This is a genomic window from Methylobacterium sp. R2-1 (assembly GCF_014191355.1).
Classification (GTDB): domain Bacteria; phylum Pseudomonadota; class Alphaproteobacteria; order Rhizobiales; family Beijerinckiaceae; genus Methylobacterium.
The window spans coordinates 55484-112455 of the sequence record NZ_JACHWM010000003.1 but is presented as its reverse complement, the minus strand read 5'-3'; the positions used below and the strand labels follow the sequence as shown (position 1 = coordinate 112455).

General features: G+C 68.8%; 50 protein-coding genes (2 of these 50 running past the window's edge). 18 read left to right on the top strand and 32 right to left on the bottom strand.

What is annotated here, in order from left to right:
* The 3 genes from FHU13_RS05360 to FHU13_RS05350 all read right to left on the bottom strand — a co-directional run.
* Nucleotides 1–22: the beginning of a hypothetical protein gene (locus tag FHU13_RS05360; protein WP_183434855.1), read on the bottom strand. Its footprint begins 152 nt before the window's first position; 22 of the gene's 174 nt are visible here — the first part of the coding sequence; the start codon lies at nt 20–22; its stop codon lies off the left edge, out of view.
* A 252-nt stretch (nt 23–274) separates the two neighbouring features.
* Nucleotides 275–1027, bottom strand: a complete 753-nt coding sequence (locus FHU13_RS05355) for a hypothetical protein (protein WP_183434854.1) — start codon at nt 1025–1027, stop codon at nt 275–277.
* Nucleotides 1028–1147: 120 nt separating this feature from the next.
* Nucleotides 1148–1891, bottom strand: a complete 744-nt coding sequence (locus FHU13_RS05350) for a hypothetical protein (RefSeq protein WP_183434853.1) — start codon at nt 1889–1891, stop codon at nt 1148–1150.
* Nucleotides 1892–2084: 193 nt separating this feature from the next.
* On the opposite strand from FHU13_RS05350, the gene FHU13_RS05345 reads away from it, so the two are divergent.
* Nucleotides 2085–3017 carry a transporter substrate-binding domain-containing protein gene (locus FHU13_RS05345; protein ID WP_183434852.1) on the top strand — a complete coding sequence of 311 codons (933 nt, stop codon included), beginning with the start codon at nt 2085–2087 and terminating at the stop codon, nt 3015–3017.
* 433 nt (nt 3018–3450) lie between these two features.
* On the opposite strand, the gene cobT is transcribed toward FHU13_RS05345, so the two are convergent.
* The 3 genes from cobT to FHU13_RS05330 all read right to left on the bottom strand — a co-directional run bounded on the left by cobT (nt 3451) and on the right by FHU13_RS05330 (nt 7517).
* Nucleotides 3451–5358: a cobaltochelatase subunit CobT gene (gene cobT / locus FHU13_RS05340; protein ID WP_183434851.1), complete on the bottom strand. Its 1908-nt coding sequence runs from the start codon at nt 5356–5358 to the stop codon at nt 3451–3453.
* Between the two features lie 112 nt (nt 5359–5470).
* Nucleotides 5471–6454: a cobaltochelatase subunit CobS gene (cobS, locus tag FHU13_RS05335; RefSeq protein WP_183434850.1), complete on the bottom strand. Its 984-nt coding sequence runs from the start codon at nt 6452–6454 to the stop codon at nt 5471–5473.
* Nucleotides 6455–6800: 346 nt separating this feature from the next.
* On the bottom strand, nt 6801–7517 hold the full coding sequence (locus FHU13_RS05330) for a J domain-containing protein (protein ID WP_183434849.1): 717 nt from the start codon (nt 7515–7517) through the stop codon (nt 6801–6803).
* A gap of 179 nt (nt 7518–7696) precedes the next feature.
* Here FHU13_RS05330 and FHU13_RS05325 point away from each other — a divergent pair, with 179 nt between their 5' ends.
* Nucleotides 7697–7975 carry a BolA family protein gene (locus tag FHU13_RS05325; RefSeq protein WP_183434848.1) on the top strand — a complete coding sequence of 93 codons (279 nt, stop codon included), beginning with the start codon at nt 7697–7699 and terminating at the stop codon, nt 7973–7975.
* 32 nt (nt 7976–8007) lie between these two features.
* Nucleotides 8008–8433, top strand: a complete 426-nt coding sequence (arfB, locus tag FHU13_RS05320; protein WP_183434847.1) for an alternative ribosome rescue aminoacyl-tRNA hydrolase ArfB — start codon at nt 8008–8010, stop codon at nt 8431–8433.
* A gap of 5 nt (nt 8434–8438) precedes the next feature.
* Here arfB and FHU13_RS05315 read toward each other — a convergent pair whose 3' ends face one another.
* Nucleotides 8439–9197 (bottom strand): YoaK family protein, encoded by a 759-nt coding sequence (locus tag FHU13_RS05315; RefSeq protein WP_183434846.1) that lies wholly within the window; start codon nt 9195–9197, stop codon nt 8439–8441.
* An 8-nt stretch (nt 9198–9205) separates the two neighbouring features.
* A complete protein-coding gene (locus FHU13_RS05310; protein WP_183434845.1) occupies nt 9206–10228 on the bottom strand; it encodes a methyltransferase domain-containing protein in 1023 nt (340 codons plus the stop codon).
* A gap of 57 nt (nt 10229–10285) precedes the next feature.
* Here FHU13_RS05310 and FHU13_RS05305 point away from each other — a divergent pair, with 57 nt between their 5' ends.
* The 3 genes from FHU13_RS05305 to FHU13_RS05295 are packed head-to-tail and all read left to right on the top strand — an operon-like array spanning nt 10286 to nt 13733.
* A complete protein-coding gene (locus FHU13_RS05305; RefSeq protein ID WP_183435098.1) occupies nt 10286–11344 on the top strand; it encodes a ligase-associated DNA damage response exonuclease in 1059 nt (352 codons plus the stop codon).
* Nucleotides 11341–13254, top strand: coding sequence for a cisplatin damage response ATP-dependent DNA ligase (locus FHU13_RS05300; protein WP_183434844.1), 1914 nt, complete (start codon nt 11341–11343; stop codon nt 13252–13254). The genes FHU13_RS05305 and FHU13_RS05300 overlap by 4 nt, the downstream gene beginning before the upstream one ends.
* On the top strand, nt 13251–13733 hold the full coding sequence (locus tag FHU13_RS05295) for a secondary thiamine-phosphate synthase enzyme YjbQ (RefSeq protein WP_183434843.1): 483 nt from the start codon (nt 13251–13253) through the stop codon (nt 13731–13733). The genes FHU13_RS05300 and FHU13_RS05295 overlap by 4 nt, the downstream gene beginning before the upstream one ends.
* Before the next feature lie 6 nt (nt 13734–13739).
* Here the strand turns inward: FHU13_RS05295 and FHU13_RS05290 are convergent, their stop codons facing one another.
* The 3 genes from FHU13_RS05290 to FHU13_RS05280 all read right to left on the bottom strand — a co-directional run bounded on the left by FHU13_RS05290 (nt 13740) and on the right by FHU13_RS05280 (nt 16776).
* Nucleotides 13740–14186, bottom strand: a complete 447-nt coding sequence (locus FHU13_RS05290; RefSeq protein WP_183434842.1) for a DMT family transporter — start codon at nt 14184–14186, stop codon at nt 13740–13742.
* A gap of 123 nt (nt 14187–14309) precedes the next feature.
* On the bottom strand, nt 14310–14474 hold the full coding sequence (locus FHU13_RS05285) for a YqaE/Pmp3 family membrane protein (protein WP_012455304.1): 165 nt from the start codon (nt 14472–14474) through the stop codon (nt 14310–14312).
* A 100-nt stretch (nt 14475–14574) separates the two neighbouring features.
* Nucleotides 14575–16776 (bottom strand): FAD-dependent oxidoreductase, encoded by a 2202-nt coding sequence (locus FHU13_RS05280; protein ID WP_183434841.1) that lies wholly within the window; start codon nt 16774–16776, stop codon nt 14575–14577.
* Nucleotides 16777–16897: 121 nt separating this feature from the next.
* On the opposite strand from FHU13_RS05280, the gene FHU13_RS05275 reads away from it, so the two are divergent.
* The gene (locus tag FHU13_RS05275; protein ID WP_183434840.1) at nt 16898–17695 is read left to right on the top strand and encodes an EAL domain-containing protein; all 798 of its coding nucleotides are present in this window, start codon (nt 16898–16900) and stop codon (nt 17693–17695) included.
* Between the two features lie 66 nt (nt 17696–17761).
* Here FHU13_RS05275 and FHU13_RS05270 read toward each other — a convergent pair whose 3' ends face one another.
* The 3 genes from FHU13_RS05270 to FHU13_RS05260 form a co-directional block, all read right to left on the bottom strand.
* Entirely contained in the window at nt 17762–18259 is a 498-nt protein-coding gene (locus FHU13_RS05270) for a hypothetical protein (protein ID WP_183434839.1), read from the bottom strand.
* 125 nt (nt 18260–18384) lie between these two features.
* A complete protein-coding gene (locus FHU13_RS05265) occupies nt 18385–19593 on the bottom strand; it encodes an acetyl-CoA C-acetyltransferase (protein ID WP_183434838.1) in 1209 nt (402 codons plus the stop codon).
* Between the two features lie 74 nt (nt 19594–19667).
* On the bottom strand, nt 19668–21458 hold the full coding sequence (locus tag FHU13_RS05260; RefSeq protein WP_183434837.1) for an acyl-CoA dehydrogenase C-terminal domain-containing protein: 1791 nt from the start codon (nt 21456–21458) through the stop codon (nt 19668–19670).
* A gap of 320 nt (nt 21459–21778) precedes the next feature.
* Here FHU13_RS05260 and FHU13_RS05255 point away from each other — a divergent pair, with 320 nt between their 5' ends.
* A complete protein-coding gene (locus tag FHU13_RS05255; protein WP_183434836.1) occupies nt 21779–25072 on the top strand; it encodes a tetratricopeptide repeat protein in 3294 nt (1097 codons plus the stop codon).
* A gap of 528 nt (nt 25073–25600) precedes the next feature.
* Nucleotides 25601–25927 carry a hypothetical protein gene (locus FHU13_RS05250; RefSeq protein WP_183434835.1) on the top strand — a complete coding sequence of 109 codons (327 nt, stop codon included), beginning with the start codon at nt 25601–25603 and terminating at the stop codon, nt 25925–25927.
* A gap of 54 nt (nt 25928–25981) precedes the next feature.
* Here the strand turns inward: FHU13_RS05250 and FHU13_RS05245 are convergent, their stop codons facing one another.
* Entirely contained in the window at nt 25982–26926 is a 945-nt protein-coding gene (locus tag FHU13_RS05245; protein ID WP_183434834.1) for an alginate O-acetyltransferase AlgX-related protein, read from the bottom strand.
* A 137-nt stretch (nt 26927–27063) separates the two neighbouring features.
* Here FHU13_RS05245 and FHU13_RS05240 point away from each other — a divergent pair, with 137 nt between their 5' ends.
* From FHU13_RS05240 to FHU13_RS05230, 3 genes are read left to right on the top strand one after another with little or no spacing between them, the layout of a single operon-like run.
* Nucleotides 27064–27582 (top strand): 2'-5' RNA ligase family protein, encoded by a 519-nt coding sequence (locus FHU13_RS05240; RefSeq protein ID WP_183434833.1) that lies wholly within the window; start codon nt 27064–27066, stop codon nt 27580–27582.
* Nucleotides 27579–28382 (top strand): phosphatase PAP2 family protein, encoded by an 804-nt coding sequence (locus FHU13_RS05235; protein ID WP_183434832.1) that lies wholly within the window; start codon nt 27579–27581, stop codon nt 28380–28382. Before FHU13_RS05240 ends, FHU13_RS05235 begins: the two co-directional genes overlap by 4 nt.
* A 42-nt stretch (nt 28383–28424) precedes the next feature.
* The gene (locus FHU13_RS05230) at nt 28425–29735 is read left to right on the top strand and encodes a Gfo/Idh/MocA family protein (protein ID WP_183434831.1); all 1311 of its coding nucleotides are present in this window, start codon (nt 28425–28427) and stop codon (nt 29733–29735) included.
* A gap of 43 nt (nt 29736–29778) precedes the next feature.
* Here the strand turns inward: FHU13_RS05230 and FHU13_RS05225 are convergent, their stop codons facing one another.
* The 12 genes from FHU13_RS05225 to coxB form a co-directional block, all read right to left on the bottom strand.
* The gene (locus FHU13_RS05225) at nt 29779–29925 is read right to left on the bottom strand and encodes a hypothetical protein (protein WP_183434830.1); all 147 of its coding nucleotides are present in this window, start codon (nt 29923–29925) and stop codon (nt 29779–29781) included.
* Between the two features lie 79 nt (nt 29926–30004).
* Nucleotides 30005–31300, bottom strand: coding sequence for a pitrilysin family protein (locus FHU13_RS05220; RefSeq protein WP_183434829.1), 1296 nt, complete (start codon nt 31298–31300; stop codon nt 30005–30007).
* 6 nt (nt 31301–31306) lie between these two features.
* Nucleotides 31307–32719, bottom strand: a complete 1413-nt coding sequence (thrC, locus tag FHU13_RS05215) for a threonine synthase (RefSeq protein WP_183434828.1) — start codon at nt 32717–32719, stop codon at nt 31307–31309.
* Nucleotides 32720–32803: 84 nt separating this feature from the next.
* A complete protein-coding gene (locus tag FHU13_RS05210) occupies nt 32804–33217 on the bottom strand; it encodes a DUF4864 domain-containing protein (protein WP_183434827.1) in 414 nt (137 codons plus the stop codon).
* Nucleotides 33218–33303: 86 nt separating this feature from the next.
* Nucleotides 33304–34065 carry an SURF1 family protein gene (locus tag FHU13_RS05205; protein ID WP_210287482.1) on the bottom strand — a complete coding sequence of 254 codons (762 nt, stop codon included), beginning with the start codon at nt 34063–34065 and terminating at the stop codon, nt 33304–33306.
* 8 nt (nt 34066–34073) lie between these two features.
* A complete protein-coding gene (locus tag FHU13_RS05200; protein WP_183434825.1) occupies nt 34074–34448 on the bottom strand; it encodes a DUF983 domain-containing protein in 375 nt (124 codons plus the stop codon).
* 129 nt (nt 34449–34577) lie between these two features.
* Complete coding sequence (locus tag FHU13_RS05195; RefSeq protein WP_183434824.1) at nt 34578–35435, bottom strand: cytochrome c oxidase subunit 3; 858 nt, start codon at nt 35433–35435, stop codon at nt 34578–34580.
* 145 nt (nt 35436–35580) lie between these two features.
* Nucleotides 35581–36189, bottom strand: coding sequence for a cytochrome c oxidase assembly protein (locus tag FHU13_RS05190; RefSeq protein ID WP_183434823.1), 609 nt, complete (start codon nt 36187–36189; stop codon nt 35581–35583).
* A gap of 12 nt (nt 36190–36201) precedes the next feature.
* On the bottom strand, nt 36202–36366 hold the full coding sequence (locus FHU13_RS05185; protein WP_183434822.1) for a hypothetical protein: 165 nt from the start codon (nt 36364–36366) through the stop codon (nt 36202–36204).
* A gap of 8 nt (nt 36367–36374) precedes the next feature.
* On the bottom strand, nt 36375–37328 hold the full coding sequence (locus tag FHU13_RS05180) for a heme o synthase (RefSeq protein WP_183434821.1): 954 nt from the start codon (nt 37326–37328) through the stop codon (nt 36375–36377).
* Nucleotides 37329–37483: 155 nt separating this feature from the next.
* A complete protein-coding gene (gene ctaD / locus FHU13_RS05175; protein WP_183434820.1) occupies nt 37484–39112 on the bottom strand; it encodes a cytochrome c oxidase subunit I in 1629 nt (542 codons plus the stop codon).
* A gap of 77 nt (nt 39113–39189) precedes the next feature.
* Entirely contained in the window at nt 39190–40029 is an 840-nt protein-coding gene (coxB, locus tag FHU13_RS05170; protein ID WP_183434819.1) for a cytochrome c oxidase subunit II, read from the bottom strand.
* Nucleotides 40030–40284: 255 nt separating this feature from the next.
* On the opposite strand from coxB, the gene fdhD reads away from it, so the two are divergent.
* Nucleotides 40285–41148 carry a formate dehydrogenase accessory sulfurtransferase FdhD gene (gene fdhD / locus FHU13_RS05165; RefSeq protein ID WP_183434818.1) on the top strand — a complete coding sequence of 288 codons (864 nt, stop codon included), beginning with the start codon at nt 40285–40287 and terminating at the stop codon, nt 41146–41148.
* Between the two features lie 27 nt (nt 41149–41175).
* Here the strand turns inward: fdhD and FHU13_RS05160 are convergent, their stop codons facing one another.
* Nucleotides 41176–42204 carry a hypothetical protein gene (locus tag FHU13_RS05160; protein ID WP_183434817.1) on the bottom strand — a complete coding sequence of 343 codons (1029 nt, stop codon included), beginning with the start codon at nt 42202–42204 and terminating at the stop codon, nt 41176–41178.
* Between the two features lie 604 nt (nt 42205–42808).
* On the opposite strand from FHU13_RS05160, the gene gltB reads away from it, so the two are divergent.
* Nucleotides 42809–47527 carry a glutamate synthase large subunit gene (gene gltB / locus FHU13_RS05155; protein WP_183434816.1) on the top strand — a complete coding sequence of 1573 codons (4719 nt, stop codon included), beginning with the start codon at nt 42809–42811 and terminating at the stop codon, nt 47525–47527.
* A gap of 131 nt (nt 47528–47658) precedes the next feature.
* Nucleotides 47659–49092 carry a glutamate synthase subunit beta gene (locus FHU13_RS05150; RefSeq protein WP_183434815.1) on the top strand — a complete coding sequence of 478 codons (1434 nt, stop codon included), beginning with the start codon at nt 47659–47661 and terminating at the stop codon, nt 49090–49092.
* A 73-nt stretch (nt 49093–49165) separates the two neighbouring features.
* Here the strand turns inward: FHU13_RS05150 and FHU13_RS05145 are convergent, their stop codons facing one another.
* Entirely contained in the window at nt 49166–50110 is a 945-nt protein-coding gene (locus FHU13_RS05145) for an MBL fold metallo-hydrolase (RefSeq protein ID WP_183434814.1), read from the bottom strand.
* 176 nt (nt 50111–50286) lie between these two features.
* On the opposite strand from FHU13_RS05145, the gene FHU13_RS05140 reads away from it, so the two are divergent.
* Together FHU13_RS05140 and FHU13_RS05135 are read left to right on the top strand one after the other, a co-directional pair.
* The gene (locus tag FHU13_RS05140; RefSeq protein WP_183434813.1) at nt 50287–51627 is read left to right on the top strand and encodes a sensor histidine kinase; all 1341 of its coding nucleotides are present in this window, start codon (nt 50287–50289) and stop codon (nt 51625–51627) included.
* Between the two features lie 8 nt (nt 51628–51635).
* Nucleotides 51636–52286, top strand: coding sequence for a response regulator transcription factor (locus FHU13_RS05135; protein ID WP_183434812.1), 651 nt, complete (start codon nt 51636–51638; stop codon nt 52284–52286).
* A 21-nt stretch (nt 52287–52307) separates the two neighbouring features.
* Here the strand turns inward: FHU13_RS05135 and FHU13_RS05130 are convergent, their stop codons facing one another.
* From FHU13_RS05130 to galE, 3 genes are all read right to left on the bottom strand, one after another.
* Nucleotides 52308–53747 (bottom strand): SGNH family hydrolase, encoded by a 1440-nt coding sequence (locus FHU13_RS05130; RefSeq protein WP_183434811.1) that lies wholly within the window; start codon nt 53745–53747, stop codon nt 52308–52310.
* An 83-nt stretch (nt 53748–53830) separates the two neighbouring features.
* Nucleotides 53831–55012 carry a lytic murein transglycosylase gene (locus FHU13_RS05125; RefSeq protein ID WP_183434810.1) on the bottom strand — a complete coding sequence of 394 codons (1182 nt, stop codon included), beginning with the start codon at nt 55010–55012 and terminating at the stop codon, nt 53831–53833.
* Nucleotides 55009–56001 (bottom strand): UDP-glucose 4-epimerase GalE, encoded by a 993-nt coding sequence (galE, locus tag FHU13_RS05120; protein WP_183434809.1) that lies wholly within the window; start codon nt 55999–56001, stop codon nt 55009–55011. Before galE ends, FHU13_RS05125 begins: the two co-directional genes overlap by 4 nt.
* Before the next feature lie 171 nt (nt 56002–56172).
* Between galE and galU the strand changes: the two genes are divergently transcribed.
* Nucleotides 56173–56972: the 5' portion of a UTP--glucose-1-phosphate uridylyltransferase GalU gene (gene galU, locus FHU13_RS05115; protein ID WP_183434808.1), read on the top strand. 67 nt of this gene lie beyond the right edge of the window; only the first 800 of its 867 coding nucleotides appear in the window; it begins with the start codon at nt 56173–56175; its stop codon lies beyond the right edge, outside the window.

Sequence of the window (56972 nt, the reverse complement as noted above, 5' to 3'; positions counted from 1 at the left end):
CGCAGGGGAACTCGTGAGTCATAGTCGGTCCTTTACGCCATACAGGCGAATTGGAGGGACCGGCTTGAACGAAAGCTCCAGAGATGCGATTTTGAAGCTGCTGGGCCTCGCATTCGGATCTCCCGTCCAAACCGGGTGATTGGCTGCAAGGTTCGACCCGGAGCCGGTGTTACCAGCACCGACTCCGGGTCATCAGGCTCTTCTGGGCCCATGGTTGCCGACCATGACGTTCTCCTCTGTTGGCGCCTTCCGGACGCGGGGTGGGACGGGTAGCTCAGCCGAACACGCCAGAGCGTGCTCCGACTGAGCCGGCATCTGAGCCGTCCGACGCACCACCGTCGGACGGCTCATTCTCTTTAGAGGGCACGCGATATAGCTTGCCCTCCTTGATGATCTTACCATCCCTAATAAGCACGCTAAGCGACTTATAGAATGCGCCAGTGCTTCGCTTCATGCCACTGGCAATAGCGGGGTCGTTGCTCATCAGGTAAGAAAGGATATCTGCGCTTTTGATCGGCCCGCGTTCAGAGATAATGCGCAGAATTGCTGGCCTTATCGATCCGCGGTCATGTTCAGGTGCGGTTGGCGGCTTGGTCTGCCAGGGAAGGCAGTAATAGTCTCCCTTTTTTGTTATCTCACCCCTTCCGATCATCTTGCGCATGGCGTTATAGAGCGCGCCACCGTATGGGCCGACATCTTGCTCAAGGGGATGGCCTTCGAGCCGCTGCATAAGATCAGCTGTCGTCAGCCCGTACTTGGAGTCGCCGAGGATACTCAGAATGGTTGGCGCCCACTTGCGGCCCCGGTTTGGGCCTCCTCCTTCCTCATCGCCCTCGCCATCAACCGCCAAAGCCGCCTTCATCTGAGGCGGCATAAAAAGAGAGGCAGCAGCGAGCTTGGCGTTGAGGGTCTCCAGGCGCTTCGCCAAAGCCTCATGCTCACGAGCCACAGAGTCGCGCTCCTCCTTGAGGCGTAGAACGCTCTCAAGGGTAAGGAGAACAGGACTTTGCGGCTGCGAATCAGGCACGGCAACACCCTCTGGTACCCTCATAAGTACCAACTCTCGCCCCCATGACAAGGGGAAGAGAGATGAGTGGATGAGGAAAGGGCGGGAGGAGAGAGAAACCATCATCTCACCTCAACGTTTTTAGGTGAGGTTGCTGCATAATACCGGGTAGTCGAGCCGCGCCAGCGTCCGCACGAGGCGTGGCACCACCGCCGCCTCCCGGTAGAGGGCGACGAGCACGGTGTAGGTCGGAAGCCTCGCATCGGTGAGGAGCACGGGTCGCGGTCCCCCCAGCTGAGCCACACTCGTGCCGACGGCCGCGAGGCGGAAGGTGAGCAGAGCCAGCATCAGGGCTTGGATCAGCGTCAAAAGGATGAAGCCGATGACGCTGGGAAGGCGCACGAGAGCGACGAGCAGGGCAAGCACGGTGCCCACGAGCGCCAAATCCAACGCCTGCGGTCCCGGACGGCAAGACCAGTCGGGCCTCAGATGCTCCAAGGCTTCGGAGGCCTCGGTGGCAATGCTGTCGCCGTGCCGGGCGAACACCACCTGCCTGAGGCATGTCGGCGTCGTGATGGCGGGCCTGTATTCTAGGCGCGCCGCTGCCCGGATCAGCCGGGCGACCGCTGCGCCGCGCGGGGCGGCGACAACGCGGGCGGCGGAACCGGGAGCCAGCGGCGCGGCGCCGATGACGAGGCTGTGCGGGTAGAGCAGGCCATCGCCCAACCGCATAGAGCCGCCGAGAAACGGGGTTTTGAGGCGTCGGGCCAGTGCCTTATAGAACGCTTCCTCGGAGAGGAGCCCTTCGTTGAGAAGGGCCGTCGCTGCATCCGTCCCGCAGCGGCGGGCGATGGCGCAAGCCCGATTCAGCGTCTTCGGCGACACGCCTTCGTCGGCGAGAAAGGCGATTTCCGCTGGCCAGCCCTTGGAAACCGAGGCTGTAGCTTCGGCCGACCGGGCCGCGATTCCTCCGATCGCGACCGCTCTGGCTTGGATGGGAGGCGTTTCGGTGTCACGGCGATCAGCGAGGTCGAACAGGGGCGGCTCCCCGCAGCCCTATGCCGTGCTAGGGAAAGGTATGGGCTCCGACCTTTCCATGAACGTGTATCGCTCCGCTTCCTCAACCCCTGCGTCAAGATCTCGGCGGATCTTGCTCTCCGCGATTGGTGGCGTCCTGATCAACCTGCTCGCAGGCGTTGCACAGGCACAACAACCGTCGACCACTGCCGCGGCGGAACCGCCCGTCGCGACGATTCCGAATTTCTGGAATCCGCGGGCCCGCGGCGAGCGTGTCGAGGCGCCGCAGACCGGGCGAGCCGTGCGGTTCATGACCGATGACGAGTTCCCGCCGCTGCATTTCGCGGGGCCCGACGGAACGCCGACGGGCTTTGCCGTGGAGCTCGCCCGCGCGGTCTGCGAGCGGCTGGCGATCAGCTGTACGGTGCAGGCACGCCGCTTCGACACCCTGCTCGACGCACTCGCCGACAAGCAGGGAGACGTGGTGGCCGCCGCCGTGCCCCTGACTGCGGGACTGCGCGCGCGCTTCCTGGCGACGCGGCCCTATTTCCGTTGGCCCGCCCGCTTCATCACCCGCAAGGATCGCAGCCTGCCCGCACCATCCGCGGCCACCCTCGCCGGGCGGAATGTCGGCGTCGTTGAGGGCAGCGCCCACGAGGCCTACCTGAAGGCCTATTTTCCCAAGGCGACGCGAAAAACCTTCACCGATCTCTCTGCAGTTGAGAGCGCCCTCAAGCGCGGCGAGGTCGACTACCTGTTCTCCGATGGTCTCAGCCTCGCGCTCTGGCTGAACGGCCAGGAGGCGGAGGGGTGCTGTGCCTATTCCGGCGGCGACTACCTGGAAAATCGCTATTTCGGCGAAGGCATCGGCTTCGTCACCCGCACCGAGGACGCGGCACTGGCCCGCGCCCTCGACGATGCACTGCAGCGGGTGTGGGACGACGGGAAATACGCCGAGCTTTATCTACGGTTTTTTCCGGTCAGTCCGTTCTGACGCGAGCCGGATTGCCCTACCTGCTGTAGCGTGAAGCCGGCACTCCTTGGGGCCCGCACGCCCCGACTGACCTTAAGGCTCGAATGGACCATCGCGAATGCCGAAGCCGTACAGCACCCGACCGGAACAAGCGCGTCGCCGCTTCGGAGAGCCGAGCCCCCCGCAACGCGAGGGCGACCTTTCACTGGAGAGACGGCGGAAGCTCGCGCTGAACCGGTTCACGTATAGCGGCGGATTCGACGGCTACGAAGGCCGCATGATCCTGAGGCCCGAGTTGAGGCGGGGCGGATGCCCTGACGGATCCCGCTGATACTTCCTGCTCGGGCAAGGGTTGGCCTTTGCGCCGGTCTCCGCGGTGGCACCGCCGTTGCGGTCTCGGAAGGCTTTACGAATCCAGCGCCCGGACGGACGGCTCACCTCCCGGACGCAATCGTCAGCGCCGTCCGGCCACGCGCCGCATTCCCCCGCCGCGGGACTGGCCGGCATCCTCCTCGAACAGCTCCGCGAGCTTTTCCGTCATCGCGCCGCCGAGTTCCTCGGCATCGATGATCGTCACGGCGCGGCGATAGTAGCGCGTCACGTCGTGGCCGATGCCGATGGCGAGCAGTTCGACCGGCGAGCGGGTCTCGATCTCTTCGATCATGTAGCGCAGGTGGCGCTCGAGGTAGTTGCCGGGATTGACCGAAAGCGTCGAGTCGTCGACCGGCGCGCCGTCGGAGATCACCATGAGGATTCGGCGCTGCTCGGGCCGCGCGAGCAGGCGCTTGTGGGCCCAGTCCAGCGCTTCGCCGTCGATGTTCTCCTTCAGAAGACCCTCGCGCATCATCAGCCCGAGGTTTTTCCGAGCCCGGCGCCAGGGGGCGTCGGCCGACTTGTAGATGATGTGGCGCAGGTCGTTGAGGCGACCGGGAGAGGGCGGCTTTCCGCCGGCGAGCCACGCCTCGCGGGACTGCCCCCCCTTCCAGGCTCGGGTGGTGAAGCCAAGGATTTCGACCTTCACGCCGCAGCGCTCCAGCGTGCGCGCGAGGATGTCGGCGCAGGTCGCGGCCACGGTGATCGGGCGCCCACGCATCGAACCGGAATTGTCCAGCAGCAGTGTGACCACGGTGTCGCGGAAGTCCGTGTCCTTCTCCTGCTTGAAGGAGAGTGGCTGGAACGGATCGGTTACGACGCGAACGAGACGGGCCGGGTCGAGTTGGCCCTCCTCCAGATCGAAGTCCCAGGCGCGACTCTGCTGCGCCAACAGGCGGCGCTGCAGGCGGTTGGCGAGGCGCCCGACCACCCCCTGGAGGTGGGCGAGCTGCTTGTCGAGATAGCTGCGCAGGCGCGTCAGCTCCTCGGCGTCGCACAGATCCTCGGCCTCGACGATCTCGTCGAAGCGCGGGTTGTAGACCTTGTAATCGGGGCCGGTGCGCTCATTGCCGCGCTGGCTCGGCGGACGCCAGGATTCGGACGCCTCCTCCGACTCCGCGTCTTCGGCTTCCTCCGGCAACTCGCCCGAGGGCGCGTCGGCGGATTCGGTGGCGCCCTCGTCGAGTTCGTCGGTGGCCTCGTCGGTCACCTCGATCTCGGCGCGGTCGCCCTGGCTCTGCTCCTCGGCCTCGCCCTCGCTCGGCTGCTGCTCGTCGTCCTGCGCCTGGTTCTCGTCCTCGTCGCTCTCGTCGTCCTGATCGAGGGGCGTCTCATCCGCCATGTCGAGGGAGGAGAGCAGATCGCGCACCGAGCGGGCGAAGCTGCGCTGATTCTCGATCGTGCCGAGCAGCCCGTCGAGGTTCTTGCCCGCCCGCGCCTCGATATGCTCGCGCCATAAATCGACGATCCGGGCGGCGGCCGGCGGCGGCTTCTGGCCGGTCAGGCGTTCGCGCACCATCAGCGCGATGGCATCCTCCATCGGCGCGTCGGCCCGGTCGGTGATGTTCTCGTACTTTCCGCCACGGTGGTAGCGGTCCTCCAGCATCGCGGTGATGTTGGCCGCCACGCCGTCCAGCCGGCGCGAGCCGATCGCCTCGACGCGAGCTTGCTCGACGGCATCGTAGACCGCCCGGGCGGCGGCATTGTCGGGGGCCAGCCGGCGGTGAACGCTCGCGTCGTGGCAGCCGAGGCGCAGGGCCATCGAGTCGGAGTGCCCGCGCAGGATCGCCGCGTCCTCCGCGGTGATGCGCCGGGTCGGCTCGGGCAGGCGCGCCTTGTCGCCGATCAGCGCCGGCCGATCGCTGGCATAGGTGACGTCGATGTCCGGCCGCTTGGCGATGGCACGCAGGCAACCGGCTACCGAGCGCTTCAGCGGCTCGGCGCCGGGTTCCTTGCGATCGCCGGTCTTGGGACGGTTGGTCAGGGCCATATCTTCGCGGACGCCACCGGACTCGAGTTCGAAGGCCCGGCCGGGGCAGTGCCGCGATACCGGGGAATCAGCGCCGTCCCCAACGCGTGCCAGCGCGGGGACGGCCGCTCGATCAGCTCAGAGCGACGTTCAGCGCGCTCTCGGGCAGCTCCTTGCCGAAGGCGCGCTGGTAGAATTCGGCCACCAGCGGCCGCTCCAGCTCGTCGCACTTGTTGAGGAAGGTCACCCGGAAGGCGAAGCCGATGTCGCGGAAGATGTCGGCGTTCTCGGCCCAGGTGATGACCGTGCGCGGGCTCATCACGGTCGAGAGGTCGCCGTTCATGAAGGCGTTGCGGGTGAGATCGGCCACGCGCACCATCCGGTTCACCGTGTCGCGCCCGCCGTCGCTCCGGTAGTGGGGCGACTTCGAGAGCACGATGTCGACCTCGCGGTCGTGCGGCAGGTAGTTCAGCGTGGTGACGATCGACCAGCGGTCCATCTGGCCCTGGTTGATCTGCTGGGTGCCGTGATAGAGGCCGGACGTGTCGCCCAGGCCCACGGTGTTGGCAGTGGCGAACAGGCGGAAGCCCGGATGCGGGCGGATGACGCGCTTCTGGTCGAGCAGCGTCAGACGGCCGGACAGCTCCAGCACCCGCTGGATCACGAACATCACGTCGGGGCGGCCGGCATCGTACTCGTCGAAGACGAGGGCGACGTTGTTCTGCAGCGCCCAGGGCAGGATGCCGTCCTGGAAGGCGGTGACCTGCTTGCCGTCCTTCAGGACGATGGCGTCCTTGCCGACGAGGTCGATGCGCGAGACGTGGCTGTCGAGGTTGATCCGGATACAGGGCCAGTTCAGCCGCGCCGCGACCTGCTCGATATGCGTCGACTTGCCGGTGCCGTGATAGCCGGTGACCATGACGCGGCGATTGCGGGCGAAGCCCGCCAGGATCGAGAGCGTCGTCTCCCGGTCGAAGATGTAGTCCGGATCGAGATCCGGCACGTGCTCCTCGGGTTCGGAATAGGCCGGCACCTTGAGGTCGAGGTCGATGCCGAACACCTCGCGGACAGAAACCTGGCGGTCGGGCAAGGAAGCGGGCGTATCGTCGGACAGCATACGGAACCTCATCGAGGCGGCCGGGAGCGTGCGTAAGCCCGCGCGACCGCGCATTTTCGTCGTCAACTCACCTGCCGGGCAGCCCGACCGGAAGCGGGCGGATGTCTTCCTTAATCGCCGCCCCTCGGCATCGCCAAGGGGGCTCTGCCAGAAAGAGGGTTCGGCCAGAAGGACAGTTCATCCGGGGAAGCCGGCTTCGCAAAGAAGCGGTATCGTATGGATATAGGGCGCGCACGGACATTTGCTGCCCCACCCGCCGCCGGACGGACCGGCGCCCGGCGCAAGGGCCGCACGCATCTCCCGTACCGGAACCGACACGGATCGACCCGGCAGAGCGGCGGCGTACTCAGCACATCCCGGCGGCACGCAACACGTCGTGGGCGCGGATGATGTCGCGCAGGCGATCCTCGAAGGAGCGGTCGCCGCCGTTGGCATCCGGGTGGAAGCGCTTCACCAGGGTCTTGTACTGAGCCTTGATCGCCGCCGTGTCGGCGTTCTCGTCGAGACCCATGATGTCGAGCGCCTTGCGCACCGCTGCCGAGTGGCGCGGTCGCTGCGGCTCTTGGGGCGCCTGTCGGCTCTTCGCACCGCCAAGGCCGTTGGCCCGCAGGATGCCGAGCGGGTCGGCATAGGCCCAGTCGCGCTCGGCCTCGGGCTGGCTCCCCTTTGCCCCCTTCGCCCCTTTTGCTTTGCCCTCGGCCGCGCCGGCGGCCGCGTTCATGCCCATCGACCATGTCGGCCGGTGGCCGATGATCGCGTCCTTCTGGTAGGCCTCGACCGCGGCATCGTTCATGCCGTCGAAGTAGTTGTAGGCGGCGTTGTAGGCGCGCACGTGGTCGATGCAGAAGCGCCAGTACTGCCCCTCCTGCTTGCGGCCCTTGGGCGCGCGGTAGAGACCCGGATGGGTGCAGCCCTGCGCCTCGCAGCCCGCTTCGGCCGTGGCGGCGCCGGCGCCGGCACCCGTCCGCGCACCGGCCCGCGCCCCCGCCTTCGTTCCCTGCTTGGGATCGTCACAGGTCGGCTTGATGCGGATGCGGTCGAACAGCGGCGAGTTGAGATCCATGACGGGCCGATTATGAGGGGCGGACGCGCCGACGAAAAGGCCGTTGGGCCTGATGCCGCATGCGTCGATCCGGGGTTGACGTTCTCAAGCCGGTTTCGTGCCGGGCCAGTCGGTCCGACACACAGACAAGTGACACCCCAAGTGACACCCCAAGCACTGCCGTTCGCAGCGAGGAAACGATGACCGGGACCCTGAAGGACTGGATCGCCGAGCGCTTGGACGCCGAACTGGCGCCGACCGCGCTGGATGTCGTGGACGAGTCGCACCTGCATGCCGGTCATGCCGGAGCGCGGCCGGAGGGAGAGACCCATTTCCGGCTCGATGTCGTGTCGGCGGCGTTCGAAGGGAAGAGCCGGGTCGAGCGCCACAGGCTCGTCAACGGGCTTCTCGACGACGCTTTTAAGCGCGGGCTGCACGCCCTGGCGGTGCGCGCGCGCACCCCGGGCGAGGCGGGCTGAGGCCGGGCCGCGGACAGGGGAGGGCGACGGTCGTGGCACTCCACTGCACGCCGCAGATCGCGATCGACGAGGCCGAGATCGAGGAGAGCTTCGTGCGTGCCTCGGGTCCGGGCGGGCAGAACGTCAACAAGCTCTCGACCGCGGTGCAGCTGCGATTCGACGTACGCCGCTCGCGCAGCCTGCCCGATGCCGTGGCGGTGCGGCTGATGCGGCTCGCCGGCCGCCGCCTGACGGGGGAGGGTGTGCTCATCATCACCGCCCAGCGCTTCCGCACGCAGGAGCGCAACCGGGCGGATGCCCGCGAGCGGCTCGCGGCGCTGGTCGCGGAAGCCGCGGTGCCGCCGACGCCGCGCCGCGCTACGCGGCCGACCTTGGCCTCGAAGAAGCGGCGCCTCGACGAGAAGAGCCACCGCAGCGGCGTCAAGCGGCTGCGCGGCGGCCCTGGCGACGATGGATGACGACGTCAGCCGGCCGCGGGAGCGACCGCCGTCGGTTTCGCCTCCGGATGCGCGTCGGGCTGCGGGGCCGCGATACCCGAAACGTAATGCGTGTCCTTGAGCAGGATCGTCAGGACGAGCGAGACCACAGCCAACAGGGCGGCAAGGCCGGCCGGAAACAGGAAGGCCCGCTCGCCGAACCATCCGTGAAGGAAGCCGCCGACGACGGCGCCGGTGCTGAGCGCGCCCCAGAGCGGCGCCTGCAGCCAGAAGGACGGGGCCGGCTTGTGCAGGATCAGGTTGGCGACACCTGCGCCGAAGCGCACCACCGTTCCGGTGACGTAGGTGATGGCGAGGCTGCGGCCCGCCTCGTCCTGAAGCGTCGCGTTCTGGATGCCGAGCGCCAGCACGATCGGGTAGGCATGAAGCGGAAATGCCGTCGTGCCGAAAGGAACGAGCAGGCCGATGGCGAACAAAACCGCCTGGATGATGAGCAGCACCGAGAGCCGGAATCGGCCGGACCAGGCCGCGATCAAGGTGCCGATGAAGGCGCCGAAGCAGAACAGGGCGATCACGCTGGCAAAGCGCGTGGTTCCGTCCCAATCGAAGCCGGACACGGCCACACCGAAGCGCGTGGTGTTGCCGCTCATGAACGACATGAAGAGCTGAGAGAATTCGAGGAAGCCGATCGAGTCGGCCGCGCCCGCGGTGCTGGCTAGCATAAGGGCAAAGGGCACCCGCGTCATTGGACTTGCTGGAAAGGCCTTGTTCGACTCGTCAGCCATCGGTTCCCCTAGTTTTGCTCCGCAGCACAACGGTATGACGGCTCTTCGGTTGCATCCATTTCATGAGCTCCGATCAAGTGTTTGTGCAGGATTAAGATCCGCCCTGGCACGTCTATTCTCTTCTGGCGCCGGATAGCGGCCGGACGCATCTCGGTGATGATCAGACCGGCCCGTTGCACCTCGGTCCTCAGGTAGGCGTCGGCATGGGCGTAGCGCCCGTCGGCGCCGAGCACGGCACCCATTTCCCCGCCCTGCGGCGACTGGACGGTGAAGACGGCGGCCCCTCCGGGCCGCAGCGCGCGGGCCATTCCCGCCAGCGCTGCTGCAAGATCTCCCAGGTAGATGAAGACGTCGGCCGCCACGATCAGGTCGGCCGAGGCTTCCGGTTCGTCCGCGAGAAAGGTGACGAGATCGGCCTCGACGAGACGCTGGTAGAGTCCGGTGCGGCCGGCCAGCGCGAGCATGGCGGGGGAGAGGTCGCATCCCGCTAGACGCCCGACCCGGCCCGCGAGCGCCTGCCCCATCAAGCCGGTGCCGCAGCCGAGATCGAGCACGTTCGGGAAGTGTTGCGGTGCACAAGACGCAGGCGCACCCGGAAGCGAATCGAGCGCCGCGACGATCAGCGCCGGTCCACAATAGCCGAGTTCATCCACGAGATGCCGCTCGAAGCGCGGGGCATAGCCGTCGAACAGCGCACGGACATAGGCCGGCGAGATCGCCGCGAGCGCATCGCCGCCACCGAGCGCCGCCTGATGCAGGCGGCTGCCGAGCGCGTCCGCCGGGTCGAGGCCGAGCGCCCGCTCGAACGCCGCGAGTGCCGCCTGCCGGTCGGCCGCGTCGCGACTCCGCTCGAAGATGGCTTCGCGAGCCCGGCCGAGCAGGAACCAGGCGGGCGCGTAGCCGGGCGCGAGATCGAGCGCTTGGCTCGCCATCTCGGCGGCCGCCTCGGGGTCGCCCTCCGCGAGGCAGGCCTCGGCATAGGCGTAGCGGCGGTCGGCGAGGAGGTCACCGGAGGAGCGCTGGTGTGACATCGCGGCAGGATGGCGGGTTGTCGGTGTTGCGGAATGATCCGCCCTATATCCCGGCCGATGTCGCAGCGCGCCTCCGATCTCCTCACCCTGACCCGCGAGGGCCTCTATTGTCCGCTCGGGCGCTTCCACGTCGATCCGACACGGCCCGTCGAGCGAGCGCTGATCACGCACGGCCATGCCGACCACGCCCGCGCCGGCCACGGGACCGTGCTGGCCACCCCCGAGACGCTGCGGATCATGGCGGTGCGCTACGGCGAGGATTTTTGCACCTCCCGCCAGGAGGCGCGGCTGTCTGAGCGGATGCGGATCGGTGACGTCATCGTGTTCTTTGCCCCCGCCGGGCACGTCCTCGGCTCGGCGCAGATCGCGATCGAGCGCGAGGGTCAACGCATCGTCGTCTCGGGCGACTACAAGCGCGCCCCCGACCCGACCTGCCTCCCGTTCGAGACCGTGCCCTGCGACGTGTTCATTACGGAGGCCACCTTCGGCCTACCGGTCTTTCGTCATCCCGACACGCGCGGCGAGGTGCGCAAGCTGATCGAGTCGGTGACGCTGTTTCCCGAGCGCGCGCACATCGTCGGCGCCTACGCGCTGGGCAAGGCGCAGCGGGTGATGGCGCTGCTGCGCGAGGAAGGCTGGGATCGGCCGATCCATCTGCACGGGGCGATGGAGAAACTGACCGAGCTCTATAAGCGCGAAGGCGTGCCGCTCGGCGAGACGCCGAAGGTGGTGGCCGCGGACCGGAAGGACCTGCATGGCGCCATCGTGCTCTGCCCGCCTTCGTCAATTCAGGATCTCTGGTCGCGAAAATTCCCCGATCCGGTCACCGCCTTCGCCTCGGGCTGGATGCGGGTGCGCGCCCGCGCGCGGCAGAAGGGCGTCGAGTTGCCCCTCGTCATCTCCGACCATTCCGACTGGCCGGACCTGTGCCGGACGATCCTCGATACGGGAGCGGAGGAGGTCTGGGTGACGCACGGGCAGGAGGACGCGCTGGTGCATTGGTGCGGCACGCGCGGCATCCGCGCCAAGCCGCTGCACATGCTGGGCTACGGCGACGACGGCGAGGCCGAGCCCGATCCCGGGCACGATCCGAAGATGGAGGAAGCCTCGGCGTGAACGACTTCGCCCACCTCCTCGATCGCCTCGCCTACGAGCCGCGCCGCAACGCCAAGCTGCGCCTGCTGCAGGACTTTTTTGCCGGCACGCCCGACCCGGAGCGCGGCTGGGCACTCGCCGCCATGACCGGCGGATTGACCTTCCGGGAGGCGAAGCCGGCGCTGATCCGCGCCCTGGTGGAGGAGCGGGTCGATCCGGTGCTGTTCGCGCTCTCGCACAACTACGTGGGTGATCTCGCCGAGACCACGGCGCTGATCTGGCCGGGACCGGAGGAATCGTCAGACGCGTTCCCCTCTCCCCGCACGCGGGGAGAGGGCTCCGACGACGACCTTGTCGTCGGCGCGACGAGCGGTAGCGACGGTGAGGGAGCCTCGAAGGATGAGGTTCTTCCGGATCCGCCCCCTCACCATCGTTTGCCGGCTCGCTCTGCCGACGACGCGGTCGGCAGAGAACTTTCCCCGCGCGCGGGGAGAGGGGATGCTCTCAGCCCCGGTCCAGGCCACAACAACCCACCTCCTTCGGTCCCTACCCTTGCGGAGGTCGTGGAAACCCTCGCCACCACCCCTAAGCGCGCGTTGCTGCAGCATCTCGCCCACTGGCTCGACGCCCTTGATGAGACGGGGCGCTGGGCGCTGCTCAAGCTCGTCACCGGCAACCTGCGGGTCGGCGTCTCGGCCCGCCTTGCCAAGACGGCGGTCGGCGCGCTCGGCGGCCACGAGGCGGATGCGGTGGAGGAGGTCTGGCACGGGCTCAAACCGCCCTACACCGAGCTGTTCGCCTGGGTGGAGGGACGCGGCGAGCGGCCCGAGAGCCGCAACCCGGCCCCGTTCCGGCCGCCGATGCTGTCGCACCCGGTGGAAGAGTTCGAAGACCTCGAAACGCTCGAACCCGAGGCGTTCTCCGCCGAGTGGAAATGGGACGGCATCCGCGTCCAGCTCGCGGGCGGCCGCGACAACCAGGGCCGGCAGGTCCAGAAAGTCTACTCGCGCACGGGTGAGGACATTTCCGAAGCCTTCCCCGATCTCATGGATGCGATCACCTTCAACGGTGCCCTCGACGGCGAGTTGCTGATCCTGCGCGAGGGCCGGGTGCAGAGCTTCAACGTGCTCCAGCAGCGGCTCAACCGGAAGGCGGTGACGGGCAAGCTGCTCGACGAGTTCCCGGCCCATGTCCGCGTCTACGACGTGCTGGCGGCCGAGGGCGAGGATCTGCGTGGGCTGCCCTTCGCCGAGCGCCGGCCCCGGTTGGAGGCCCTGGTGCGGCGGCTCGACCATGGCCGCATCGACCTCTCGCCGCTCGTTCCCTTCACGACCTGGGACGAGGTGGCCGCCGCCCGCGCCGACCCGGCCTCGGCGGGGGCGGGGGCAGATGCCGACGCGATCGAGGGCGTGATGCTCAAGCGCCTCAACAGCCCCTACCTGCCCGGCCGCCCCAAGGGCCCATGGTGGAAGTGGAAGCGCGAGCCCTACGTGGTCGATGCGGTGATGATGTACGCCCAGCGCGGCCACGGGAAGCGCTCGTCGTTCTACTCGGACTACACCTTCGGCTGCTGGCGCGAGGGGGCGGAAGGCGAGGAGTTGGTGCCGGTCGGCAAGGCCTATCACGGCTTCACCGATGCCGAGCTGCAGAAGCTCGACCGCTACGTCCGCAATCACACGACGAAGCGCTTCGGCCCGGTGCGCGAAGTCGCCTACGGCCGCGAGACCGGGCTGGTGCTGGAGATCGCGTTCGAGGGCGTGCAGCGCTCGACGCGGCACAAGTCGGGCGTGGCCATGCGCTTCCCCCGGGTCAGTCGCATCCGCTGGGACAAGCCCCCGGCGGAGGCCGACCGGGTCGATGTGCTGGAACGGATTCTGGCCCGCGGCGAGCGCGAGGTCGCGCCGGGCGCGGCGATGGAGGCGTCGGAATGAGGCAGGCGGGCAGAAGTGCCGGAAAGATCGGGCCGCTCGAAGGTTTTTCGGCGGGCGCGGTGAGCCGGCAGGCGAGCGCGCGGATCACGGTCGCGACGCCCGGCCAGGGCTTCACGGATATCACCGAGGCGGTGGCGGCCTTCGTGGCGGAGAGCGGCATCCGCTCCGGCCTTGTCAGCGTGTTCTGCCGGCATACCTCGGCCTCGCTGACGATCCAGGAAAACGCCGACCCGGATGTGCGCGTCGATCTGATGACCGTGCTCGACGGCTTCGCGCCCCGCCACGGGCAGTATGTCCACGGCATGGAGGGGCCGGACGACATGCCGGCTCATATTCGCACGATGCTGACCGATTCGGGTCTCACCGTTCCCCTCCGCGACGGCCGCCTCGCGCTCGGCACGTGGCAGGGCATCTACCTGATCGAACACCGCGACCGGGGCCACCGGCGAGAAATCGCGCTGCACGCGGTCGGCGCGTGAGGCCCCTCAGCGCCGGATCAGGATCACGCCACCGACCAGCAGGGCGACGCCGATCAGGCGCAGGCCATCGAGGGGGCGCTGGGCGAGACCCATCCAGCCGAAATGGTCGAAGGCGACCGAGGCGAGCATCTGCCCGGCGACGAGAAGCGCGATGAAGGCCGCAGCGCCGAGCTGCGGCACGAGGAGGATGGCCAGTCCGATGAAGAGCGCGCCGAAGAAACCGCCGCTCCAGGCCCACCACGGCACCCGCGCCGCCACGCTCGCCAAAGGCAGGGGATCCCGCAGAGCCAGGGTCAGCAGCACCATGCAGGCGAGACCGACGGCATAGCTCGCGAAGCCGGCCCAGGCCGCCGATCCGAGCTCCGTGCGCAGGCGCGTGTTCAGCACCTGCTGGACGACGATGCTGATGCCCGCGCCGAGGGCGAGCAGCGAGGGAAGCAGGATTCTGAGCATCAGTTTCGGCCTCCCGCAATCGTTCGATCGCCCGGCTTGCCGACGGCCGGGCCGCTCAAGCGGCCCGGCTCATGCGATCGTCTGGGAGCCGAGCAGGCTGCTCAGCGGAACGCGACGAGCGGATCAACGATCACGCAGCAGCAGGTAGAGCGCGTGGATCGAGCCCGGCAGGTAGAAGAGCAGGCAGAGCAGGATGTTGAAGAGGAACTGGATCCCGATCCCGTTCGTCATCAGCACCGAGATCGGCGGCAGGAAGAACGCGATCAGGATCTTGATGAGAGTCGACAAGGGGCACTCCGGTTGGCTCGCTGCGGTCGGGCGGTGAACGAGAGCGGAACTGTTCGGTTCCGCATGGCAGCCCTCCCCGTAAGGGAGGGCGTCCGGAAGGTTACGCCGCCGGCTTCAGCGCGTCGTAGAAGCGCCCGCCGGCCTCGGCCAGCGCCAGTAGATTGTCCGGTGGCGTGAAGCGGGCGCCGTGCCGGGCTTCGAGCCGCCGGGCCAGTTCCACGAACGCCTTGGCGCCCATGAAGTCGATGTAGGAGAGCGCACCGCCCGTGAACGGGGCGAAGCCGAAGCCGAGGATCGAGCCGACATCCGCCTCGCGCGGGTCGATCACCACGCCCTCCTGCATCGTGCGGGCGGCCTCCAGCGCCTGCACCACGAGGAAGCGGTGCTTCAGCTCGTCGACATCGAGACTGTCGGGATCGAGCCGGTTCGGCTGGATCTCGGCGAGCCCCGGCCAGAGCTTCTTCTGGCCGCCCTCGGGGTAGTCGTAGAAGCCGCGCTTGTTCTTGCGCCCGAGCCGGCCGTGCGTCTCGACCATCGCAACGAGGAGCCGCTTCTGATCCGGATCGACGGCGCCCTCGCCGAGCTGCGCCTCGGTCGCCCGCATGATCTTGAGGCCGAGATCGAGGGCCACCTCGTCGTTGAGCGAGAGCGGGCCGACCGGCATGCCGGCCATCCGCGCCACGTTCTCAATCATCGCCGGAGGCACGCCCTCGGCGAGCATCTTGTGGCCCTCCTGGATGTAGGCGAGCACGCAGCGGTTGGCGAAGAAGCCGCGGGAATCGTTGACGACGATGCCGGTCTTCTTGATCGCGCGCACGTAGTCGAGGGCCGTTGCGACGGCGCGGTCGCCGGTCTGGTTGCCGCGGATGATCTCCACGAGCAGCATTTTCTCCACCGGCGAGAAGAAGTGGATGCCGACGAACTGGTCGGGCCGCTTCGAGGTCTGGGCGAGCCCTGAGATCGGCAGGGTCGAGGTGTTGGAGGCGAAGATCGCGTGTGGAGGCAGCGCCGCCTCGACCCGGCCGATCACTTCGGCCTTGACCTTGGGGTCCTCGAACACCGCCTCGATCACGAGGTCGCAGTCGGAGAGCGCGGCATAGTCGGGCGTCGCGGTGATGCGGGCGAGCAGCGCGTCGCGGTCGGCGGTCTTGGCCTTGCCGCGGTTGATCTGGCCGGTGATGAGCTTGTGGCAATGCGCCTTACCGGCGTCGGCGGCCTCCTGATCGCGGTCGATCAGCACGACCTCCATCCCGGCCTGCGCCGTGACGTAGGCGATGCCCGCCCCCATGAAGCCGGCGCCGATGACGCCGACCTTGCCGACCTTGGTCGGCTCCACGTCCTTGGGCCGGCGGGCACCCTTGTTGATCTCGCCCATGGAGATGAAGAGCGTCCGGATCATCGCCTGCGCTTCCTTGGTGCGCAGGATGTGGGCGAAGTAGCGGCTCTCGACCTTGAGGCCGAGATCCATCGGCAGTTGCAGGCCCTCGTAGACCGAGGCCAGGATCGCCTTGGCGGCCGGATAGTTGTCGTGGGTCTCGCGGCGGTAGATCGCATTGGCCGGAGGCCAGATCATCATGCCGGCTGGCGAGTAGACCTTGCCGGAGGGTGCCTTGAACTTCGGCACGTCCCAGGGCGCGACCGCCGAGCCGCCCTCGCGGATCCAGGCTTTCGCCCGCTCGACGATCTCCGCGGCCGGGGCGACGGCGTGGGCCAGCCCCATGTTCTTGGCCATCAGGGACCGGATCTGCTCACCCTTGAACAGCATCTGCAACGCGTCCCCGGTCTGCATGAGGCGCGCCACCCGCTGCGTGCCGCCGCCGCCGGGGAACAGGCCGACCTTGATCTCGGGCAGGCCGACGCGGGTCTTGTCGTCGTCGGCGAGCACCCGGTGGTGGCAGGCCAGCGCCAGCTCGAAGGCGCCGCCGAGGCAGAGGCCTTGCACCGCCGCGGCGAAGGGCTTGCCGCAGGTCTCGAGCTTGCGGAACACGAGGCTGAGGCGCCGCGACTCCTCGAAGAAGTGGCGCATGGCCACCTCCTCTCCTTCGGCCGCCTTCAGCCGCTCGTACTCGACCCCGAGGCCCTGGAGCATCGTGAGGTCGGCACCGCCGGAGAAGTTGTTCTTGCCGGAGACGATGACGCAGCCCTTGATGGCCGCGTCGGCGACGACCGCGTCGACGATCCGCTCCAGCTCCGCCATCACCTCCATCGTGATGACGTTCATCGAGCGGCCGGGCATGTCCCAGGTTGCAACCGCGATACCGTCGGCATCGGTCTCGAAGCGGAAATTCTCGGTGGCGGTCATCGCGGAACCTCGAAGGAAAAGAGCCTGGCCGTATCGGAATTTTAAGGGGAAAGGCTCGTCATGGGGGATGCAACGGGTGCGCGATCGCCCCCGGCCCACCACACCAGCCACCGGACGGACAATGAAGACGGACGCCCGCCCGCGACCCGCTTGCCGAGCCTGCCGCGACGGAGCGGAGCTCGACTTCGCCTTCACCATGGCCTTCCAGCCCATCGTCGACATCGCCCATGCGCGCGTCTGGGGCTACGAGGCGCTGGTGCGCGGACCGACCGGCGAGTCTGCGGGCTCGATCCTGTCGCGGGTCACGGACGAGACGCTCTACCGCTTCGATCAGGCGGCCCGGGTCAAGGCCATCGAACTCGCCGGCCGTCTGTTCCCACCGGGCGGCGGCACCAAGCTGTCGATCAACTTCATGCCGAACGCCGTCTACGAGCCGGCGGCCTGCATCCGCGCCTCGCTGGAGGCCGCCCGCCGCGTCGGCTTCGACAACGGGCGCCTCAACTTCGAATTCACCGAGAACGAGCGGTTTCACGACATCGCCCACGTCCAGCGCATCGTCGCGGAGTACCGGCGCCAGGGCTTCCTCACGGCGCTCGACGATTTCGGCGCGGGCTATGCGGGCCTCGGCCTTCTGTCCAACTTCCGGCCGGACCTCATCAAGATCGACATGGATCTCGTGCGCGGCATCGATGCGGATGCCGGGCGCCGGACCATCGTCGGCGGCATCAATCAGATCGCACGGGCGCTCGGCGTCGCGGTGATCGCCGAGGGCATCGAGACCGCGGCCGAGGCCGAGGCGCTGCACGGCCTCGGCATCGACCTCCTTCAGGGTTACCACTTCGCCCGTCCGGCGCTTGAAGCCCTGCCGCAGGTCGCGGGCTTCGCGGCCGACGGCGCGCCGGTGAAGCGCGTCGCCTGACGCTCTCCTCCCGAAGCTGTCCGTCGCGCCGCTCATCCTCCAGCCTCCGCTCGCTGATCGGCTCGGTTACTTGGCGGGCGTCGGCATGCCACCGGGCAGGCCACCCGGGGCGCCGCCCGTCTGATCGCTGGCGGCGGCGAGCGTCAGCATGTTCAGGAGCCGCGTCACCACCGCCTGCGAGAGCAGGTTCACTTCCGACTTCGGATCGGCGTTGACGGCCTGGAACTTCTGATAGGTCTTGTCGTCGTAGATCTTGTCGAGTTCCTTCAGCTCGTCGAGGCTGAACTTCTCGGCGTACTGCTTGGACAGGCCTTCGAGCAGCTCCCTGCGCTGCTTGTCGAACTCGGCCTTGGCCTCCTTGCGGACCTTCTCGGCTTTGTCGTCGGGCATCGTCGAGACGGTCTTCTCGAGCGCGCCGCCGAAGCCGGTGTCGAGGTTCTTCAGAACCGTCTTCTCGGTGAGCTTGGTGGCAACGGCCAGCTTGTCCGCATTGTCGTCGGCCCGCGCCGCGAGCGGCAGGGCCAGCAGGGCGGCAAGGCACAGGACGGCTTTTGTCGACTTCATCGTGGCGTTTCTCCCATTGGTGTTCTGGGACCGCACTCGGTCAAAAGGATGCGGCGTGGGAGGCCCTTAGCAGCGTTTGCGCAGGGATGGCAGGGCAGGACGCTCCTCGCCGCCGCACGCCGCGGTCACACCCGCTCGATGATCGTGGCGGTGCCCATGCCGGCGCCGATGCATAAGGTCACGAGCGCCCGCTCCTTGCCCGTGCGCTCCAGCTCATCGAGCACGGTGCCGAGGATCATCGCACCCGTCGCGCCGAGCGGATGGCCCATGGCGATGGCGCCGCCGTTGACGTTCACCTGCGCCGGGTCGAGGTCGAACGCCTGGTGGAAGCGCAGGACCACCGAGGCGAAGGCCTCGTTGATCTCGAACAGGTGGATGTCGGACAGGCTCATACCGGCCCGCGCTAGCACCTTCTTCGTGACGTCGACCGGGCCGGTCAGCATCAGGGCCGGGTCGGAGCCGATATTGGCGAACGCTCGGATCCTTGCGCGCGGCCGCAGCCCGGCACGATCGCCCGCCTCCCGTGAGCCGATCAGTACGGCGGCAGCGCCGTCCACGATGCCCGAGGAATTTCCGGCGTGATGGACGTGCTCCACCGCCTCGACATCCGGGTGAGCATCGACCGCGACCGCATCGAAGCCGCCCATCTGGCCCATCTGCACGAAGGAGGGCTTGAGGCTCGCCAGCGACTGCATGTCGGTCGTCGGCCGCATGTGCTCGTCGCGGTCGAGCAGGGTGATACCGTTGATGTCTCGCACCGGCACGACCGAGTTCCGGAACAGGCCCTCGTCCCAGGACTTGGCCGAGCGCTTCTGCGACTCGACGGCGTAGGCATCGCAATCGTCGCGGCTGAAGCCGTACTTGGTGGCGATGAGGTCGGCCGAGACGCCCTGCGGCATGAAGTAGGATTTGACGGCGATCGCCGGATCGACCGGCCAGGCGCCGCCCGAGGCACCGAGGCCGACGCGGCTCATCGACTCGACGCCGCCGCCGACGGTGAGGTCGTGCTGGCCAGCCATGACCTGCGCGGCGGCGAAGTTGATGGCGTCGAGGCCGGAGGCGCAGAAGCGGTTGATCTGCACGCCGGGGACGTGGGTGCCGTAATCGGCCACCAGCGCCGCGGCGCGGGCAATGTCGCCGCCGGCCTCGCCGACCGGATCGACGCAGCCGAGCACGACGTCGTCGACCTGCCGCGTATCCAGCCCGTTGCGATCCTTCAGGGCGCGCAAAGCCGTTTCCGCCAAGCGCAAAGCCGTGACCTCGTGCAGCGAACCGTCCGGCTTGCCGCGGCCGCGCGGGGTGCGGACGTGATCGTAGATGTAGGCCTCGGGCATCGTGCGCTTCCTCGTGTTCCCGGTCGCCAGCGGTTCTCCCGCCCCCGCGGAGGGGTGAGAGTTTTCGGCAGCGTTTAAAACGCCTCGGCCGGCAGCGCCATGGTCGTCTCGGCGCCGGCCTTGATCCGCGCGAGGCGCAGTGAGGTCTCCGGCAGCATCCGCTCCATGAAGAAGCGCCCGAGCACGAGCTTGGCCTCCATTCGCTCGACGTCCGCCCCCTCCGCCTTCCGCGCCAGCGCCGCCTTCGCGATCTTGCCCCACATGTAGCCCAGCACGACCTGCCCGAGCAGGTGCATCAGGTCGGTGGCGGCCGCACCCGCATTGTCGGGTTTCGAGAAGGCGTTCTGCATCAGCCACATCACCGCGGCCTGGAGATCGTTGAGCGCCGGCTGGAGCGGAGCGACGAAGGGCTTCATCGCCTCGTCCTCGCCGTGGTCCTTGATGAAGGTCTGCACCTCGGTGAGGAAGGCCATCATCGCCCGGCCGCCATCCTTGGGCAGCTTGCGGCCGATCAGGTCCATGGCCTGGATGCCGTTGGCGCCCTCGTAGATCATGGCGATGCGGGCATCGCGCACGAACTGCGACATGCCCCATTCCTCGACATAGCCATGGCCGCCGAACATCTGCTGCGCCTCGACCGCGTTGGCGAAGCCCCGGTCGGTCAGCACGCCCTTCACCACCGGGGTCATCAGGCCGAGCATGTCCTCGGCCGCCTGCCTCTGGGCCGCGTCCTGCGAGCGGTGAGCGATATCGGAATTGAGGGCCGTCCAGAGGATCAGCGCGCGTCCCGCCTCGTTGAAGGCGCGGATCTGCATCAGGGTGCGGCGCACGTCCGGGTGGACGATGATCGGGTCGGCCGCCTTGGCCGGCTCCTTGGCCCCGGTCAGCGCCCGGCCCTGGAGCCGCTCGCGGGCATAGGCCACCGCGTTCTGGTAGGCGACCTCGGACTGGCCGAGCCCCTGCACGCCGACGGCCAGCCGCGCCTCGTTCATCATCACGAACATCGCAGCCAAGCCGCGATTCTCCTCGCCGACGAGCCAGCCCTTCGCCCCGTCGTAGTTCATCACGCAGGTGGCGTTGCCGTGGATGCCCATCTTGTGCTCGAGCGAGCCGCAGGAGACCGCGTTGCGCTCTCCGAGCGAACCGTCCGCATTCACGAGAAACTTCGGCACCACGAAGAGCGAGATGCCCTTAGTGCCCGACGGCGCGCCCTCGATCCGGGCGATGACGAGGTGGACGATGTTCTCCGACAGGTCGTGCTCGCCCGCCGAGATGAAGATCTTGGTACCGGTGAGGCTGTAGGAGCCGTCGCCGTTCGGGACCGCCTTGGTCTTGAGGAGCCCGAGATCCGTGCCGCAATGCGGCTCGGTGAGGTTCATGGTGCCGGTCCAGGCGCCCTCGACCATTTTCGGCAGGTAGGTGGCCTTCTGTTCCTGCGAGCCGTGGACCAGCAGCGCGGCGACCGCGCCCTGGGTCAGGCCGGGATACATGCTGAGGGCGAGGTTGGCGCCGGAGCCGAACTCTTGGATCGCCGTGTTGAGCACGTGCGGCAGGCCCTGACCGCCGAATTCCTCCGGCACCGACAGACCCATCCAGCCGCCGGCGGCGTAGGCGTCGTAGGCCGCCTTGAAGCCCTTCGGCGTGGCGACGCTGCCGTCCGCGCGGCGGGTGCATCCCTCCTGGTCGCCGGACAGGTTCAGCGGCGAGAGGACTTCCGCGGCGAGCTTTCCGCCCTCTCGCAGCACGGCCTCGACAACATCCGGCGACGCCTCGGAGAAGCCGGGCAGGTTGTCATAGCGGTGGATCGCGAGAACGTCGTTGAGGAGGAAAAGGGTGTCCTCGACCGGAGCCCGGTAGCTCGGCATCGCGTCAGCCTCCCGCATCTTTCAGGTGGGCCGAGCCGGTCCGGCCGGCTTCGACCCAGGATAGTTCACATGTAAACTATCCTGCGGCCGCTTCGCAAGGCCCGTCCGGGCTGTGTCCCCTGCGACCCACGGGCGATCACGCTTCCCTGGACCGGCGCGAGTCCCGGAAAAGCGCGGCCATTCAGTCGTATTCTTAACTAGCCATTTACCAAGAATGGAAATGGTCGCTCCTGTCCGATCCGCGATCCGCCGCCTCACGCCATCGCGCGAATCGGCAGCCCGGCGGACACCGGAAGCCGCTGACTTCGGATCTCCGCGCGATGAAACAGACTGCCCCGATCAGCCTCGACAGCTTCGACCCGGAGGTGCTTGCGGCTGCCCGCGAGGTCGCCCGGCGGGCGGGGGTGCCGCTGGAGAGTTGGATCGCCTCGGTGGCCGTGCCCGACACATCGAAGCCGGGACCGCGGCGGCGGCGCGGGGATGCTTCGTCTCCGGCCAAGGAGGCAGGCCCGGACCAGGCTCGGCAGGTTGGCGGACGGGCGACCGACAAGACAGCGGACAAGACAGCAGACAAGACGGCAGCGCCCCGGAAGGAGGCCCCGCAGCACAAGCGCCGTGAGGCGGCTCCCGCCGCTCCGGTGTCCGGGAACGCCGCGACGGCGTCGCCCGCCGCCTCGATCGAAGCGTCGATCGGCGCGATGATGCGGCGGCTCGACGCCCTCGACCGCTCGATCAGCGAGCAGCGCGAGGCCTCGAAAGCCGACGCGGCCCGGATGATCGGCGACATCGAGCGCAAGGTGGGAGAGCTCGCCGGGCAGCTCAGCGCCCCCCGGCCGCTGGGCCGGCGCGGACGCCCGCTCGCTACCGAGGTCCGCGACGCCGTCGCCGAGGTGCGTCGCCGCCAGCGCGAGTTGGAGGAGGGCATCGCCGAGTGGAATGCCACCAGTGCGGCGGAGCCGCAGCGCAGCGGACAGGAGATGTCGGAGCCTTCCGAGGCGGGAGTGTCTGTCGCGGGCCCGCACGCGGAGGTGGTGTACGGCCAGGAGCCGTCTCCGGCCATCGTCGAGCTGCAGCGCGAGACGAGCCGGTTGCGCGACGCGCTCGGCGGGCTCGCCACCGGCCGCGACGTGGGCGAGCTGGAGCAGACCATGCAGGCGGTCGCCAGCGATCTCCAGCGAGCACGCGACCCGCAGGAACTCTCCGCCATCGCCGCGCCGATCGAGCTGATGCGCGTCCAAGTGGAGCGGCTGGCCGGGGATGTGGCCGACAACGTTCATGCCCGCGTCGCGGGTGAAGTGGAGCGCTTGGTCGCGAAGGTCGATGACGTCCTTTCCGGCGCCCTGTCGGATCCGGCCGATCAGAGCGCCCTCGACAGCGTGTTCCGCGAGCTCGACGAGATCCGCCGCCTCGTGGCGGCCCTGGCGGGACCGGAGCGGATCCAGAGCCTCGCCCAAGGCGTGCAGGCGATCAGCGGTCAGATCGCGCAGCTCCAGCGGGACGAGGATGCGGGCATCGCCGCCATCAAGCCGCTGCTGGAGGAGATCCGCGGTGAGCTGAAGACGCCCGATCCCTCCCGCGCGTTGCCCCGCGAGCTTCTCGGACGCTTCGAGGCGCTCGCCGAGCGACTCGGCCGGACCGAGGCCGGCTCCGTCGGCGAACTGATCGAGCGGCTCGAGACCGTGGCCGAGAAGGTCGATCGCGTCAGCGCGGGCGGCAGCGGGCTCGACGCCATGGAGCGTCACGTCCTCGCCCTGGCGAGCCGGCTCGACGCTCCGCGCGACACCGATCCGGCCGTGGCACGTCTCGAGCGCTCCATGGGCGATCTGCTCTCTCAGGTCGCCGCCCTGCGCAGCGGGACCGACCTGGAATCCACCGTTGAGCGGGCGGTCCGCGAGGCCGTGGCGGGCTCGGCTGTCCCGCTCAAAGCGGCCGGCGGCGATTTCGAGCTGCTGCGGGCCGATCTCGCCGAACTGCGCGCGAACCAGAAGGGCTCGGACCAGCGCCTCCAATCGACGATGGAGGGTGTCCAGGCGGTGCTGACGCGTCTGAGCGAGCAGCTCGATCGCACCATGACGTCCTCCGCGGCGCTCACTGCTGCCGCTCCGCAGGAGCGCGCACCCCTGGGGCTGACCCCGAGCGAGCGCATTGCTCAGGAGCGCGTCTCTCAAGAGCGCCCCGCCGCCCCGAAGGCGGCTGCCGAGTCGCCGGCCCGCCTGCGCCGGACCGCACCGTCCGATGAGAACGGCGAGACGGAGGCGAGCCGCCTCTCCGACGAGTTGCTGGAGCCCGGCGCCGGCAGACCCGGGCCCGGCCGCTCGGCAGCGCCGGAGGCGAGCCCATCCGCCGGCAGCGCCGACATCAAGACGAGCTTTATCGCCGCCGCCCGGCGCGCGGCGCAGGCTGCTCAGGCGGAAGCCGCGACTGAGGCTCCGCTGACCGCGCGGCTGCGCGACAAGGTTGCACCGACGGTCCGTATCCCGGGCGCGGAGGCCGCACCCCTGTCGCGGCTGCGCGGAGCCCTCGACAGCCGCCGCCGCACGCTGTTGCTCGGCCTCGCCGCCGTCGTTCTGGCGCTCGGCGCCTACCAAGCCTTCCTCGCGGGCAAGAGCGCGCCTGCCGAGGACGCGACCTCTGCGGATGCCCGTCCGGTGGCGAGCACCGCCCCTGCGACCTCCTCCGACGCTCCGGCGAGCCGCAGCGCGGACGCCAAGGCCGAGACGGCTCAGGCATCCGCCGCTCCAGCTCCCTCCGACGCGCCGACCCCGTCCGGGGCCCAGACGGGTCCGGCCGATCCGGCGACGACGCAATCCATCGCCGAGCCGAAAGCACCGGCGGGCAAGCGCGCGCTGCCCCAGCTCGCCGGCATGGGCGCGCTCGGGCCGGACCTCGCCAGCCTGCCGCCGGCCCTGGCCAAGCTCAAGCAAGACGCGCTCGACGGCGACGGCGCCGCCGTGTGGGAGATCGCCTCCCGCCAAGCCGAGGGCCGCGGGGTGGCGCGCGACCTCGCGCTCGCCGTCAAGTTCTACGAGCGGCTCGCGATGGCCGGTTACGCCCCGGCCCAGTTCAAGGTCGGAAACGCCTACGAGAAGGGCTCCGGCGTGATCCGCGACATCGAGAAGGCGAAGGTCTGGTACGGTCGCGCCGCGGATCAGGGCAACATCCGGGCGATGCACAATCTGGCCGTCCTGCATGCCGAGAACCCGGCCGCCAACGGCAAGCCCGACTTCGCGAACGCCGCGAACGCCTTCCGCCGGGCGGCGGAGCACGGCGTGCGCGACAGCCAGTACAATCTCGCCGTGCTCTACGCCCGCGGCCTCGGCGTCGGCCAGGATCTCGTCCAGTCCTACCTCTGGTTCTCGGCCGCCGCGGCGCAGGGCGATCAGGAAGCGGGCCGCAAGCGGGACGAGGTCGCCACGAAGCTCTCGCTGAAGGATCTCACCGACGCGAAGAGCCTCGCCGCGGGCTTCAAGGCGAAGGCTGCTGATCCGGCCGCGAACGAGGCGCCGTCCCCGAAGGCCACCGCCGCAGCACCGATGTCGCTGATGGGCGCACCGTCGCCGGGCATGCCGAACAGCACGTTCGAATCGTCGGTGCAGAAGCGCGTCGGGGTCTAGAACCGCCCCACCTTCTCGGCTCAGACGGGGATCTCCCGGTCCTTGTCTTGAGACACATTCCGACGAACCACGCACCGCTTCGTCGGCGTGCGCTCCGAGCCCGCCTCACGCAGCAGGGCCTTTCGAGATCAGACAGGCCGCGTTCCGGACCGGGGCGCGGCCTGTGTCATGTCCGCATTCTGTCGCCCCGCATCTGCCGCGGCCGAAGCGAGGCCCCGCGCACCTCCCGACACGGCATGCGCTGATCGTCGAGAGGCCGTCACGACGTGGCTGCATCGTCGACATCGTCCGACCAGCCGAGCCCTGGCGGATGCCGCTTCAAGTCGCAAGGCTCACCGACAGCAGCAACGCTCAGTATTACTTATATACGTCTGAGCAAAAGATCTAATCCCGTTCGATTATATATATTTCTGCGGATTAAAATTTGTCAAAATATTGTGCTCAATCACACTTCTTCTGGGAAAATTGCATGCTACCTGTGCTTCTGCTTCGGAATTAAGCGGAACTTGTACAAGAGAGGAGCACAACATGCTGCGCTTCGCATCAGTCGCACCGATCCTCCTGGTTGCGTTTGCGACTGCGGTCACGCCAGTCGCCGCGCAATCGGCTCGATCCAAGAAAGGAACCTGGACCGCGCTGCCGTCGCAGGTCGTACCGCCGGCCCCGCCGCGCGTCACCAACGGGGGCTTCGGCGCGCTTCCGCTCGCGGCCGGCGGCGCCTCGGGCTACTGCGACATCGTGGTGAAGCGCGGCGGCGGCAATCCGACCCAGGACATGACCGGCTCGATCGGCCACGCGAAGAGCTACCAGGCCGGCGGCGGCGGCCCGGCCCGTCAGCGGGTCTGCTCTCGCTAAGATCCGGATCGAAGATCAACCCGGCGCCTCTCTTCGAAGGGGCGCCGCAGCGCGTCAGACCAGCGGCGCCATCTCCGCCTGACGCACCGGCTTCTCCATCCCCGGCTTCTCGTAGGCCGCGACGTCGAAATCGTCGGTCGGGATGCGGACGAGGAAGCGCTCGGCCATCTCGAACATCAGGATGTCGGGCCGCACCCGCTCGACGTAGGCCCAGTCGATGCTCGACGACCATACGAAGTGCATCTCGCGGAACGTCTCGGCGAGGAAGCTCGTCAGCATGATCGGCGCGAAATGCGCGTAGGAATCCCCGAACAGCACCAGGGTGCGCGGGTCGGCCTGCGGGGAGGGGTTCCGGTAGATGACATGGGCGCCGACATGCAGGTCGCCCGCCTTTCCCGCCGCCTCGTAGGACTCGACCAGCGGGCTGGCATAGGCGCGCGACGCATCGCGGTGCACCGCCCAATTCACCACCGTTTCCCGCGGCCGATCGGGAAGCTTGTCGCCGAGATCCCACAGGCCGTCGTGGGGAAAGCGCGGGCGCTCGGCGATGTCGCGCGGCGCGACGGCGCCGCAGGCGCGTAACAGGGCGCGGTAGCCGATCAGGCAGCCCTCGTAGGTCCAGTGCGAGTCGGTGCGGCGGTAGAGCGGCTCGGCGCCGTCGCGGGCCGCGCGCAAGGGGGCGACGAGATCGACGAAGCCGCTCATCCGCGCAAGCCGCCGGGCGAGCCGGCGCGCCGGCGACAGGCGCGGATCGTAGTCGAGGTCGAGGGTCTGGTTGTCGTAGACCGAGAGCTTTTCCGGCACGATGGTGTGGACGTAGCGGATGCCGAGCGCTTGAGCGCGGGCGGCGCGCGCCTCGATCAGCCGTGCCCAGCGGCGCAGGTGCCACCAGCCGGCGAGCGAGCGCCGGTATTGCAGCAGCACCCCGTTGGTGCCCCCGATCAGGAACAGCCACCCGTCGCGCCCCCGGTGGATGATCTCTCTGTTCCTGCGGGCCATCGCAGCTTCCTAGACGCAGCTAGGCCGGCTGAACAGCGCAGGCGCACCACAGCCCTTCGGCTGGATACGCGATCCCATCGCACCATCTTGCTCGAACCGCGCCGGGCGACCGGCCTCGATCGAGAGAGTCCGAAGCGTTGCCCGAGCCTGCCCCGCTGATCCTGACGCTGCAGATGGACGAGGCGGCCTTCGCCACCTTCGACGGCTTGAGGCGGCGGCACTTCCCGGAGGCGCTGAACCACATCCCTGCCCACGTCACGCTGTTCCACCACCTGCCGGGTGAGGACGTGGCGGGCGTGACCGAGACGGTGGCGGCGCTTGCCCGCACGCAGAGCGTACCGGACGTTGCGGTCACGGGCGTGCGCCTCACCGGGCGCGGCGTCGCTTACGCCCTGGAATCGGAAGCCCTGTCCGGCTTTCGCGCGCGGGTCGCGGCGGCGTTCCGCGAGCATCTTAACGCACAGGACCGGCAGGGCTGGCGCCCGCACGTCACCGTGCAGAACAAGGTCGCTCCCGAGACCGCCCGTGCGCTGCACGCCGCGTTGGCCGAGAACTTCCGACCTTCGCACTTTCGGGCACCGGGCATGCTGCTATGGCGTTACCTCGGCGGTCCGTGGGAGCGGATCGCGACCATCGCATTCGGGGATGCGGCATGAGACTGCCCGGTATCGCGCGCACCGGCGGCGGCGCCCTCTGGCGCGGCTCGTCCGCCGTATGGCTGCGGCTCCACCTCAACGAGGTCGGGCCGCTGGTCTCGCTGCTCCTCGTCAGCACCCTCGGCTACGGCTTTTTCGCCCTGGCCCGCGAGGTCGGCGAAGGCTCGACCGCGGCCCTCGACCGCAAGATTCTGCTCGGATTGCGCAACCCCGCCGACCTCTCCGACCCGATCGGGCCGGCTTGGCTGGAAGAGGCGATGCGCGACATCACCGGCTGGGGCAGCGTGGTCACCATCGTGTTCCTCACGGCAGCGGCGGTGATCTACCTCGCGCTCGCGGGCCGACAGCGGGTTGCGGTGTTCGTGCTGGCTGCGGTCGGAGGCGGCGAGGCCGTCTCGACGGTGCTCAAGTTCTTCTATCACCGCCCACGGCCCGACCTGGTGCCGCACGGCATGGAGGTGTTCACGGCAAGCTTCCCCTCCGGCCATGCGATGATGTCGGCCATCGCTTACCTCACGCTCGCCACCCTGCTCGCCCGCGTCGAGCGGCGGCGCAGCGTCAAGGCGCTGATGCTCGCGCTCGGCATCTTCATGACGGTCCTGGTCGGCGTCAGCCGCGTCTATCTCGGCGTCCATTGGCCGAGCGATGTGCTGGCGGGCTGGTGCGTCGGCGCCGCCTGGGCGGCTCTCTGCTGGTTCGTCGCACTCCAGCTCCAGCGCCGGGGCGAGGTGGAGGACCCAGATCCGACCCCCGCGTCGACCGGACCCGGCCAGGTCAAAGGAACCACCTCGGCAGGCTGACGCGTTCCGGCCTCGTGTTTTAGCAAGGCCGGACCCTACTCCATGAGCGACGACCTCCGATTGTCCCGGCGCCTCCTCCTTGCGGGCAGCGCCGGCCTGACAGGCGCGGCCCTGGGCCTCGGCGCGGGCGCACGGGCCGCGTCCGGTCCGCCGGCTCCGTCGGTACCGGCCGATACCGGCGCGGTCCAGGGCGGGCGGATTGTCTTCCCGAACTGGCGCGATTCCGGCGATGCGCCGCCCCCGCCGCCGCCCGCACCGATGCCGCTCTCCGAGCGGGTCGGCTTCGCGATCGTCGGGCTCGGGCGCCTGAGCCTGGAGGAGATCCTGCCGGCCTTCGGCGAAGCAAAGAAGGCGAAGGTCGTGGCGCTGATGTCCGGCTCGCCGGAGAAAGCCGGGCTGACGGCGGCACAGTACGGCATCCCGGCCGACGCGATCTATTCGTACGACCAGTGGGATCGGCTGAAGGCCAATCCCGCGGTCAAGGCGGTCTACATCGTCACGCCGAACGGCCTGCATCGGGACAACGTCCTGGCGGCAGCGGGCGCGGGCAAGCACGTGCTGTGCGAGAAGCCGATGGCGAACGCGTCGGCCGAGGCGCAGGAGATGATCGAGGCCTGCAACAAGGCGGGCGTCAAGCTGATGATCGCCTATCGCTGCCAGTACGAGCCGTTCAACCGCGAGGTGGTGCGGCTCGCCCGCTCCGGCGAATTCGGGCGAGTGAAGATGGTCGAGGCCTTCAACGGTCAGACCACGGCGCTGCCGGAACAGTGGCGCCTGCGCAAGGCGCTCGCGGGCGGCGGCGCGCTGCCGGATATCGGCCTCTACTGCCTCAACGGGGTGCGGGCGCTGCTGGGCGAGGAGCCGGTCTCGATCCAGGCGCAGATCGTCACGCCCGAGAACGACCCACGCTTCAAGGAGGTCGAGGAGAGCGTCGCCTTTACGCTCCGTTTCCCCTCCGGGGTGATCGCGCAGTGCGGCACCAGTTATGGCGTCCATGAGAGCCGGTCACTTCGCGTCCATACCACTGGAGGTTCGCTCGACCTGGCAAACGCCTTTGCCTATCGCGGCCAGCGCCTCACCATCGCGCACCGCGAGGGAAGCCACGTCCAGCGGGACGAACCGGTGTTGACGCACAAGAACCAGTTCGCGCTCGAACTCGACCACATGGCCGAGTGCATCCTCACCGACCGCCGCCCTCGCACGCCCGGCGAGGAGGGCTTGCAGGACATGATCCTGATGGAGGCGATCTACGCGGCCGCCCGCACCGGCCAGCCGGTCACGGTCGGCCCGCTGGCCGGAACGGGGCAGGGGACCGATGCGACGCGGGGACCGGCCCTGGAGGAGCGGAAGTAGCCCGGCCGACATCCGCAGGGACGATGTGCGGCAAGGCTGCGGCTCACTCCCCCCAGCGCACGAACACCCCGACGGCGATGATGGCGAGGATGGCGAGCAGCCACGCCTCGCCTACGGTCAGCGCGTAGGCGAGCAGACCGAAGAAGCCGAGGGCGATACCGAGCATGGTCGCGACGGCGACGGGATTCATGGCGGGCGGTGTTTCACTTGGAGCCGGTCCCGGCACCCTTTGTGGGCGCCGGGCTTCAACCCAGAGAGGTAGTGCGCCGTCAGGCCGCCTGAAGAGCCGCCGTGACGCGGGAGAGCGGCGGCAGTCCCTTGATTGGGCCGATTGCGGCGAGCGTCGGCGCACCGCGCAGAAGAGTACGGCCCGCCGCGCGAACGTGCTCGACCTCGACCGCATCGACCTTGGCGATCAGCTCCTGCGGCGGGATCACCCGGCCCCAGGCGAGAAGCTGGCGGGCGTTGCGCTCGATGCGCCCGCCCGGCGTCTCCAGGGCGGAGAGCAGGGAGAGCTTGAGCTGCGCCTTGGCGCGGGCGAGCTCCGTTGCGTCGAGCCGCTCGGTCGCCTCGCGGGTGGTGGCGATGGTGACATCGACGAGTTCGGCGAGGTCCGCGCCCGAGGTGCCGGCGCCGATGCCGAACAGGCCGCAATCGGCGAAGGGCCAGTGGAAGGCCTGGATGTCGTAGGCGAGCCCGCGGGTCTCGCGCACCTCGTGCCAGAGCCGCGAGGTCAGCCCGCCGCCGAGCACCTGGGAAAACAGGTGCAGCGCATAGTAGCCATCGTCGCGGAAGGAGAGGCCGGGCAGGCCGAGCACGAGGTTCGCCTGTTCGAGCCGCTTCTGCATCCGCCGCTCGCCGCCGCCGTAGATTCCGGCCACGACCGGCGGTGCCTCGACGGACTTGAGGCTGCCGAAATGGCGCTCGGCCGCCTCGACGATCTCGGCATGCTCGACCGCGCCGGCGGCGGCGAGCACCATGCGCTCGGGGACATATTCGCGGGCGATGTAGGCTTCGATCGCCGCGCGGTCGAAGCTCTGGATCGTCTCGGGCCGGCCCAGGATCGGTCTGCCGATCGGCTGGTCGGGAAAGGCCGTCTCGATGAAGGCGTCGTAGACCACGTCATCGGGCGTGTCCTCGACTGCCGCATATTCCTGGAGGATCACACCCTTCTCGCGGGCGAGTTCGTTCGCGTCGAAGACCGAGCGGGTCAGGATATCGCCGAGCACGTCGAGGGCCACGCCCGCATCCTCGCCGAGAACGCGAGCGGTGTAGCTCGTGCTCTCGGTGCTGGTGGCGGCGTTGATCTCACCGCCGACATTCTCGATGTCCTCGGCGATCTTGCGGGCGGAGCGCGTCGCTGTGCCCTTGAAGGCCATGTGTTCGATCAGGTGGCTCAGGCCGTGCTCATCCGCCCGCTCGTGGCGCGAACCCGCCCCGACCCAGACGCCGAGCGTCGCCGTGGCGACGCCGGGAATGGTCTCGGTGGCGACGGTCAGACCGTTGCCGAGGCGACTGACGGTGAGGCCCGGCGAGGCGCCGAAGGTCGAGAAATGCTGGTTCATGCCGTCTCAGTCGCCTCGCGTGATGCGGGCATGCTCCGTAATGTAGCGCTCGATCGTGGCCTGATCATTGGCCAGATTCGCCACGGTCTCCGGCCGGGTCATCAGGTCGGCGAGGTGGGGCGGCAGCACCGGGCGCCCGCCGCCGGTCGCCTGCGAGACCGCGTCCGGGAATTTGGCCGGGTGGGCGGTGGCGAGCGCCACGACCGGTGTCGCCGGATCCTTCTCGAGCAACTTGCGGCCGGCGCGCACACCGATGGCGCTGTGCGGATCGAGCACCATACCGGTCTTGCGGTAGGTGCCGGCGATCTCGTCCACCACATCCGGCTCGCGTACGGCGGCCGCATCGAATTCCTCGCGCACACTCGCCAGAACCTCGGGGCTGAGCGTGAAGCCGCCGGACTGCTTCAGACCGGCCATCAGGCGTCCGAGCGCGGAGGCGTCGCGGTCCAAAGCCTCGAACAGCAGCCTCTCGAAGTTCGACGAGATCTGGATGTCCATCGAGGGCGAGGTGGTCGGCTGCACGCCGCGCGGCTCGTAGGCCCCGTGCTCCAGCGTGCGCGCCAGGATGTCATTGGCATTGGTGCCGATCATCAGCCGCTCGATCGGCAGGCCCATCCGTTTGGCGACCCAGCCGGCGAGGATGTCGCCGAAATTGCCGGTCGGCACCGCGAACGAGACCTTTCGATGCGGGGCGCCCAGGGCCACCGCGCTCGTGAAGTAGTAGACGGTCTGCGCCGCGACGCGGGCCCAGTTGATCGAGTTCACGCCCGACAGCTTGACCGAGTCCGCGAAGTCGCCGTGCTGGAACATCGCCTTCACGAGGTTCTGGCAATCGTCGAAATTGCCGTCGACCGCGAGCGCGTGGACGTTCGGCGCGTTGATCGTCGTCATCTGCCGACGCTGCACCTCCGACACGCGGCCGTGCGGGAACAGGATGAACACATCGACCTGATCGAGTCCCTTGAAGGCCTCGACCGCCGCGCTGCCCGTGTCGCCCGAGGTGGCGCCGACGATGGTGGCGCGCGCGCCCTTCCGGCGCAGCACATAATCCATCAGGCGCCCAAGCAGCTGCATCGCCACGTCCTTGAACGCGAGCGTCGGCCCGTGAAACAGCTCCATCAGGAACAGGTTGTCGTCGATCTGGGTCAGCGGGCAGATCGCGGGATGGCGGAAGGTCGCGTAGGCCGCCTCGATCATGGCATCGAGTTCGGGGTCCGGGATCTCGCCGTCGATGAGCGGGCGCAACACGCGCTTGGCCACCTCGGCATAGCGCATTCCGGCAAAGCCCGCGATCTCTTCACGGCTGAGCTGAGGCCAGCTCTCGGGCACGTAGAGGCCGCCGTCGCGGGCGAGGCCGGCGAGCAGCGCATCGGAAAAGCTCAAGGGCGCGGCGGCGCCGCGGGTCGAGACGTGCAGCAAGGATGCCTCCGGGAAGGCGCCCCCTCTACACGATCGATTTCGCCATGTCGAAGCGGAGCCGGATCAGTTTTTGGCCCCGCGGCGTCAAACCCTCTCGCCCGACGCCTTCTTCAACTGGCACCCGGTGATCCGCCATTGACCGTCGGCCTGACGCCGGAGCGTGTAGAGCGCCACCCAATCGATGCCGGCCTCGTCCTGTAAGCTCACGCCCTGGGCAATCTCGTCCTCGCCTGTCTCTTCAACTGTCTCGAAGCGGTAGCTGCGGGGGCGCAGGACCGGGGGATAGCCCTTCGCTACCATGGCGATGAAGGTCTCGGCCGAGGGAAACAGGTTGCGGATCTGCGGCGCGGCCTCGGCGTAGGCGCCCGCCGCGTCGTTGCGGCGGAAGGCGTCGATCTGCCGCTCGATGGTGGCGCGGGCCGCTGTGCGGGCCACGTCGTCGGCATAGGCCGGCGCGCCTGTCAGGACGAGACAAAGAAGGACGGCAACGGTGCGCATCGGCGGCCCTCCGCGGATCTTGCCGCGCGAGGCTTCCCGGTCCCGCGCAGCCTGCCAACGTTCTGACATCCCGCGGGCCAACGCCGTCAGCCGGCCTTCGGCTCCGCCGGATCGTACAACCGCCGCCACGCGAAAACGGAAAAGACGCCGATCAGGCAGGCGGCGATGCCGAACCATGTGAAGGCGTATTGCAGGTGGTTGTTCGGCAGATCGACCCGAAGTTGCCCGCCGCGGGGCCAGCCGCCGGGATTGGGCGTCGCGTCCGCCTCGATCAGGTAGGGCGCGACGTTGGTCAGCCCGCGGGCCGCGCTGATGCCGGGAATGTCGCGGGTGAACCACGCGTCGCGCTTCGGGTCGGATTCCGGCACGAACAGCCCGCGGGCCTCGCTCGCCCGCAGCATGCCGGTTACCGTCGCCTCGCCCTTCACCTGCCCGGCGGCGCGGTCTTCGGGTCGCCGCAGCTCGGTCGGCACGAAGCCGCGGTTGATCAGGATGGTGGTGCCGTCGTCGCGCTTGAGCGGGGTGAGCACATAGAAGCCCTGAAGCGCCCGGCCGGGCTCGCCCGGCGCCAGCCCGTGCACCAGGGTCTCCTTGTCGTGGAGCAGGGTGCCGCGCACCCGCACGCGGCTGAACTCGTCGGCCTTCGCGTCCCAGGCGTCGAACGGGGGAGGGGCGGCCGGCGGCTCGGCATGCGAGCGCTCCACGATGCGGGCGATCAGCGCCTCCTTCTCGCCCTTGCGGGCGAGCTGCCAGAACCCGAGGCCAAGCAGGATCGTCAGGCAAACCAGGGCTGCGAGGCCCGGTGCCCACAGGCTGCGCAGGCGCGCTTGGCGTTCGATCGCGGACAGCTCGACCACTAGCGGAAGCGCCCCTGCTCGGCCTTGTTGACGAACTGCACCGCCGCGAGCACGCCCTTGAGCGGACGCACCAGAGCCAAGCTCAAGCCGATGGCGAGGCTGCCGGCCACCATCGCGTGCACCCAGACCGGGGGCTCGTAGGTGAACTCCATCCAGAGGGCCGTTCCGACGACGACGAAGCCGGTGATCGACATCACGAAGAAGGCAGGTCCGTCCGCCGAGTCGAAGGCGGAAAAATCCTGGCCGCGGACGTCGCAGGCCGGCTTGAAGGCGAGGAAGCCGCGGAACAGATGTCCCTCGCCGCAGGCCGGGCAGCGCCCGCGCAGGCCTGTCGGAACCGGGGAGGGGGGCGGGCTGGTCGTCGCTCGGGTCACGGGTGGCTCGCTCGTTCGATCCCGCCGGTATGGAAAATCCGGCGCGGCCCTGCACGTGAAAAAGGGCGGCTCGCGCCGCCCTTCAGGGTTGCCGCCCGCGCGGGGCGGCGGATGCTGTGGCCTGCGCCTTTAGTGAGCCGCGCCGCCGGTGCCCGCGCCCCACACGTAGATCGCCGCGAACAGGAACAGCCACACGACGTCGACGAAGTGCCAGTACCAGGCGGCGAACTCGAAGCCGAGGTGCTGCTTCGGCGTGAAGTCACCCGCATAGGCACGCAGCAGGCAGACGGCGAGGAAGATCGTGCCGATGATGACGTGGGCGCCGTGGAAGCCCGTCGCCATGAAGAAGGTCGCCGAGTAGATCGAGCCCGAGAAGCCGAAATGGGCGTGGGCGTACTCGTAGGCCTGGCAGGCGGTGAACAGGACGCCGAGGATGATGGTGAGCCACAGGCCCATCTTCAGGCCCTTGCGGTCGCCGTGCAGGAGGGCGTGGTGGGCCCAGGTCACGGTGGTGCCCGAGGTGAGCAGGATCAGCGTGTTAAGCAGCGGCAGGTGCCAGGGATCGAACGCCTCGATGCCCTTGGGCGGCCACATGCCGCCGGTGAACTCGACGCGCTGAGGCTGGATCGGGTCGGCGGTGTAGAGAGCGGCTTCGAAATAGGCCCAGAACCACGCCACGAAGAACATCACCTCGGAGGCGATGAACATGATCATGCCGTAGCGGTGATGGAGCTGGACGACGCGGGTGTGGTCGCCGGAATTCGCCTCGTGGGTGACGTCCTTCCACCACGACAGCATAGTGTAGAGCACGCCGAGCGTGCCGGCGCCGAACACGTAGGGACCGATGGCGAGACCGCCGGCGGAGAGACCCTTCATCCAGAAGACGGCGCCGAAGGCCATCAGGAACCCGGAGAACGCGCCCAGCAGCGGCCACGGGCTCGGGTTGATGATGTGGTAGTCGTGGTTCTTGGCGTGCGCCCCGGCCATCGCGATGATTCTCCCTCGCCCCGGCCCGTCACCGCCTGACGGCCGGGCCCTGTTGCCTTGGAGATCCGGCGGGACCGGACCTCGGTTGAAAACCCTCTACTGCGGCAGCCGAGCCATTGTCACGCTTGGGCCGCCCCTCGATCCCTCAAAAATTGCGCGTGGGGCTGGGCTTGGCCGCTTCCGCCACCGGCGCGCCGTTCTTCGAGGGGTAGTAGGTGTAGGACAGCGTCATCTCCGAGAGGTTGCCGATGTCCGGGTCCTTGCGCAGAGCCGGATCGACGTAGAACACCAGCGGGAACTCGGCCGACTCTCCCGGCTGCAGCGTGTGCTCGTCGAAGCAGAAGCACTGCACCTTGACGAAGTAGCTTCCCATCAGGTCCGGCTGCACGTTGAAAACGGCGATGCCGGTCGAGGGCGCCGGGCCGGTATTCGTCACCTTGAAGAACACGGTCGCCGTCTGGCCGGGCACCGCCTCGACCCGCGACTGCTCGGGCTGGAAGCGCCAGGACAGGGTCTTGGAGACGTTGGTGTCGAAGCGGACCGTCACGGGAGCCAGCGCCTCGGCCGTCGGTGCGGAGGGCGCGGCACCGACGAGCGGCGTGCCGCCGTAACCGGTCGCCTTGCAGAACATGGAGTAGAGCGGGGCCGAGACGGCCGCGAGGCCGCCCATGCCGAGCACGACGCCGGCGCAGGCGATCACGGTCCAGCGCGCGCCGCGCGCCGCCTGCCTCTGCCGCTCCGCTGTATCGGTCATCGGTACACGCCCTCAGAGCGGCCGCTGCAGGACCTGCGGTCCGAGCTTGGCGATCGTCAGCACGAAGAAGATCAGCACCAGCGCACCGAGGGTCAGGGCGATGGCGACCGAGCGCTTGCGGCGCGTCCTGGCCTCTTCCGGCGTCAGCGGACGCACGCCTTCCGGCAGATCGGACATGGCGGGCCTCATACTGTGACCGCGCGGAACAGACCGAGCCCCTGCTCGGCGAGCAGCGCGGAGAAGAGCAGGAACAGATAGAGGATCGAGAAGGCGAACAGGCCCATGGCCGCCTTGCGCTCGGGCTCGCCCTCGCGCAGCCGGTAGACCTGCACCGCACCCGCCAGCATGCCGAGGCCACCGAGCACGCCGACGACAGCGTAGAGCCAGCCGCCGAAGCCGAGCCACACCGGCAAGAGGGCCAGCGGGGCGAGCAGCAGCGAGTACCAGATGATCTGGCGGCGGGTGGAATCCGGGCCGGCGACGTTCGGCATCATCGGGATACCGGCGCGGGCGTACTCGCCGCTCTTGACCAGAGCCAGCGCCCAGAAGTGCGGCGGCGTCCAGATGAAGATGATCGCGAACAGGACGAGCGACTCGATGCCGATCTGGCCGGTCACGGCCGCCTGACCGACCACCGGGGGGAGGGCGCCGGCGGCGCCGCCGATGACGATGTTCTGCGCGGTCGCCCGCTTCAGCCACATCGAGTAGATTACGGCGTAGAACACGATCGTGAAGGCCAGCAGCCCCGCGGCGAGCCAATTGGAGGCCAGCCCGAGGATCAGCACCGAGCCGACCGACAGCACGATGCCGAAGGCGAGCGCCTCGTCGGGACGGATGCGCCCATCGGGGATCGGCCGCTTGGCGGTGCGGGTCATCAGCGCGTCGATGTCGGCGTCCCACCACATGTTGAGGCAGCCCGAGGCGCCGGCGCCGACCGCAATCATAAGGAGCGAGATCGCGGCGATCACCGGGTTCACGGTGGCGTGCGAGACCACCATGCCGACCAGTGCGGTGAAGATGACGAGCACCATCACCCGCGGCTTCAGCAGGGCGAAGAAGTCGGAGACCTCGCCGCCCGCGGCGGAAGAGAGCGACACGCGGCCGGCGTCGGCGCTCAGGCTGTTCGACAGGCTCGTCATGGAAACCGTGATCTGACGCTTGTTCTGATGGTCTCGGATCGCGCCGTTCGTGGCGCCGCCCTTTGCGGGAGGCCTCACTGAAGCGGTGAGAGGCCTCCGGGAAAGAGCGAGGACCGCCGGGGCGGTCCTCGCGATCTTTGATTTTCGTCCCGCCCTCAGTGGGATGGCTCGTCGACGATCTTCGGGAGCGTCTCGAACTGGTGGAAGGGCGGGGGCGAGGAGAGGGTCCATTCCAGGGTCGTGGCACCCTCGCCCCAAGGATTGTCCGCAGCGCGGGTCTTGGAGCGGAAGGCCAGGACGATGCCGATCACGAACACGACCATGCTGAGAGCGAAGACGTGACCGCCCAGCGTCGCGACCTTGTGCCAGCCGGCGAAGGCCTCGGGGTAGTCGGCGTAGCGACGCGGCATGCCGGCCAGACCCAGGAAGTGCATCGGGAAGAACAGAACGTTCGCGCCGATGAAGGCCAGCCAGAAGTGCAGCTTGCCCGCCCATTCCGGGATGACGTGGCCGGTCATCTTCGGGAACCAGTAGTAGACACCGGCGAAGATGATGAACACGGCGCCGAGCGAGAGCACGTAGTGGAAGTGCGCCACGACGTAGTAGGTGTCGTGCAGGTACTTATCGACCGAGGAGTTCGCGAGCACGACGCCGGTGACGCCGCCGACCGTGAACAGGAAGATGAAGCCTACCGCCCAGTGCATCGCCGCGGTGAAGCGGATCGAGCCGCCCCACATCGTCGCGATCCAGGAGAAGATCTTCACGCCGGTCGGCACCGCGATCACCATGGTCGCGAAGACGAAGTAGGACTGCGTCTGGAGCGACAGGCCGACGGTGTACATGTGGTGGGCCCACACGACGAAGCCGACGACGCCGATGGCGACCATGGCGTAGGCCATGGCGAGGTAGCCGAAGACGGGCTTGCGCGAGAAGGTGGCGATGATGTGCGAGACGATGCCGAAGGCCGGCAGGATCATCACGTACACTTCGGGGTGACCGAAGAACCAGAACAGGTGCTGGTAGAGCACCGGATCGCCGCCGCCCTCGGGAGCGAAGAAAGTGGTGCCGAAGTTACGGTCGGTGAGCAGCATCGTGATCGCGCCGGCGAGAACCGGGAGCGACAGGAGCAGCAGGAACGCGGTGACGAGCTCGGCCCAGGCGAAGAGCGGCATCTTGTGCAGCGTCATGCCGGGGGCGCGCATGTTGAGGATGGTGGTGATGAAGTTGATCGCGCCGAGGATCGAGCCCGCACCGGCGAGGTGGAGCGAGAAGATCGCGAAATCGACCGCCGGGCCGGGGTGGCCGGCCGAGGAGGAGAGCGGCGGGTAGACGGTCCAGCCGGTGCCCGCGCCGCTGGCGCCGGGCGAGCCCTCGACGAACAGCGAGCAGACGAGGCAGCAGAAGCCCGCCACGGTCAGCCAGAACGAGATGTTGTTCATCCGCGGGAAGGCCATGTCCGGCGCGCCGATCATGAGCGGGACGAACCAGTTGCCGAAGCCGCCGATCAGGGCGGGCATCACCATGAAGAACACCATGATGAGGCCGTGGCCGGTGACGAACACGTTGTAGGTCGCCGGGTTGGAGAAGTACTGGAGCCCGGGCTCTTCCATCTCCATGCGGATGCCGAAGGACAGGAACGCGCCGATGATGCCCGCCATGAAGGCGAAGACCAGGTAGAGCGTGCCGATGTCCTTGTGGTTCGTCGAGAGGAACCAGCGGGAGAAGAAGGAGGGCTTGTGGTCGTGGTGGGCGTCATGCCCGGCATGTGCTGTGGCGGTGGCCATCGATCCTTGCCTTAATCAGATGTCTGTCGCCTCTGGCGAATGGAGATCCGGCCGGCCTGCGCCGGCTCGGGAAAGCGTCAGCGGGCGTCCGCGAGGCGCGCGCCGTTGTCGATGGCGGCGTACTTGGTCTTCGCCTCGGTCAGCCACTCGGCATAGGCCTGCTCGCTGACCACGCGCACGGTGATCGGCATGTAGGCGTGACGGGCGCCGCAGAGCTCGGAGCACTGGCCATGATAGGTGCCCTCACGGTCGGCCTTGAACCACCACTGGTTCAGGCGGCCGGGAATCGCGTCGATCTTGCCGCCGAAGGAGGGGATCGCCCAGGAGTGGATCACGTCCTCGGAGGTGACCTGCACCTTCACGACCTTACCGACCGGCACGACCATGTCGTTGTCGGTGGCCAGGAGCTTCGGCTGCTGCTCCTCGTCGACGTTGGCGTCGAAGGTGAAGCCGCCCTTGTCGCCCTCGGCCGGGTAGACGTAGGACCAGTACCATGCGTGGCCGACGACCTTGACCACGACGTCGGCCTTCGGGTCCGAGAGCTGCGTGCGCAGGGTGCGGAACGAGGGGATCGCCACCGCCACGAGGATCAGGACCGGGATGATGGTCCAGGCCACCTCGATCATCGTATTGTGGGTGGTACGCGACGGCGTGGGGTTCGCCTTCTCGCTGAACTTGAAGATGCAGTAGAGAATGAGGCCGAGAACGAAGACCGAGATGGCGAAGGCGAGCCAGTGCAGCCCGTGCTCGAAGTTGAGGAGGTCAACGGCTTCGGCCGTGACCGGTACCTGACGGCTCATCTGCCACGGCTCGGGCTGACCGATGCCGGCCGCGAGAGCGGCGGAGGACGAACCGAGGAGAGCGCCGAACGCGGCGAGCCCCCACGATAACCGATGTTGCGCCTGCGTCGTCCGCATATCCCCGCTTGGCTCCCCTGATGCCTATGGTTTGTTTGCCCTTGAATTTGCCGACCAGCGTCGCAAATCCGAAGACTGCCCGACCTTATCGCGGGCCTTGCCGGTTCCGGCGTGACCGTGTCGCTGCCGGATGGGCGGTTGCGACGTAGAACCATACTGATCGTAAAACCGCAACCGCAACAGCGCCGCCAAGCGTCGCTTGGACGCGGGATCAGGGTTGCGCGACGGGCAATTTGGCTGCCTCTAGGGATACGGATGCAAGACTTCAGCGGAAAACCTGAGGACGATCTCGGCGAGGACAGCCCCGCGACGTCGATCAAGGTCGGAACGCTCGTCGTCGGCTACGATGCGCCCGAGGCGCGGCCCGACGCCCGCGCGCTGGCCGTCGAGATGCCGGTCAACGTCGTCTACGGCACCGTACCCTACGCCGTGATGATGCTGACGCCGGCCGATCTCGAAGATTTCGCCTACGGCTTCAGTCTCACCGAGGGCGTGATCGAGACGCCCGACGAGATCCGCGGCGTCGCCGTGGAGCCCGGCGAGGGCGGCTTGCGGCTCCTGGTCGATCTCGCTCCCGGACGGCTGCGCGAGCATCTCGCCCGCAAGCGCGCGATCAGCGGGCGCACGGGTTGCGGCGTCTGCGGCATCGAGGATCTCTCCGCTCTGCCGATCGCGCGAACGCGCTCCGGAAAGGGCCCGCAGGTGACGCTGGCAGCGATCCAGACGGCACTAACGGCTCTGTCCGACCGCCAGATCCTCAATCGGGAGACCCGCGCCGTTCATGCCGCGGGGTGGGCCGGGCTCGACGGAACGCTCGTGGCGGTGCGCGAGGATGTCGGCCGCCACAATGCTCTGGATAAGTGCATCGGTGCGCTGCTGCGCCGGGGCGTACGGCCGGACGAGGGGTTCCTCGTCATCACCAGCCGCTGTTCCTTCGAGATGGCGGAGAAGGCCGCGACGCTCGGCGCCTCGGTCTTGGTCGCGATTTCCGCCCCGACCTCCCTCGCCATCGAGCGGGCGCGCTGCCACGACATGACGCTCTGCGCCATCGCCCGCTCCGACACGCTCACCGTGTTCTCGGGGCGCGAACGGCTCCTGCTGGCCGGGGAGGGCGGCTGAACCGCCGCTGCTCGCAAATCGACGGCCTCACTCGGTGCTGCCGGCCTCACCGGCGCCGCCGGGAACGACCGTCGCCCCACCGATCACCCGCACGTTCTTGCGCGCGCCGTCGGCCGGCGGATCCTGCCAGCCTTTGCCCGCCGCGGCAGGCTTCGACTCGGCGGTCTTGGCAGGCTCCTTCGTGGGCTCCGGCTTGGCAGCTTCCTTGGCGGCTTCGGCCTTGCCGGGCTCCGGCCGCGCCTCGTTCGCCTTCGGCTCGACCGCCTTGGCCTCCTTCGTGTCCGGTTTGGCCGGCTCGGATTTGGCCGCCGGCGTCATCGCAGGGGATTCCGCGGGACCGGCACGGAGCGAAGGCTCCGGAGCGGTCGGGGCGATCCGCGCCTGGGACGGGAGCTTGGGCGTCGGCGAAGTCCGGGCCGCGGCGCGCCGCGGTGTCTCGGAGCGGCTCACCGCGTCCGGATTGACGCCGAGGGGATTGGCCTCGGGCCGTGCCGTCGGCGGCACGCGCTCGACTCGGGCATCGCGGGGAGCGTCGCGCTCACCGCCCAGGGGTGCATTGCGCAGGCCGGGAACCGAGGGAATGTCGGCCGGCGGCACGATGCGCTCCGCCTCGCGGATCGGACGGCGCGGACGCATGTCGTCCTCGGTCCAGCCGTAGCCGGGCGCCGCCGGCCGGATCCGATCGGAAGGATAGTAGACGCCGCCGAGTGGCTCGCGCCCGATCACCTCACCCTCGCGGGCATCGACCACGAGCCGCAGTCGCTGACCGCGCGGGCTCGTCGCCTCCACGCGGTAGTTCCGTCCGTCATAGCGGGGGCGGGCGATCTCGGTGAAGCCGCGGTCACGCAGGTCGTCGACGACCTCGCGCGGGGGCAACAGGCCGTCCTCCTCGAAATAGACCGTCCGCGGCGGGCCGTAGATCTCGCGGTAGAAGCCCTGGGCGTCGGCAGCCTGCAGGCCGGCACCGCTGACGAGCGCGGCGGTCAGGCCGAGGCCAAGGCCGCGAAGCAGCGCCGCTCTCCGGACACGGCCGATGGCATGACGGCTCGAAGCCATTGGGACCTCTCGAACCAAGCTGTGCAAAGGGAAGGTCCCGGGAGCCCGCTGTTGACCGCGGGTCCCCCGGCGTCACGGCAGACGCGATCCCCGCATTCCTTCCGTGCCGGCAAGGTTTTCTAAACGATTGAATGGGGCGACATTGCGGACCGACCCGGAACCTGCCAGGGCATCGGGACGCTGCCGTGTTGCCGGGCGCTTCCTGCGTCATCGGACCTCGACTGCGCTGCGCGAATTCAAGGCATGTTCAAAAGGCCGGCGGCGGTGGCCGGCGGCCCCTTGCTGGAATGAATGAAATCTGGCAACGTCCACCTATAGGACAGCAAGACTGTCCCATTTGTCGCGCTTGGCCGTCGGGCGAGCTTTGGGGATCCATCACGTGATCGACGTGACGTCCGAACGAGCTGATAAACCGGTGATCGTCAAGGCGATCCGGGCGAGCGCCGGCTGAACAAGCCGGGGTTCAGCCCGCGGGTTGGCGGGCGATTCCGGCAGGAAGAACCCCACCAATCCCGACTTGAAAATGACGGCGGCGGCCCGATCACCGATGGTGTTCGGGCATGAAACATGCTCGCGTGCGGGCAGGGTCGGAGATCTGCGGACGATGCGTGAAATCCCGTCTGAACTGTCGGTGCCGGCCGTGATCGGTGAGAAGGCTGCACCCTCGCGCGCTGGTGCCACGCCGCTGATCCTGCGTGATCCGGCCTTGCCGCAGGCGCAAGGCGCCTACAACCCGGCCCACGAGCGCGATGCCTGCGGCGTCGGCTTCGTCGCGGACATGCATGACCGGCGCAGCCACACGATCGTCGAACAGGGTCTGAAGATCCTGGAGAACATCGACCACCGCGGCGCGGTCGGTGCCGACCCGACCATGGGCGACGGCTGCGGCATCCTCACCCAGATCCCGCACGGCTTCTTCTCGGAGGAATGCTCGCGCCTCGGCTTCGAGCTGCCGCCCGCCGGCCACTACGCCATCGGCCAGTTCTTCATGCCTAAGGACGCGGATGCCCGCGCCGCCATCGAGGCGATCGTCGAGAAGACGCTCAGCGACGAGGGCCTGCCGCTGCTTGGCTGGCGCGACGTGCCGGTCGATTCCAGCGACCTCGGCAAGGCGGTGAGGGAGACCGAGCCGCATCACCGGCAGGTCTTCATCGGTTGCCCGGCGAGCATCTCCGATCAGGATGCCTTCGAGCGGCGCGTCTACATCGCCCGCAAGGTGATCTCGAACCAGGTCTACGGCCTGGACGACGAGCGGGCGAAGACCTTCTACCCCGTCTCGGTCTCGAGCCGGACGATCGTCTACAAGGGCATGGTGCTCGTGCACCAGCTCGGTCACTATTATCTCGACCTGAAGGACACCCGCTTCGTCTCGGCGCTCGCGCTCGTCCACCAGCGCTTCGCCACGAACACCTTCCCGACCTGGCGGCTGTCGCACCCCTACCGGATGGTCGCGCATAACGGCGAGATCAACACGCTGCGCGGCAACGTGAACTGGATGGCCGCGCGCCAGGCCAGCGTCGATTCGGAACTGTTCGGCAACGACATCTCGAAGCTCTGGCCGATCTCCTATGAGGGCCAGTCCGACACCGCCTGCTTCGACAACGCCCTCGAGTTCCTCGTGCAGGGCGGGTACTCGCTCGCCCACGCGATGATGATGCTCGTCCCCGAGGCCTGGGCCGGCAATCCGCTGATGGGCGAGGAGCGGCGCGCCTTCTACGAGTACCACGCCGCCCTGATGGAGCCGTGGGACGGCCCGGCCGCCGTTGCCTTCACCGATGGCCGCCAGATCGGCGCCACGCTCGACCGCAACGGCCTGCGCCCGGCCCGCTACATCGTCACCGATGACGGCCTCGTCGTGCTCGCCTCCGAAATGGGCGTGCTGCCGATCCCGGACGAGAAGATCGTCCAGTCCTGGCGCCTGCAGCCGGGCCGGATGCTGCTGATCGATCTGGAGAAGGGCCGCATCGTCTCCGACGAGGAGATCAAGGGCGAGCTCGCCTCCGCGCACCCCTATGCCGAGTGGGTCAAGAACACCCAGATCGTGCTGGAGGATCTGCACCCGATCCAGCCGCGGGCCTCGCGCACGGACGTGTCCCTGCTCGATCGCCAGCAGGCCTTCGGCTACACCCAGGAAGACCTCAAGCTGCTCATGGCCCCCATGGCCGTGACCGGCCAGGAGGCGGTCGGCTCGATGGGCTCGGACACGCCGCTCTCGGCGCTCTCCGACAAGCCCAAGCTGCTCTACACCTACTTCAAGCAGAACTTCGCGCAGGTCACCAACCCGCCGATCGATCCGATTCGCGAGGAGGCCGTGATGAGCCTCGTCTCGTTCATCGGCCCGCGCCCGAATCTGCTCGATATGGAGGGAGCCTCGCGCCGCAAGCGCCTCGAGGTGCGTCAGCCGATCCTCACCAACGGCGATCTGGAAAAGATCCGGTCGATCTCGCATTTCGAGGACCGCTTCGACACCAAGACGCTCGACATCACCTACGCGGCCGAGGCCGGCGCGGCGGCGATGGAGGGTGCTCTCGATCGCCTGTGCGATCGGGCCGAGGTCGCGGTGCGCGGCGGCTACAACATCATCATCCTGTCCGACCGGATGGTGGGGCCGGACCGCATCCCGATCCCGGCGCTGCTCGCCACCGCGGCCGTGCACAACTACCTGATCCGCAAGGGGCTTCGCACCTCGGTCGGCCTCGTGGTCGAGTCGGGCGAGCCGCGCGAAGTGCATCACTTCGCCTGCCTTGCCGGCTACGGCGCCGAGGCGGTGAACCCCTATCTCGCCTTCGAGACGCTGATCGCGATGAAGGACGAGTTCCCGCCGGACCTGACCGACAACGAGATCATCTACCGCTACATCAAGTCGATCGATAAGGGTCTGCTCAAGGTCATGTCCAAGATGGGCATCTCGACCTACCAGTCCTATTGCGGCGCGCAGATTTTCGACGCGATCGGCCTGAACTCCGACTTCGTGGCGAAGGACTTCTTCGGCACGGCGACGACGGTCGAGGGTATCGGCATGGCCGAGGTCGCCCAAGAGACGGCCCTGCGTCACCAGGATGCCTTCGGCGACGCTCCGATCTACCGCAACGCGCTCGATGTCGGCGGCGAGTACGCCTACCGCCTGCGCGGCGAGACCCACACCTGGACGCCCGACACCGTGGCGACGCTGCAGCACGCGGTGCGCCTCGGCGCGGCCGAGCGCTACCGCGAATACGCCCGGCTGGTGAACGAGCAGGAGAACCACCTCAAGACCCTGCGCGGCCTGTTCCGGATCAAGAATGCGGCCGATCTCGGCCGCGCGCCGGTCGACATCTCGGCGGTCGAACCGGCCTCCGAGATCGTCAAGCGCTTCGCCACCGGCGCCATGTCCTACGGGTCGATCTCGAAGGAGGCGCACGAGACGCTGGCCATCGCAATGAACTCGTTCGGCGGCCGCTCGAACTCGGGCGAGGGCGGCGAGGAGCCGCGCCGGTTCATCACCGGGCCGGACGGACGCTCGCGCCGCTCGGCGATCAAGCAGGTGGCCTCTGGCCGCTTCGGCGTCACGACGGAGTACCTCGTCAACGGCGACATGATCCAGATCAAGGTCTCGCAGGGTGCCAAGCCCGGCGAGGGTGGTCAGCTGCCCGGCCACAAGGTCGACGCCAAGATCGCCAAGGTTCGCTACGCCACGCCCGGCGTCGGCCTGATCTCGCCGCCGCCCCACCACGACATCTACTCGATCGAGGATCTGGCCCAGCTGATCTTCGACCTGAAGAACGTGAACCCGGCGGCCGACATCTCGGTCAAGCTCGTCTCCGAGGTCGGCGTCGGCACGGTCGCGGCGGGCGTCGCCAAGGCGCGCGCCGACCACATCACGATCTCCGGCTTCGATGGCGGCACGGGCGCGGCCCCGCTCACCTCGATCAAGCACGCGGGCGGCCCCTGGGAGACGGGTCTCGCCGAGACGCAGCAGACCCTCGTGATGAACGGCCTGCGCGGCCGCGTCGCACTCCAGGCCGACGGCGGCATCCGCACCGGCAAGGACGTGATGATCGCGGTGCTGCTCGGCGCCGATCAGATCGGCTTCTCGACCGCACCGCTGATCGCGGCCGGCTGCATCATGATGCGCAAGTGCCACCTCAACACCTGCCCCGTGGGTGTCGCCACCCAAGACCCGGTGCTGCGCAAGCGCTTCAAGGGGACCCCTGAGCACGTCATCAACTACTTCTTCTTCGTGGCCGAAGAGCTGCGGGAGCTGATGGCGGCGATGGGCTTCACGCGGCTAGAGGACCTGATCGGCCGCTCCGACCTCCTCGACAAGCGCGAGGCGATCGAGCACTGGAAGGCCCGCGGTCTCGACTTCTCGAAGCTGTTCCACCGGCCCGATGTCGGCCCGGAGGTGGCGATCCGGCATGTCGAGACGCAGCACCACCCGATCGACACGGTGCTCGACCGCCGCCTGATCGCGGGCGCCGAGCAGGCCATCGAGACCGGCGAGGCGGTCCTGCTCACCGATGTGATCCGCAACTCGGATCGCGCCGCAGGTGCCATGCTCTCGGGCGCGGTGGCCAAGAAGCACGGCCATGACGGCCTGCCCGACGACAGCATCGTGGTGAAGCTCAACGGCACCGCCGGCCAGAGCTTCGGCGCTTGGCTCGCCGCCGGCGTCACCCTGGATCTCACCGGCCACGGCAACGACTACGTCGGCAAGGGACTGTCGGGCGGCAAGCTGATCATCCGTCCGAGCGAGGCGCTGAAGGCCCCCCCTGCTCGCACGATCATGGCCGGCAACACCGTTCTCTACGGGGCGATCGCGGGCGAGTGTTACATCCGGGGTGCCGCGGGCGAGCGCTTCGCCGTGCGCAACTCGGGCGCGATCGCGGTGGTCGAGGGCATGGGCGATCATGGCTGCGAGTACATGACCGGCGGCGTCGTGGTCTCGATCGGGGTGACGGGGCGCAACTTCGCGGCGGGCATGTCCGGCGGCATCGCCTACGTGCTCGACGAGGACGGTTCGTTCCGTGACCGCTGCAACCTGTCGATGGTCGATCTGGAGCCGGTGGAGGAAGAGGACGACGTCATGCGCCGCTTCCACCAGGACGGCGACCTGGAGACCAAGGGCCGGGTCGATATCCTCGCCGACATGTCGGGTCACGACGAGGAGCGGCTCAGCCAACTCCTTACCAACCACCTGAAGTATACCGGCTCGCCCAAGGCCAAGCAGATCCTTGACGATTGGGCGGGCTACCGCACCAAGTTCGTCAAGGTGATGCCGGTCGAGTACCGTCGCGCCCTACGCGAGATGGAAATGGCGCGCATGCCGGTGGCGGCGGAGTAGCCACGCGTCACACGGTTGCGTTCTTTCGCGCCATACGGTCGGCGGCCTCGGTCGCCGACCGCTTCACAGCGATGACGGACAGACGGCAAGGCCGCGTGGTCGAGGGATCCGCGCCTGCGAAGGGTTGATCGATGGGCAAGGTCACAGGGTTCCTCGAATACGACCGGCAGGAGCAGAAGTATCAGCTCGCCGCCGACCGCGTTCGGCACTTCCGCGAATTCACGCTTCCGCTCGACGAGCACGACCTGTCGAAACAGGCCGCGCGCTGCATGGATTGCGGCATCCCGTTCTGCCACGGGCCGACCGGATGCCCGGTCCACAACCAGATTCCGGACTGGAACGACCTCGTCTATCAGTCGGACTGGGAGGAGGCCTCGCGCAACCTCCACTCCACCAACAACTTCCCCGAGTTCACCGGCCGCATCTGCCCCGCGCCCTGCGAGGAGGCCTGCACGCTCAACCTCGAGAACCAGCCGGTCGCCATCAAGACGATCGAGCAGGCGATCGCGGACCGCGCCTGGAACATGGGCTGGGTGAAGCCCGAGCCGTCGGCGACCCGCACCGGCAAGCGCGTGGCGATCATCGGCTCCGGCCCGGCCGGCATGGCGGCGGCGCAGCAGCTCGCCCGCGTCGGCCATGACGTGCACGTCTACGAGCGCGAGCCGAAGGCCGGCGGCCTGCTCCGCTACGGCATCCCCGACTTCAAGATGGAGAAGCGCCACATCGACCGGCGCGTGAAGCAGATGGAGGCCGAGGGCGTCGTCTTCCACTACAAGGCCAATATCGGCGTGAACGTGCCGCTCGAAGACCTGACGAGCCAGTTCGACGCCGTGCTGTTCTGCGGCGGCGCCGAGGACCCGCGCAACCCGCAGCTCCCGGGCCAGGACCTCGACGGCGTGCACTACGCCATGCCCTACCTCGTTCAGTCGAACCGCCGGGTCGGCGCCGAGCCGATGCCGGGCAACGGCGAACTGCCGATCCTCGCCGCCGGCAAGAACGTCGTCGTCATCGGCGGCGGCGACACGGCCTCCGACTGCGTCGGCACCGCCTTCCGCCAGGGCGCGCTCTCGGTGACGCAGCTCGACATCCGTCCGCGCCCGCCGGAGCGCGAGGACAAGCTGACGGTGTGGCCATACTGGCCGACCAAGATGCGCACCTCGTCGAGCCAGGCGGAAGGCGCCGAGCGCGAATTCCAGGCCGCGACCCTGCGGCTGGAGGGCAATCGCAAGGGCCAGCTCACCGGCGTCGTCTGCGCCCGCGTGGACGAGCGTCGCCAGCCGGTCGAGGGCAGCGAGTTTGTGCTGCCGGCCGACCTCGTCTTCATGGCAATCGGCTTCGCCGGCTCGGTGCAGAAGGGTTTGGTCGAGGAATCGGGCGTGGCGGTCGACAAGCGCGGCAACGTCGCCGCCAACGATCAGGACTACCTGACCTCGAATCCGAAGATCTACGTCGCCGGCGACATGCGCCGCGGCCAGTCCCTGGTGGTCTGGGCGATCCGCGAAGGCCGTCAGGCCGCCCGTTCGATCGACGAGGCGCTGATGGGCGCGACCGTCCTGCCGCGGTAAGCCGCGTCACATCTGGAACGATTACGGGGCCATCGCCGAGAGGCGGTGGCCCTTTTCGTTGGACCTCGGCGCATCAACGGGATCCGCCATTGGAATCGGCGGGATCACGGACCTCCCACAGGTAGCCCGATCCCTCGCGCGCGATCCGGCCGCGGGTCGCGAGATGCATCCCGGCGACATCCAGCCTCTCCATCGCGGCGCGGTCGAGGATGTGCCGGCGGGTTGCGATCGCCTCCGCCGGGTCGGCGTCCCAGATCACGGTCCAATCCGGATGCGGCATCTGCAGCACGCGGGAATGGAGGATGTCTCCCCAGAACAGGAGGCGCTCCGCTCCGTCCTCGATCAACACACCGGCATGTCCCGGCGTGTGTCCCGGCAGCGGCAGGAAGGAGACGCCGGGGGCGAGTTCGGCCCGGCCGGAGACGCGGCGCACCCGGCCGGCATAGGCCGCCAGCACGGCCTGCGCAGTGTCGAAGAAGACGGCCATCGCGGCGGGCGCCCGCGCGCGCGCAGCTTCATCCGACCAGAAGGCCGCCTCCCGCTCCTGAACCACCAGCTCCGCCTCGACGAAGCGAGCCCGGCCCTGGCTGGTGAGCAGGCCGCCGACATGGTCGGCGTGGAGATGCGTTAGCCACACAGTGTCGACCTGATCGGGACCGACTCCTTCCGCCGCGAGCGCCGCCGCGACCCGGTCGAAGCCCGGCCCGAACACGGTTCCGCAGCCGGCATCGAGCAGCCAGTGCCGCGCACCGCGCCGGATCAGGAACGCGTTGACGGGCTCCGGTGAGGGACCGCCCGGCGGGAGGCCGGCTTGCGTGAGCAAGGCCCGGCCGGCCTCGCTGTCGGCGCCCGGGATCATGCTGGGCTGAAGCGGGAACAGGCCGTCACGCAGCGGCGTGACGGTGAAGGCACCGACGCGGTAGGCGGAGGCGGGGGCCGCCCACGCCCCGGCGAAGCGAAGGAGCGGCAGGCCGACGCTCGCGGCGATGACGGATCGGCGGGTAAGCGGCAAGAGCATCGACGGCGGGTCCGGCTACGGGAACGGAGACCGCGATCCTGGCGAGCCTCGATGCCTCCGCCCAGGGAAAGACGCCCGCCGAGCGCGGGCATTTTTCCCGACGGCATCCCTCGCCCCTTGCGCGCCGGCCGGCGGTGGGTGCCAACTCGGTGGACGCCCCACGCCCGGTTGCCCCGATGAGCCTGCCCGCGCATCTCGCCCTGCGCCTTCTGATCGTCACGCTGCTCTGTCTGGCCGGCGCTGTCGCCTGGACGCTCTGGGAGGCGCGCACCGGTCTGCGCGAGGAGGCCGCGGTGTCGGCCGGGCGGATCGCGGCGCAGCTTGCCCGGCAGCCGGGACTCGGCAGTGTCGGTCCGGCGGCGCTGCCGATCAGCGAGCCGCAGGCGGAACCGACCGTCCTGATGATCCTGCCGGGCATCTGCGCGGAGATCCGTCTCGGCGCCGAGACCCCACGCCGGCTCTGCGGCGATTGGGACGGGCTCGGCACGGCACCGGCCTGGTTCAGGGACGCCCTGGCGCCGGAAGCAGGGGGAGCACCCGTGATCCGGGAGATCATCTATCGCGGACGCCGCCTCGGCAGCGTCGCGGCTTGGCCCGATCCCGTCGCCGCCGCGGGCCGCACGTGGCGGCAGGTCCGGTTCGCGAGCGGCCTTGCCCTGTCGCTCGCCGGAACCACCGCGATCCTCGGCTGGCTCTCCGCCACCCGCCTCGTCGCGCCGGCGGGCCGGATCGTCCAGGGGCTCGACGGATTCGATGCGGGCCGCGCCGCTGCACCCCTGCCGCGCTTCAAGGCCACCGAGTTCGAGCGAATCGCGACCGCCTTCCACGCCCTTGCGGAGCGATTGGTCCGCACCGAGGCCGAGCGCACGGAGCTGATGCGGCGGCTGGTCCAGGTGCAGGAGGAGGAGCGGCAGAGCCTCGCCCGCGAGCTGCACGACGCGTTCGGCCAGTGCCTCGCTGCGGCAGGCGCGCTCGCGGCCGCCATCGAGGCCGGCGCACCGGAGGATCGCGCGGATCTGCGCGCCGATGCCGTCGGCATCGAGACCGTCATCGGCTCCATGCGCGAGAGCCTGCGCGGCGCCTTGGCTCAGCTCGAACTGCCCGATCTCACCGCGGCCGGCCTGGGCGAGGAGCTCCGCGGTCTGATCAGCGACTGGCGGGCGCGGCTGCGTACCGGGCCGAGCCTGCATCTCGACGTGACGGGCGATCTGACGGGTCTGTCGCCGCAGGCCTCCGCCAGCCTCTACCGCATCGCGCAGGAACTTCTGACCAACGCCCTGCGGCACGGGCGGCCGAGCCGGGTTTTCCTGCGGCTGCAGGGAACTGGAACAGGGGAGGAGCCCGTCACCCTGACGGTGGACGACGACGGCGGGGGCGATGCCCCGAGCGCAGCCGACGCTGCCGGCCGCGGCCTTGCCGGGATCCGGACGCGGCTCGCTGCTCTCGGCGGTCAACTGTCCCTCACCGGGAATGGAAGCGGCATCCGTGCCTGTGCCACCGTTCCAGTCCGCGGCTGAGGCGCGCGATGCCGACCATCCTCCTCGTCGATGATCATCCCGTGGTGCGCGAAGGCTATCGGCGCCTGCTCGAACGGCAGCCGGGCTTCACCGTCGTGGGGGAGGCCGAGACCGCGGCGGAGGCCTACCGCCTCTATAAGGCGCAGGCGCCGGATCTCGTGATCCTCGACCTGTCGCTGCCGGGGCCGAGCGGCATCGAGGTGATCCGGCACATCCGCCAATGGGACGGCACGGCCCGCATCCTCGTGTTCAGCATGCGCACCGGTGCCGCGGTCGCGCGACGAGCCTTCGCCGCCGGTGCCGGCGGCTATGTCAGCAAGGCGAGCCCGCCGCGGGATCTGCTGACGGCCGCGGCGGGCGTCCTGCGCGGGGAGCGCGCCATGAGCCCCGACATCGCCCTGGCGATCGCGCAGGACGAGGTGGCCGGCGGACGGAATGCGCTCGATGACCTCACCCCGCGGGAAGTCGAGATCCTCGGCATGACGGCGGCGGGCGCGACGGCAACGGGGGTCGCCGAGGCGCTGTGCCTCAGCCTCAAGACGGTCCAGAACAACCTCTCGCTGATCAGGGCCAAGCTCGGCGCCCGCACGGACGCTCATCTGGTCTGGATCGCCGTCGGCGCCGGGCTCGTGGCGGCCCCGCCTTCGGCGGAGAGCTGAAGCGGCCTCAGCGAGGACGATCTATCCCGGCGGCCAGCGGAAATCGTCCGCCCGGCCGGGCTGGGGCAGGGGAGCGGCGCCGCGCTGCAGGCTGCGCTCGCGGGTGCCGGTGGCGTCGCCCTCCTGCGGGCGGCCGGTGATCAGTGTGCCGCCCGGCGAGGTCTCGGTGCGGCCGAGCGGCACCACCGGCCCCGCTGCCGGCTTGACCGGCAGGCTCGGAATACCCGGAGGCTCGGGCAGGCTCGGTAGCATCGCAGTGATCTTGCGGTCGATCGCCGCCGTGTCCTCGATGCCGAGCCCCGCCCCGCCCTCGCCGGGCGTGGCCGCGATCGCCGCCGCGGGCTGCTCGGAGGGAAGACCGCCCTTGGCGCCCATCAGCCGCTTCAACTCCACATCGGCGAAGTGGGCGACCTTGCGCGAGCCGGCGGCAGTGAAGTGGATGCCGTCGGAGGTGCGCAGCCGCGCCTCCTGACCGTCCACATCGGGCCCCGACACGGTGAAGCGGTTGCGGTCGTCGACGAAGCCCTGCCAGACCTCGGCGTAGGATTGGCCGGCCCGCTGCACCCGCTCGCGCACGAGGTCGTTGATCGCCGCGAAGTCGCGGCTCAAGGATTCGCTGCGGACCGGCGGCAGCCCAACCCAGACCAGCGGCACCTTGTGCTCGGCAAACACCTTCGCGACCGCGTCGACCCGCGCGCCATAGATCTCACGCCACTTGTCCGACAGGGCCTCGTAGCTCTGGTCGCCCTCGCGGATCGCCTGCCGGTCGTTCACCCCAAGCATCATCAGGGCGTAGGAGACGTTGGGCGTGGTCTTGAGGAAATCCTCAGCGCTCTTGGCCCAATCGACCAGATCCTTGCGCACGAGTCCGCTCTCGGCCTTGGAGCGGTCGAGCACCGCGACCTCGGCATTGTCGGAGAACGCCTCGTCGACACCTTTGGCGAGGTAACTCGCGAGGGAATCGCCGAACACGGCGATCTGGGTCGTCGGTGCAGCCTTCGGCACCTTGGCCTTGGGCTGCGCCACCGTCGGGGCGGGGCTTGGTCGGCGACGGCGCGCGGCACGCTCCTCGTCCGAGCGTCCGGCAGCCGCGGGTGCCGGTGCGCGGGGACGCTGCGGCCGGGCATAGCCGGGCGAGGGCTGCGGCGGCGGGGTCGGCTGGGCGCGCGGCTGGTCCTCCCAGGGCCAGTAGAACTGGCGCGGCGCCTCCTGCGGCGGCGCAGCCCGGCGGGCAGGCGGGCGGCCGTACTCGTCGGCGTAGGCCCCTCGGGCACGGCGGCGTGGCGGCGGCGCGTAGGAGGGATCGGCGGCGGGGGCGTCGTAGCTGTCACCCCACTGCGCAGCGGCCGGCTGCGGCAGCACGGACCACGCCGCGGCGAGCGCGAGGACGGCGAGAGCGAGAAGGCCGAGGATCGCAGAAAAACGCGGAAGCGCGGTGCGATCGGTCGGGCGGCGTTGCATGCGCGAAGCCTCGATCGAAGGAGAGGAGCCGGAATTGGTCCGACCTCACATCCGCTCAGGATAGCGCCTCGAAGGGCGCACGTCTAAGGCCGTGCCTCGAGGCGCTCCAGCAGCGCGGGCCGGGCGTAGCCGTCCGCGGGCAAACCCTCGCGGATCTGGTACTGCCGCACCGCCTCGCGCAGCTTCGGGCCGGCGCGCCCGTCCTGTTCGCCGACGTAGAGTCCTTGCGCGGCGAGCCCCGCCTGCAGACGCTTGAGGCCCGCTCCATCGAGGCGGGCGGCACCGTTCGGCCAGGGCGCGGCGAGCGCCGGACCGCCGGCCAGCCGGTCGGCGAGGTGGCCGATCGCCAGCGCGTAGGAGTCGCTGGTGTTGTAGCCGCGGATCACCTCGAAATTGTCGGTGATGAGAAAGACGGGGCTTCCCAGCCCGCCCGGCAGGAACAGGCTCGCCTCGCCGTTCGCCGGCAGGGGTTTGCCGTCAGTGCGGCGGACACCGCGGGCGGTGAAGTCGGCGAGCGGACCGCGATAGCGGGTCAGGTCGAAATCCTTCGGCAGGCTGACCTCGTAACCCCAGGACAGGCCGGGCTTCCAGCCGAGCGAGCGCAGGTAGTGGGCGATGGAGGCCAACGAATCGGCTTCAGAGCGCCAGATGTCGCGCCGCCCGTCGCCATCGAAATCAACCGCCTCTTTCAGGTACACCGAGGGCAGGAACTGGACCTGCCCCATGGCGCCGGCCCACGAGCCCACCATTCGCGCCGGCTCGATGTCGCCGTTCTCGAGGATCTGGAGGGCGGCCAGCAGCTCGTCGCGAAACAGGCTGCCGCGATGGCGCGCATAGGCGAGACTCGCTAGCGCGCGCACTGTCGGCAGGGAGCCGGCGCTGGCGCCGAAATCCGATTCGACGCCCCAGAACGCCAGCACGATCGCGCGCGGCACGCCGGTCTTCGCCTCGATCGCTGCGAGGGTGTCGGCGAGCCTCTTGCCCTGGGCCTGCCCCTTGGCGATGCGCGCGCCCGACACCGCACCGACGAGATAATCCCAGACCGGCCGGCTGAACTCGCCCTGGCGACGGGTGCGGGCGACCACGTCCGGATCCGGCCCGCGAAGGTCGGCGAAGGCCGCGTCGAAGGTTCGTTGCGAGACGCCGCGGGCCGCAGCATCGGAACGCAGGGAAGCGACGAAGCCGGAGAAGTCGCCGTCCTGCGCCTGTCCCGGTCCCGTCAGGACCGCGAGAGCGAGGATGAGGGCGGTGCGGGACACTCTCACCGCCGGTTCCGCTTCACCAGGGCCTCCTCCCAGGCGAGCGCCTGGGCGACGATGGCGTCGAGGTCGTCGTGCCTCGGGGTCCAGCCGAGTTCGTTGCGGATGCGGTCGGCACCCGCGATGATCTGGGCCGGATCGCCCGGACGGCGTGGCGACAGGCGCACCTCGAAGTCGCGGCCGGAGATGCGCTTGACCACCTCCACCACCTCCAGCACCGAGTAGCCCCGGCCGTAGCCGCAATTCAGGGTCAGGCTCTCGCCGCCGCCGCGCAGGTGATCGAGCACGGTCAGGTGCGCGGCGGCGAGGTCCGAGACTTGGATGTAGTCGCGCAGGCACGAGCCGTCAGGCGTGGGATAGTCGGTGCCGAACACCTCCAGATGCGTGCGCTGGCCAAGTGCCGCCTGCGTCGCGACCTTGATGAGGTGGGTGGCGGCCGGCATCGATTGCCCGGAGCGCCCGCGCGGGTCGGCCCCGGCCACGTTGAAATAGCGCAGCACCCCGTAGGTGAAGCCGTGCGCGGCCGCGGCGTCGGCGAGCATCCACTCGCTCATCAGCTTCGAGCGGCCGTAGGGATTGATCGGGTTCGTCGCCAGGGTCTCGGGGACCGGCACGATCTCCGGCTCGCCGTAAACCGCCGCCGTCGAGGAGAAGATGAAGTGCCGCACGTTCGTGCGCGCCGCGGTCTCGATCAGCGCACGCGTCTTCACGGTGTTGGCGAGGTAGTAGCCGAGCGGGTCGGCGACCGATTCCGGCACCACGATCTTGGCCGCGAAATGCGCGATCGCGTCGATCCGGTGGCGCAGGATCGTCTCGGTGACGAGGGCTTGGTCGGCCACATCGCCGACGACGAGGCGCACTTCCGGGGGCAGGGCCCAATCGTAGCCGGTCGAGAGATCGTCGAGGACCACGACCTCCTCGTGCCCTGCATCGACCAGCGCGAGCACCATGTGGCTCCCGATATAGCCCGCGCCGCCCGTGACCAGAACCGCCATCACTTCCCCCGATCCGTCTTCCGCCGTCCGCCCGCGAACGCTTCAGCCATGTTTTAATGACGAAATCCTGCCAATCACACCCAAGCGGGGCTGTTAGCGGCGGCCCGCGTCCTATTTGATCTGCGTCGATCAGGGCTCGCCCCGACACACGCCAAGAACGGGTCCCGCCACATGAAACGAATTCGCAAGGCCGTCCTTCCCGTCGCGGGCCTCGGCACGCGCTTTCTGCCGGCCACCAAGGCCGTGCCGAAGGAGATGCTCACCGTCGTCGATCGCCCTGTCGTCCAGCACGTCGTCGATGAGGCCCGGGAGGCCGGCATCGAGCACTTCATCTTCGTCACCGGCCGCGGCAAGGCGGTGATCGAGGATCACTTCGATATCGCTTTCGAACTGGACCACACTCTGCAGGAGCGCGGCAAGCACGCGGCCTACGAGGAGTTGAAGAGGGACCTGCCCAAGGCCGGACAGACCAGCTTCACCCGCCAGCAGGCGCCGCTCGGCCTCGGCCACGCGGTCTGGTGCGCCCGCGAGATCGTCGGCAACGAGCCCTTCGCCGTGCTGCTGCCGGACATGCTGAGCCGCGGCTGCATGGGCCAGATGCTTGAGGCCTACGAGCAGCACGGCGGCAACATCATCGCCGTGGAGGAGGTGAAGCCCGAGGAGACGCACCAGTACGGCATCGTCGCCGTCGGCGAGACCTTCGGTCAGACCTTCGAGATCACCGGCATGGTGGAGAAGCCCAAGCAGGGCACGGCGCCGTCGAACTACATCATCTCCGGTCGCTACATCCTCCAGCCCGAGATTTTTTCAATTCTGGAGCGGGGCGAGACCGGGGCCGGCGGCGAGATCCAGCTCACCGACGCGATGATCCGGCTCGCCGAGGCGCAGCAGTTCTACGGCATGCGCTTCGACGGGCGTACCTACGATACGGGCTCCAAGATCGGCTTCCTCACCGCCAACCTCGCCTACGG

Coding starts and splice junctions, on each gene's coding strand:
- FHU13_RS05345 (WP_183434852.1), top strand. CDS start 2,085: ATGGGCTCCGACCTTTCCATGAACGTGTATCGCTCCGCTTCCTCAACC.
- cobT (WP_183434851.1), bottom strand. CDS start 5,358: ATGGCCCTGACCAACCGTCCCAAGACCGGCGATCGCAAGGAACCCGGC.
- cobS (WP_183434850.1), bottom strand. CDS start 6,454: ATGCTGTCCGACGATACGCCCGCTTCCTTGCCCGACCGCCAGGTTTCT.
- FHU13_RS05330 (WP_183434849.1), bottom strand. CDS start 7,517: ATGGATCTCAACTCGCCGCTGTTCGACCGCATCCGCATCAAGCCGACC.
- FHU13_RS05325 (WP_183434848.1), top strand. CDS start 7,697: ATGACCGGGACCCTGAAGGACTGGATCGCCGAGCGCTTGGACGCCGAA.
- FHU13_RS05315 (WP_183434846.1), bottom strand. CDS start 9,197: ATGGCTGACGAGTCGAACAAGGCCTTTCCAGCAAGTCCAATGACGCGG.
- FHU13_RS05310 (WP_183434845.1), bottom strand. CDS start 10,228: ATGTCACACCAGCGCTCCTCCGGTGACCTCCTCGCCGACCGCCGCTAC.
- FHU13_RS05305 (WP_183435098.1), top strand. CDS start 10,286: ATGTCGCAGCGCGCCTCCGATCTCCTCACCCTGACCCGCGAGGGCCTC.
- FHU13_RS05295 (WP_183434843.1), top strand. CDS start 13,251: ATGAGGCAGGCGGGCAGAAGTGCCGGAAAGATCGGGCCGCTCGAAGGT.
- FHU13_RS05290 (WP_183434842.1), bottom strand. CDS start 14,186: ATGCTCAGAATCCTGCTTCCCTCGCTGCTCGCCCTCGGCGCGGGCATC.
- FHU13_RS05280 (WP_183434841.1), bottom strand. CDS start 16,776: ATGACCGCCACCGAGAATTTCCGCTTCGAGACCGATGCCGACGGTATC.
- FHU13_RS05275 (WP_183434840.1), top strand. CDS start 16,898: ATGAAGACGGACGCCCGCCCGCGACCCGCTTGCCGAGCCTGCCGCGAC.
- FHU13_RS05270 (WP_183434839.1), bottom strand. CDS start 18,259: ATGAAGTCGACAAAAGCCGTCCTGTGCCTTGCCGCCCTGCTGGCCCTG.
- FHU13_RS05265 (WP_183434838.1), bottom strand. CDS start 19,593: ATGCCCGAGGCCTACATCTACGATCACGTCCGCACCCCGCGCGGCCGC.
- FHU13_RS05260 (WP_183434837.1), bottom strand. CDS start 21,458: ATGCCGAGCTACCGGGCTCCGGTCGAGGACACCCTTTTCCTCCTCAAC.
- FHU13_RS05255 (WP_183434836.1), top strand. CDS start 21,779: ATGAAACAGACTGCCCCGATCAGCCTCGACAGCTTCGACCCGGAGGTG.
- FHU13_RS05250 (WP_183434835.1), top strand. CDS start 25,601: ATGCTGCGCTTCGCATCAGTCGCACCGATCCTCCTGGTTGCGTTTGCG.
- FHU13_RS05245 (WP_183434834.1), bottom strand. CDS start 26,926: ATGGCCCGCAGGAACAGAGAGATCATCCACCGGGGGCGCGACGGGTGG.
- FHU13_RS05235 (WP_183434832.1), top strand. CDS start 27,579: ATGAGACTGCCCGGTATCGCGCGCACCGGCGGCGGCGCCCTCTGGCGC.
- FHU13_RS05230 (WP_183434831.1), top strand. CDS start 28,425: ATGAGCGACGACCTCCGATTGTCCCGGCGCCTCCTCCTTGCGGGCAGC.
- FHU13_RS05225 (WP_183434830.1), bottom strand. CDS start 29,925: ATGAATCCCGTCGCCGTCGCGACCATGCTCGGTATCGCCCTCGGCTTC.
- FHU13_RS05220 (WP_183434829.1), bottom strand. CDS start 31,300: ATGAACCAGCATTTCTCGACCTTCGGCGCCTCGCCGGGCCTCACCGTC.
- FHU13_RS05210 (WP_183434827.1), bottom strand. CDS start 33,217: ATGCGCACCGTTGCCGTCCTTCTTTGTCTCGTCCTGACAGGCGCGCCG.
- FHU13_RS05195 (WP_183434824.1), bottom strand. CDS start 35,435: ATGGCCGGGGCGCACGCCAAGAACCACGACTACCACATCATCAACCCG.
- FHU13_RS05190 (WP_183434823.1), bottom strand. CDS start 36,189: ATGACCGATACAGCGGAGCGGCAGAGGCAGGCGGCGCGCGGCGCGCGC.
- FHU13_RS05185 (WP_183434822.1), bottom strand. CDS start 36,366: ATGTCCGATCTGCCGGAAGGCGTGCGTCCGCTGACGCCGGAAGAGGCC.
- FHU13_RS05180 (WP_183434821.1), bottom strand. CDS start 37,328: ATGACGAGCCTGTCGAACAGCCTGAGCGCCGACGCCGGCCGCGTGTCG.
- ctaD (WP_183434820.1), bottom strand. CDS start 39,112: ATGGCCACCGCCACAGCACATGCCGGGCATGACGCCCACCACGACCAC.
- coxB (WP_183434819.1), bottom strand. CDS start 40,029: ATGCGGACGACGCAGGCGCAACATCGGTTATCGTGGGGGCTCGCCGCG.
- fdhD (WP_183434818.1), top strand. CDS start 40,285: ATGCAAGACTTCAGCGGAAAACCTGAGGACGATCTCGGCGAGGACAGC.
- FHU13_RS05160 (WP_183434817.1), bottom strand. CDS start 42,204: ATGGCTTCGAGCCGTCATGCCATCGGCCGTGTCCGGAGAGCGGCGCTG.
- gltB (WP_183434816.1), top strand. CDS start 42,809: ATGCGTGAAATCCCGTCTGAACTGTCGGTGCCGGCCGTGATCGGTGAG.
- FHU13_RS05150 (WP_183434815.1), top strand. CDS start 47,659: ATGGGCAAGGTCACAGGGTTCCTCGAATACGACCGGCAGGAGCAGAAG.
- FHU13_RS05145 (WP_183434814.1), bottom strand. CDS start 50,110: ATGCTCTTGCCGCTTACCCGCCGATCCGTCATCGCCGCGAGCGTCGGC.
- FHU13_RS05140 (WP_183434813.1), top strand. CDS start 50,287: ATGAGCCTGCCCGCGCATCTCGCCCTGCGCCTTCTGATCGTCACGCTG.
- FHU13_RS05135 (WP_183434812.1), top strand. CDS start 51,636: ATGCCGACCATCCTCCTCGTCGATGATCATCCCGTGGTGCGCGAAGGC.
- FHU13_RS05130 (WP_183434811.1), bottom strand. CDS start 53,747: ATGCAACGCCGCCCGACCGATCGCACCGCGCTTCCGCGTTTTTCTGCG.
- galE (WP_183434809.1), bottom strand. CDS start 56,001: ATGGCGGTTCTGGTCACGGGCGGCGCGGGCTATATCGGGAGCCACATG.